This window comes from Herbiconiux sp. (genome assembly GCF_004297105.1).
Lineage (GTDB): Bacteria > Actinomycetota > Actinomycetes > Actinomycetales > Microbacteriaceae > Herbiconiux.
In genome coordinates, this window is the sequence record NZ_SCVE01000002.1 from 1 (window position 1) to 56,788 (window position 56,788).

At 69.3% G+C, this 56,788-nt stretch carries 51 protein-coding genes; 26 read left to right on the forward strand and 25 right to left on the reverse strand.

What is annotated here, in order from left to right; genetic code table 11:
• Positions 1-294 precede the first annotated feature (294 nt).
• A complete protein-coding gene (locus EPO52_RS00655) occupies positions 295-2,811 on the reverse strand; it encodes a phosphatidylglycerol lysyltransferase domain-containing protein (protein WP_290800577.1) in 2,517 nt (838 codons plus the stop codon).
• A gap of 45 nt (positions 2,812-2,856) precedes the next feature.
• Here EPO52_RS00655 and EPO52_RS00660 point away from each other — a divergent pair, with 45 nt between their 5' ends.
• Positions 2,857-3,093, forward strand: coding sequence for an acyl-CoA carboxylase epsilon subunit (locus tag EPO52_RS00660; RefSeq protein ID WP_290800581.1), 237 nt, complete (start codon positions 2,857-2,859; stop codon positions 3,091-3,093).
• A gap of 268 nt (positions 3,094-3,361) precedes the next feature.
• Here EPO52_RS00660 and EPO52_RS00665 read toward each other — a convergent pair whose 3' ends face one another.
• The 4 genes from EPO52_RS00665 to EPO52_RS00680 form a co-directional block, all read right to left on the reverse strand.
• The gene (locus tag EPO52_RS00665) at positions 3,362-4,393 is read right to left on the reverse strand and encodes a hypothetical protein (protein ID WP_290800584.1); all 1,032 of its coding nucleotides are present in this window, start codon (positions 4,391-4,393) and stop codon (positions 3,362-3,364) included.
• A complete protein-coding gene (locus tag EPO52_RS00670) occupies positions 4,390-5,607 on the reverse strand; it encodes an ATP-binding protein (RefSeq protein WP_290800587.1) in 1,218 nt (405 codons plus the stop codon). Before EPO52_RS00670 ends, EPO52_RS00665 begins: the two co-directional genes overlap by 4 nt.
• Positions 5,597-6,244: a response regulator transcription factor gene (locus EPO52_RS00675; protein WP_290800770.1), complete on the reverse strand. Its 648-nt coding sequence runs from the start codon at positions 6,242-6,244 to the stop codon at positions 5,597-5,599. Before EPO52_RS00675 ends, EPO52_RS00670 begins: the two co-directional genes overlap by 11 nt.
• A 174-nt stretch (positions 6,245-6,418) precedes the next feature.
• Positions 6,419-7,810, reverse strand: coding sequence for a class I SAM-dependent RNA methyltransferase (locus EPO52_RS00680; RefSeq protein ID WP_290800772.1), 1,392 nt, complete (start codon positions 7,808-7,810; stop codon positions 6,419-6,421).
• Between the two features lie 40 nt (positions 7,811-7,850).
• On the opposite strand from EPO52_RS00680, the gene EPO52_RS00685 reads away from it, so the two are divergent.
• The 3 genes from EPO52_RS00685 to EPO52_RS00695 all read left to right on the forward strand — a co-directional run bounded on the left by EPO52_RS00685 (position 7,851) and on the right by EPO52_RS00695 (position 11,794).
• The gene (locus EPO52_RS00685) at positions 7,851-8,558 is read left to right on the forward strand and encodes a Maf family protein (RefSeq protein ID WP_290800589.1); all 708 of its coding nucleotides are present in this window, start codon (positions 7,851-7,853) and stop codon (positions 8,556-8,558) included.
• Between the two features lie 282 nt (positions 8,559-8,840).
• Positions 8,841-10,625, forward strand: a complete 1,785-nt coding sequence (locus tag EPO52_RS00690) for a biotin carboxylase N-terminal domain-containing protein (RefSeq protein ID WP_290800591.1) — start codon at positions 8,841-8,843, stop codon at positions 10,623-10,625.
• 173 nt (positions 10,626-10,798) lie between these two features.
• Complete coding sequence (locus EPO52_RS00695) at positions 10,799-11,794, forward strand: Gfo/Idh/MocA family oxidoreductase (RefSeq protein WP_290800594.1); 996 nt, start codon at positions 10,799-10,801, stop codon at positions 11,792-11,794.
• 10 nt (positions 11,795-11,804) lie between these two features.
• Here the strand turns inward: EPO52_RS00695 and EPO52_RS00700 are convergent, their stop codons facing one another.
• Positions 11,805-12,737, reverse strand: a complete 933-nt coding sequence (locus tag EPO52_RS00700) for an SDR family NAD(P)-dependent oxidoreductase (protein WP_290800596.1) — start codon at positions 12,735-12,737, stop codon at positions 11,805-11,807.
• A 77-nt stretch (positions 12,738-12,814) separates the two neighbouring features.
• Between EPO52_RS00700 and EPO52_RS00705 the strand changes: the two genes are divergently transcribed.
• Complete coding sequence (locus EPO52_RS00705; protein WP_290800598.1) at positions 12,815-13,351, forward strand: helix-turn-helix domain-containing protein; 537 nt, start codon at positions 12,815-12,817, stop codon at positions 13,349-13,351.
• A 47-nt stretch (positions 13,352-13,398) separates the two neighbouring features.
• Here EPO52_RS00705 and EPO52_RS00710 read toward each other — a convergent pair whose 3' ends face one another.
• Positions 13,399-14,835 carry an NAD(P)H-quinone dehydrogenase gene (locus EPO52_RS00710; protein ID WP_290800601.1) on the reverse strand — a complete coding sequence of 479 codons (1,437 nt, stop codon included), beginning with the start codon at positions 14,833-14,835 and terminating at the stop codon, positions 13,399-13,401.
• 61 nt (positions 14,836-14,896) lie between these two features.
• Here EPO52_RS00710 and EPO52_RS00715 point away from each other — a divergent pair, with 61 nt between their 5' ends.
• From EPO52_RS00715 to EPO52_RS00725, 3 genes are all read left to right on the forward strand, one after another.
• Positions 14,897-15,730, forward strand: coding sequence for a purine-nucleoside phosphorylase (locus EPO52_RS00715; RefSeq protein ID WP_290800603.1), 834 nt, complete (start codon positions 14,897-14,899; stop codon positions 15,728-15,730).
• A 10-nt stretch (positions 15,731-15,740) separates the two neighbouring features.
• A complete protein-coding gene (locus EPO52_RS00720; protein WP_290800605.1) occupies positions 15,741-17,564 on the forward strand; it encodes a phospho-sugar mutase in 1,824 nt (607 codons plus the stop codon).
• 69 nt (positions 17,565-17,633) lie between these two features.
• Positions 17,634-18,404: an SDR family oxidoreductase gene (locus EPO52_RS00725; protein WP_290800607.1), complete on the forward strand. Its 771-nt coding sequence runs from the start codon at positions 17,634-17,636 to the stop codon at positions 18,402-18,404.
• 196 nt (positions 18,405-18,600) lie between these two features.
• Here EPO52_RS00725 and EPO52_RS00730 read toward each other — a convergent pair whose 3' ends face one another.
• Positions 18,601-19,359 carry a DeoR/GlpR family DNA-binding transcription regulator gene (locus EPO52_RS00730; protein WP_290800609.1) on the reverse strand — a complete coding sequence of 253 codons (759 nt, stop codon included), beginning with the start codon at positions 19,357-19,359 and terminating at the stop codon, positions 18,601-18,603.
• Between the two features lie 164 nt (positions 19,360-19,523).
• On the opposite strand from EPO52_RS00730, the gene EPO52_RS00735 reads away from it, so the two are divergent.
• The 4 genes from EPO52_RS00735 (at position 19,524) to EPO52_RS00750 (ending at position 23,594) form a co-directional block, all read left to right on the forward strand.
• Positions 19,524-21,113 carry an FGGY-family carbohydrate kinase gene (locus tag EPO52_RS00735; RefSeq protein ID WP_290800610.1) on the forward strand — a complete coding sequence of 530 codons (1,590 nt, stop codon included), beginning with the start codon at positions 19,524-19,526 and terminating at the stop codon, positions 21,111-21,113.
• Positions 21,110-21,952, forward strand: coding sequence for a class II aldolase/adducin family protein (locus EPO52_RS00740; RefSeq protein WP_290800612.1), 843 nt, complete (start codon positions 21,110-21,112; stop codon positions 21,950-21,952). The genes EPO52_RS00735 and EPO52_RS00740 overlap by 4 nt, the downstream gene beginning before the upstream one ends.
• A gap of 55 nt (positions 21,953-22,007) precedes the next feature.
• The gene (locus EPO52_RS00745; protein WP_290800614.1) at positions 22,008-22,736 is read left to right on the forward strand and encodes an SDR family oxidoreductase; all 729 of its coding nucleotides are present in this window, start codon (positions 22,008-22,010) and stop codon (positions 22,734-22,736) included.
• 81 nt (positions 22,737-22,817) lie between these two features.
• Positions 22,818-23,594: a DeoR/GlpR family DNA-binding transcription regulator gene (locus EPO52_RS00750; RefSeq protein WP_290800615.1), complete on the forward strand. Its 777-nt coding sequence runs from the start codon at positions 22,818-22,820 to the stop codon at positions 23,592-23,594.
• Positions 23,595-24,038: 444 nt separating this feature from the next.
• Here the strand turns inward: EPO52_RS00750 and EPO52_RS00755 are convergent, their stop codons facing one another.
• A complete protein-coding gene (locus EPO52_RS00755; protein ID WP_290800617.1) occupies positions 24,039-25,256 on the reverse strand; it encodes a PfkB family carbohydrate kinase in 1,218 nt (405 codons plus the stop codon).
• 89 nt (positions 25,257-25,345) lie between these two features.
• On the opposite strand from EPO52_RS00755, the gene EPO52_RS00760 reads away from it, so the two are divergent.
• Positions 25,346-26,185, forward strand: a complete 840-nt coding sequence (locus EPO52_RS00760) for a class II fructose-bisphosphate aldolase (RefSeq protein WP_290800619.1) — start codon at positions 25,346-25,348, stop codon at positions 26,183-26,185.
• 82 nt (positions 26,186-26,267) lie between these two features.
• Positions 26,268-28,001: a ubiquinone-dependent pyruvate dehydrogenase gene (poxB, locus tag EPO52_RS00765; RefSeq protein WP_290800620.1), complete on the forward strand. Its 1,734-nt coding sequence runs from the start codon at positions 26,268-26,270 to the stop codon at positions 27,999-28,001.
• Here poxB and EPO52_RS00770 read toward each other — a convergent pair.
• Positions 27,998-28,270, reverse strand: a complete 273-nt coding sequence (locus tag EPO52_RS00770; protein ID WP_290800621.1) for a PTS sugar transporter subunit IIB — start codon at positions 28,268-28,270, stop codon at positions 27,998-28,000. The genes poxB and EPO52_RS00770 overlap by 4 nt on opposite strands.
• Positions 28,267-28,749, reverse strand: a complete 483-nt coding sequence (locus EPO52_RS00775; RefSeq protein ID WP_290800623.1) for a PTS sugar transporter subunit IIA — start codon at positions 28,747-28,749, stop codon at positions 28,267-28,269. Before EPO52_RS00775 ends, EPO52_RS00770 begins: the two co-directional genes overlap by 4 nt.
• A gap of 156 nt (positions 28,750-28,905) precedes the next feature.
• Between EPO52_RS00775 and EPO52_RS00780 the strand changes: the two genes are divergently transcribed.
• A complete protein-coding gene (locus EPO52_RS00780) occupies positions 28,906-29,322 on the forward strand; it encodes a VOC family protein (protein ID WP_290800625.1) in 417 nt (138 codons plus the stop codon).
• A 12-nt stretch (positions 29,323-29,334) separates the two neighbouring features.
• Here the strand turns inward: EPO52_RS00780 and EPO52_RS00785 are convergent, their stop codons facing one another.
• Positions 29,335-30,456, reverse strand: coding sequence for an adenosine deaminase (locus EPO52_RS00785; RefSeq protein ID WP_290800627.1), 1,122 nt, complete (start codon positions 30,454-30,456; stop codon positions 29,335-29,337).
• A 141-nt stretch (positions 30,457-30,597) separates the two neighbouring features.
• Here EPO52_RS00785 and EPO52_RS00790 point away from each other — a divergent pair, with 141 nt between their 5' ends.
• Entirely contained in the window at positions 30,598-32,037 is a 1,440-nt protein-coding gene (locus tag EPO52_RS00790) for a hypothetical protein (protein WP_290800629.1), read from the forward strand.
• An 88-nt stretch (positions 32,038-32,125) separates the two neighbouring features.
• Here the strand turns inward: EPO52_RS00790 and EPO52_RS00795 are convergent, their stop codons facing one another.
• Together EPO52_RS00795 and EPO52_RS00800 are read right to left on the reverse strand one after the other, a co-directional pair.
• Entirely contained in the window at positions 32,126-32,998 is an 873-nt protein-coding gene (locus tag EPO52_RS00795) for a helix-turn-helix domain-containing protein (protein ID WP_290800631.1), read from the reverse strand.
• Between the two features lie 24 nt (positions 32,999-33,022).
• On the reverse strand, positions 33,023-34,264 hold the full coding sequence (locus EPO52_RS00800; RefSeq protein WP_290800633.1) for an adenosylhomocysteinase: 1,242 nt from the start codon (positions 34,262-34,264) through the stop codon (positions 33,023-33,025).
• Between the two features lie 47 nt (positions 34,265-34,311).
• Between EPO52_RS00800 and EPO52_RS00805 the strand changes: the two genes are divergently transcribed.
• A complete protein-coding gene (locus EPO52_RS00805) occupies positions 34,312-35,259 on the forward strand; it encodes a nucleoside hydrolase (protein WP_290800634.1) in 948 nt (315 codons plus the stop codon).
• On the opposite strand, the gene EPO52_RS00810 is transcribed toward EPO52_RS00805, so the two are convergent.
• From EPO52_RS00810 to EPO52_RS00850, 9 genes are all read right to left on the reverse strand, one after another.
• Complete coding sequence (locus EPO52_RS00810) at positions 35,256-35,774, reverse strand: DinB family protein (RefSeq protein WP_290800635.1); 519 nt, start codon at positions 35,772-35,774, stop codon at positions 35,256-35,258. The genes EPO52_RS00805 and EPO52_RS00810 overlap by 4 nt on opposite strands.
• 142 nt (positions 35,775-35,916) lie before the next feature.
• Positions 35,917-37,209, reverse strand: a complete 1,293-nt coding sequence (locus EPO52_RS00815; protein WP_290800637.1) for a thymidine phosphorylase — start codon at positions 37,207-37,209, stop codon at positions 35,917-35,919.
• Positions 37,210-37,294: 85 nt separating this feature from the next.
• The gene (locus EPO52_RS00820) at positions 37,295-37,711 is read right to left on the reverse strand and encodes a cytidine deaminase (RefSeq protein WP_290800639.1); all 417 of its coding nucleotides are present in this window, start codon (positions 37,709-37,711) and stop codon (positions 37,295-37,297) included.
• 10 nt (positions 37,712-37,721) lie between these two features.
• Positions 37,722-39,059, reverse strand: a complete 1,338-nt coding sequence (locus EPO52_RS00825) for an ABC transporter permease (RefSeq protein WP_290800641.1) — start codon at positions 39,057-39,059, stop codon at positions 37,722-37,724.
• Positions 39,056-40,381, reverse strand: a complete 1,326-nt coding sequence (locus EPO52_RS00830; protein ID WP_290800643.1) for an ABC transporter permease — start codon at positions 40,379-40,381, stop codon at positions 39,056-39,058. The genes EPO52_RS00825 and EPO52_RS00830 overlap by 4 nt, the downstream gene beginning before the upstream one ends.
• The gene (locus tag EPO52_RS00835) at positions 40,378-41,934 is read right to left on the reverse strand and encodes an ABC transporter ATP-binding protein (RefSeq protein ID WP_290800645.1); all 1,557 of its coding nucleotides are present in this window, start codon (positions 41,932-41,934) and stop codon (positions 40,378-40,380) included. Before EPO52_RS00835 ends, EPO52_RS00830 begins: the two co-directional genes overlap by 4 nt.
• A gap of 108 nt (positions 41,935-42,042) precedes the next feature.
• A complete protein-coding gene (locus tag EPO52_RS00840; protein WP_290800647.1) occupies positions 42,043-43,125 on the reverse strand; it encodes a BMP family ABC transporter substrate-binding protein in 1,083 nt (360 codons plus the stop codon).
• A 179-nt stretch (positions 43,126-43,304) separates the two neighbouring features.
• Positions 43,305-44,375 carry a BMP family ABC transporter substrate-binding protein gene (locus EPO52_RS00845; protein WP_290800649.1) on the reverse strand — a complete coding sequence of 357 codons (1,071 nt, stop codon included), beginning with the start codon at positions 44,373-44,375 and terminating at the stop codon, positions 43,305-43,307.
• Positions 44,376-44,399: 24 nt separating this feature from the next.
• Positions 44,400-45,521, reverse strand: a complete 1,122-nt coding sequence (locus EPO52_RS00850; RefSeq protein WP_290800651.1) for a mannose-1-phosphate guanylyltransferase — start codon at positions 45,519-45,521, stop codon at positions 44,400-44,402.
• A 166-nt stretch (positions 45,522-45,687) separates the two neighbouring features.
• Between EPO52_RS00850 and EPO52_RS00855 the strand changes: the two genes are divergently transcribed.
• The 9 genes from EPO52_RS00855 (at position 45,688) to trpS (ending at position 54,882) form a co-directional block, all read left to right on the forward strand.
• Complete coding sequence (locus EPO52_RS00855; protein ID WP_290800652.1) at positions 45,688-46,821, forward strand: glycosyltransferase family 1 protein; 1,134 nt, start codon at positions 45,688-45,690, stop codon at positions 46,819-46,821.
• Positions 46,822-47,021: 200 nt separating this feature from the next.
• Entirely contained in the window at positions 47,022-47,435 is a 414-nt protein-coding gene (gene sdhC / locus EPO52_RS00860; RefSeq protein ID WP_290800654.1) for a succinate dehydrogenase, cytochrome b556 subunit, read from the forward strand.
• Positions 47,435-47,887: a succinate dehydrogenase hydrophobic membrane anchor subunit gene (locus tag EPO52_RS00865; RefSeq protein ID WP_290800656.1), complete on the forward strand. Its 453-nt coding sequence runs from the start codon at positions 47,435-47,437 to the stop codon at positions 47,885-47,887. The genes sdhC and EPO52_RS00865 overlap by 1 nt, the downstream gene beginning before the upstream one ends.
• Positions 47,888-47,903: 16 nt before the next feature.
• A complete protein-coding gene (gene sdhA, locus EPO52_RS00870; protein ID WP_290800658.1) occupies positions 47,904-49,715 on the forward strand; it encodes a succinate dehydrogenase flavoprotein subunit in 1,812 nt (603 codons plus the stop codon).
• Positions 49,715-50,482 carry a succinate dehydrogenase iron-sulfur subunit gene (locus EPO52_RS00875; RefSeq protein WP_290800660.1) on the forward strand — a complete coding sequence of 256 codons (768 nt, stop codon included), beginning with the start codon at positions 49,715-49,717 and terminating at the stop codon, positions 50,480-50,482. The genes sdhA and EPO52_RS00875 overlap by 1 nt, the downstream gene beginning before the upstream one ends.
• Positions 50,483-50,671: 189 nt before the next feature.
• A complete protein-coding gene (locus EPO52_RS00880; protein ID WP_290800662.1) occupies positions 50,672-51,511 on the forward strand; it encodes a DUF559 domain-containing protein in 840 nt (279 codons plus the stop codon).
• Positions 51,512-51,670: 159 nt separating this feature from the next.
• Complete coding sequence (locus EPO52_RS00885; protein WP_290800663.1) at positions 51,671-52,912, forward strand: YhjD/YihY/BrkB family envelope integrity protein; 1,242 nt, start codon at positions 51,671-51,673, stop codon at positions 52,910-52,912.
• 55 nt (positions 52,913-52,967) lie between these two features.
• The gene (locus tag EPO52_RS00890) at positions 52,968-53,804 is read left to right on the forward strand and encodes an exodeoxyribonuclease III (RefSeq protein ID WP_290800665.1); all 837 of its coding nucleotides are present in this window, start codon (positions 52,968-52,970) and stop codon (positions 53,802-53,804) included.
• A 64-nt stretch (positions 53,805-53,868) separates the two neighbouring features.
• Complete coding sequence (trpS, locus tag EPO52_RS00895) at positions 53,869-54,882, forward strand: tryptophan--tRNA ligase (RefSeq protein ID WP_290800667.1); 1,014 nt, start codon at positions 53,869-53,871, stop codon at positions 54,880-54,882.
• 110 nt (positions 54,883-54,992) lie between these two features.
• On the opposite strand, the gene EPO52_RS00900 is transcribed toward trpS, so the two are convergent.
• Positions 54,993-56,186 (reverse strand): FUSC family protein, encoded by a 1,194-nt coding sequence (locus EPO52_RS00900; protein WP_290800669.1) that lies wholly within the window; start codon positions 56,184-56,186, stop codon positions 54,993-54,995.
• A gap of 34 nt (positions 56,187-56,220) precedes the next feature.
• Positions 56,221-56,733 (reverse strand): GtrA family protein, encoded by a 513-nt coding sequence (locus EPO52_RS00905; RefSeq protein ID WP_290800671.1) that lies wholly within the window; start codon positions 56,731-56,733, stop codon positions 56,221-56,223.
• Between the last annotated feature and the right edge of the window lie 55 nt (positions 56,734-56,788).

Consider the following 56,788-nt stretch of genomic DNA (forward strand, 5'->3'; position numbering starts at 1 on the left):
GCCGCGCGCTGGAGCTGGGGGCGACGATCCGGTGGATCGTCGCTGCGACGCCAGCGCCGAGCGAGCTGCGCTCGCTCGGTTTCAGAGGGAGGCACGCGAACATGTCGCGTCGCGCCGGGCAGGGACCGGCGCGACCCGCAGACGGCTGCGCCGCGCACGCGGCACAGCCGCCTGCGGCAGCCAGCACAGCACGACCCCATCCAGCCTCAGCATTCGCGCCACACCAACGGCGCCCCGGCTCTCCCGGCCGGCACCCGCAAATAGCAGACCCCCTCCCGGCCGGGCACCGCCCCGCTAGCGCCGCGGGGCCAAGGTGCGCACGAGCGCCAGGGTCTCGCGGGCCGACATCGATGGGAGGTAGGCCTTGCCGATGGCCGTGCCGATCGCCGGGAGGCCGAGCGGGTCGGGATACGCCATGTAGATCGTGGAGTAGGTCGGGTTGAACTTCGCCTTGAACTTGAACAGCGACGAGAAGCCGTACGCCGGCTCCAGCGTGCGCGCGAGAAAGTCGGCGAGCTCCGTCATCACTGTGGGAGCGGGCGGCTCCTCCCCCTTCGGCACCGGCGCCGTGGCGAGCGGCGCACCCGAGAGCGAGAGCACCTCGACGCCGAGATCCTTCATGTGCAGTGCCGACGACGCGATCAGGTACTCCATGACCCCGGGCATCGAGCCATCCGCCCGGCGCATGAAGTCGAGCGTGTAGCCGACAGCCACGCCGTCGCGGTACATCGGCAGCCAGCTGGTGACCGCCGCGATACGCCCTTCGGCATCGATGGCGAGCATGAGCGCGACATCCGGGTCTTTGATCTCCTCGAGCGCGCCGAGGGTGAAGCCCATCTCGGGCAGTTCCTTCTCCGAGACCCAGGCCTCGGAGATGGCGTTGATCTGCGCGATCATCGTGCGGGACAGCTCGTCGTAGGTGGTCCAGCGGGTGGTCATGCCCTCCCGCACGCCCTTGTTGAGCGACGACCGCACGTTCTGCCACGCCTTGCCCGCCATCTCGAGCGACTGAGGGTGCATGAGCGTCTCCTCGCCCACCGACATGTACTGCCAGCCCATCTCGTCGAACACCGGCAGGAACTGCTCGTGCACGCTGTAGAACACGGGCACCCAGCTGCGGGCGTCGCAGAACGCGGCGAAGGCACGCACCGTCTCCGCCTCGCGCCCCGGGAGGCACACGGGGTCGGACATCGTGATCGCCACTCCGTTGATCACCCGGTAGGCCACGCCCGCATCGCCGTTCTCGCTGAACCAGTAGACGTTGCCGGGCCAGGTGTCCATCCAGCCGAGCGTGCCTCCGCCGCCGCGACGGAGCAGAGCGCGGATGCGCTGGTGGTCTCCCACGGCCACGGTCTGATCGATCGCCGAGATGCGCTGGAACGCCGCCACGGTGAACACCGCCCAGAACACCGGGCCGATCCATTGGAAGAGGAACGAGGCGATCCCCGGCGCCGGGATCAGCACGTCGCCCGTGACCCCCACCAGCGTCACCGGAAGGAAACGACGCGGCAGATCCAGCACCAGGTCGACCACGGTGGTACCCGCGGGCGTGAAGGTGTCGAGCACGAACGACGAGACCACGACGTAGAGGAACGAGAGCACCACGAACGTGCCGGCCACCACGACCCAGAACCGCACGACCGCCTCCCGCGGGGCGCGGATGGAGAACCGCCGCCGGTTGACGAACAGCAGGATGGCGACGGCGAGCGGCACCAGCACCGTGGATCCGCCCCAGACGATGTACTCGCCGATGTCGATGGCCTGCAGGTCTGCCTCGCCGGCGTCCGAGAGCGTGGCGAACGAGAACACGAGGCCGAAGAACACGAAGGCCAGCAGGATCTGCGCGAGGTTGGTGATGATGCCGAGCCAGAGCGCGAACCAGCGGCCGCGGCGGAGGCCCCAGACCGCGACCAGCAGGAGGGCGAGAGGGGCGAAGGTGAGCACGACAGGACCGAAACCGCCGAGCTCGGAGAGCTTCTGCATGTCGCCGCACAGGGTGGACGTGCTGCCGGCACACAGGTCGGCGATGTCGGACGCACTCGGGAAGATGTCGCCGTAGAGGCTGCCCGCCAGCCCGAACGCGCCGCTGTTGTCGGGGTTGACGAGCGAGACCAGAGGCCCGATGGCCGTGATGAGCACGATGGTGGCGATGAGCACGCGCGCCTCCTGGAACGAGCTCTTCAGCCAGACGAAGCGGGAGCGCCGGCCCGCGAGGAAGTGGCCGATCACGAGCCCCGACAGCCCGGCGATGAGCCGGTAGACGGTGGAGGTGTCACCGTCGTAGAGCGCGAACATGATGAGGAAGCCGAAGGTCACCAGGCGAACCCGGCGTCGCCACAGCGGCCCCATGAAGGCACTCGCGGTGAGCAGCGATCCCACGATCGGGGTGAGCGGATCCATCGTGAGGTCGTAGCTCGTGCCGTCGGCCCACCACTCGCCGGCGAGTGAACCCACCCACTGCACGAGCACGCCGAGACCCACACCGACGAGGCCGGTGACGAAGAACACGGGCACGAGCCGCCGCCACCCCATCAGGCGCTCGGCGACTCCGAGCAGCACCAGGGAGCCCAGGATGCCCCACACCAGCTGGAACGGGTCCCACGGGATGAACAGCGCCGTCACGATCGTCCACCAGTGCCCCATGTCGATCACCGTGGTGACACCGGCGGCCCAGGCGTGCTGGGTGGTCTCCGAGGGAGGGCCGAAGAAGGTGCCCACCGTCAGCGAGGTGGCGAGGATGACCACGGCGAAGCCGATGCTCAGGGGCACCGTACGGAAGTACCTTCCGGCGAATACGAGCGCTTTCCTCATCCTGTTCCCCCTGATGCGTGTGGCTTCCACTGTATTCTCGTCGATGTGAACGAATCGACTGACAGCGCCGCATCCGAACCCGCCATCCGCGTGGTGACCCGAGGCCTGTCGGCGGAGGAGATCGCCGCCGTCTCCGTCGTGGTCGACGCCGCGGTCGAGGCCGAGCTCGACGAGCTGCACTCCGAGGTGCACATCGAGCCGTCCGCCTGGGAGCGGAGCCAGCGATCGCTGCGCACTCCGCTGCAGCCGGGCGCAGGCGCCTGGCGCTCCTTCTCCGCCTGAGTGGGGGCACCGGGCGATTCGGCCTGAACGAACTGTGTGAGCATCCTGAGAGCGCTCGCGAAAATGTCCACCTAAATGCCTACTGTGCCCTTGCGCACGAGCCGCCAAGATCGTTATTGCTAGGTGTGTCTCCTCGTGAAACACACCGCCGGATGCGGGTCGACTAGGGTAAGCGGGCTCGCATTCCGGGGGCGAGTCAGGGCGATATTCGGGTTATCGCCCTGACTCGAAAGCCTCCTCCTCGAAAGCGTCCCCCTCGAGGCCTCGGTCACTCCGGCATCGTGCTGCGGGGAACCTCCAGCCACAGTTCGAGCTGAGCCTCCCTGTCGTCGGCTTCCGCGTCGTCGACCGAGTCGGATGCCGGGTCCCTCAGCCCCACGATGGTCACCGCCACATCGGCATCGTGCTGCGCCGTGCGCACCACCACGCGGTCGGCCGTCGTCTCCCCGATCTGCTGGGCGATCACGGCCGTGACCCGCGCGTGCTGGTCGCGGTCGAGGTCGTCGATGCCACCGTCGTCGAGCAAGGTGATCTCCACTCCGCGCCGCCGCGCCGCGAGCACCTCCCGTCGCACCCGGTCGTCGAGCAGCCTCCGGCCGCGGATCTCGTCGCGCATCGCCGCCTCGAGGTACAGGCACTCGGCCCGGGCGGCCTCGTCGAGCCGGCCGTCGCTCGTGACGATCTGCCGGAGCATCGGCGCCACCTGTCTGTTCATCTGCGCCAGCCGCACCCGGCGTTCGTAGAACTCCGCCTCCTCCTGGGCCTGCCATTCCGCGGCGCGCTGCTCGGCCTGAACGAAGAGCCGCGCATCCCGCGACGACCGCACGATCGCCAGGGTGGTGGCCTGCGCCACTCCCACCCAGACGGGGCCGCCGATGGCGCCGAGAGCCGGTAGTTCGAGCGGGTCGCGCGACCAGACGAGCACGGCGACGAGCATCAAGCCGATTCCGGCCCAGGCGAACCACGGCCGCTGGCGCACGACGGTGATGGTCATCAGGGTTCCGATGGCGCCGATGATCCACGTGGCGTAGCCGTTCTCGTCCTGGGGGTCGAGCTGGGTGAACACGAGCACGAGGCTCATCGCCGTGACACCGAGATTCGTGGCGGCGAGGCCGATGGGCATCCGCACCTCGCTCGAGGGGGTGAGGCTCAGCGCGGTGGCCGCGCCGTAGAGCGCCATGGCCACGAGCACGGGGCCCACCGAGTCGGGCAGCTCGATCGCGTAGAGGCCGAGCACCACGTGGAAGGCCGAGAAGATGGCGGCGAGGCCGACGAGCAGCACCCGGGGGACGGAGATCACGCGAAGCCCCCCGCACCCTCGCCGGGCGTCCACTCGATGACGACCGAGGTACCATGCCCGGGCTCGGAGGTGATCTCGGCCACCCCACCCACCGAGTCGACGCGCTCACGGATCGAGATGCGCAGCCCGAGCCGGTCGGCCGGCACGTCGTCGACCGCGAAGCCCGCGCCGGAATCGGCGATGACCACGCTGAAGCCGGCCTCGCCCCAGCTCGTCACCCCGATCGATCGCTCGGCCCCGTCGCCGGCGTGCTGCACGCTGTTCACCACGGCCTGCACGGTGGCGGAGTAGACGCCCTCGATCACCCGTCCGGGCACGAGCGTGGCGAGGTCGCCCTCGGCGACGAAACGGATGTCGGCCGCCAAGGTCTCGGCCAGCGCTCTGGCCCGGTCGGCGAGCACCGAGAGGGGCCGTTCGACCGCCGCATCCGTCTCGACGTCGGCGCTCTGCAGGGCCACGAGTGCACGCTCGGCCATCTGCACGACTCGGGCGCGATCGTCGGCGCTCGAGGAGCGGGCGGCCGCGAGCAGGGTGGAGAGGACTCGATCGTGGATGACCGTGTCGACCCGGGTGCGCTCCGTCTCGGCCGCGTGCTCGGTGGCCGCCTCGGCGTAGCGGCGTGCGGCGGTGGCCTGCGCCTCGTCGACGCGCGAGGCTGCGGTGCGGAGCGCGGTGATGACGATCACCACGAACGACCCGAGCACCAGGGCGTAGATCGCATCGAGCACCGCCAGCAGCCACGGCGCCCCGCCGCCCGCTGGCAGCACGCGCAGCACCGCGAACACGGCGGGCACGGCCACCGTGTAGATGGCCGCCCCGACCGTGGGGAACGAGAGTCCGGCGGCGGCGATGGCCACGATCACGATGTACCAGAGCCAGGGCTTCTGGCCGAGCGCCGCATCCGGGCTCTTCACCGCCAGGGGCCAGAGCACGAGCAGCACGGCGAACACGATCGCGATCGTGGCCATGGACGCGCGGATGCCCCGCTCGATCAGCGAGCAGACGAGAGCCAGAGCGATCGAGCCGAACAGCGCGATCGACACCCCCCAGGCCCACTCGGGCTTCAGGGTGTCGGCGGAGGCCTGCAGGGTGGGGATGGAGAGCAGGGCGAAGACGAAGCCGAACAGGCCCTCGAGCCGGGCGAGCGTGAGGTCGATCCGCGCCCGGCTGAGCACCGCCGGCGGCGGGCTGGCCACCCCCTGGCTAGTCGACATTCCCGGTCTCGTCGAAGGCGAGGATGCCGTCTTCGACGGCGCGTCGCAGCAGCTCCACCTTCGACCGCGCAGGCCGCCCCACCTCGACGTACTTCGCGCGGATGCGGTCGAGGTACTCCTTGGCCGTGGAGGTCTTGATGCCGAGCTTCAAGGCCACCTGCGAGAGAGGCAGGCCCGACGCGTAGAGGTGCAGCACATCGCGTTCGCGCTGGGCGAGCTGCGCCTTGCCGAACTCGCGGTCGGCGTCGATGGCGCTCGCCCACTCGAGGTTGTTCAGCACGTCGCCGCGCGCCACGGCGGCGATCGCGGCCACCACCGCGCTCGTCGCGGCCGACTTGGGGATGACGCCCGCCGCGCCGGCGGCGAGCGCCTCGCGCACGAGGCCCACCCGATCGGCGATGCTGTGCACCAGCACGGCCGCACCGATGGAGAGGGCGTGCTGCACGTTCTCGGTGACGGTGAAGCCGTCGCCGAGACTGAGGTCGAGCACCACGACGTCGCAGCCGGAGCCCGCGAGGGCGACCCACAGCTCGCTCACCGACGCACTGGTGGCCACCACCTCGAATCCGGCGTCCTGACAGGCGGCACGGATGCCGAGTCGCACCGACTCGTGGTCGTCGACGATCGCGACGCGCACCGTCGCCTGCCCGGTGGGCCCGGTCGCAGCCGTCGCCGACGTCGCGGCATCGTCGGCCGCAGCGGATGCGCCGCTCGCCCCGCGCGCCGGATCATCGTTGTCGTCGTGCACGTCGTTCACCCCTCGCCACCGCTCGATTCATCCTACGGCCGTCGAATTGCGGCGCCGCAGCGCTCAGGATCGCACGAGCACGCCGACGGTCTCCACGTGGTGGGTGTGCGGGAAGAGGTCGTAGGCGCGCACCGCGTCGAGCTCGTAGCCCTGCCCACGGAAGAGGGCGACATCCCGCGCGAACGCCACAGGATCGCACGCGACGTACACGACCTGGGCCACGCCGAGGCGGGTGAGCGAACCCACCACCGCCTTGCCGGCGCCCGAGCGCGGCGGGTCGATCACCATGGTGGCCGCGGAGAGCCGGTGCCGTTCCTCGGTGGAGGCCTGCTTCTCGAGGTCGGCGAGGTAGCGGTCGACCCGCGCCGTGACGGCGCGGGCGCCCATCCACTCGGCGAGGTTCTCGGCCGCGAAGTCGGTGGCCGTGGGGTCGCTCTCCACGCTCGTGACGCGGGTGGCGGGGCCGAAGCGGTCGCCGAGAGCCGCCGCGAGCAGGCCGACACCCCCGTAGAGGTCGTGGTTGGCCGCCCGCGGGTCGAAGAGGTCGTCGCGGGTGAGCTGCCGAACGGCGTCGCTCAGCGTGCGCGCGGCGTCGCGATGCACCTGCCAGAAGCCGTTCTCGGCGAGCCGGAACTCGCGGTCGCCCACGCGCTCGACGATGGTGGCGGGCTTCTCGCGGGCCGGGGCGGCGGAGGCGCTGCCGGCTCCGGCTCCGGCTCCGGCTCCTCTCTGCCCTCGAGGACCCTTCCGCGCGGCGCCCCGGCCGCGGCGCCCTCCCGTCTTCGAGAGCTCTTCGGCGATCCGGCTCACACGCACCTCGCCCGAGGAGGTCTCCACGAACTCGACCGCGACCGCGTCGTCGACGCGGCGGCCGAGAGCGGCCGCCTCCTCGATCGCGGCCGTCGCGAGCGGGAGGTCGTCGATCGGCACCACGGTGTGGGATCGCGAGGCGTAGGGGCCGACGCGGCCGTCGGGGCCGACGTGCAGCCGCATCCGGGTGCGCCAGCGGAGCCCGTCGGCGGTGCCGGCCGCATCCTCGGTGCCGCCCTCTGCGGGGTCGCCGATCGCCTGCACCTCGACGACGCGATCGATCCCACCCATGCGGCGCAGCGCATCCGTCAGCACCTCGCCCTTGAGCGCGCGCTGGCGGGGCAGGGCGATGTGGCCGAACTCCGCGCCGCCGGCGCGCAGGTCGGGGTCGCGCTCGATCGAGGCGGCCGACCACACGTGCGGCACCCGGTCGGCGGATGCCCGCAGCACCTCCACCGTGTCGGCCCGCCAATACGAGGCGGCGGCCTCCTTCTCGGGGTCGGAGACGAGGCGTGCCGCCACCGTCTCGCCGGGAATGGCATCGGTCACGAACACCACACGGCCGTCGAGCCGCGCCACCGCCACTCCGCCGTGGGCTACGGTGTCGATGTCGAGCTCGACGAGTGCGTTCGGGTCGTCAGTCATCATCCGAGCATCCCATAGCTCCCCGTGCAAAGGTGGATCCGTGCGCCTCTATCTCGCTTCGACATCGCCCGCACGCCTCGCGCTGCTCCGGCAGATCGGAATCGAGCCGGTGGTGCTGCCGTCGGAGGTGGATGAAGACGCGGCCGTCGAGAGGGCGGTCGCTGCGCGGGCTGCGGCCGGGATCGGCCCGCTCACCGCCGACGACATGGTTCAGCTGCTCGCCGAGGCGAAGGCGGAGGCGGTGTGCACGGCGCTCGGCACGGGCGCGCTCGACGATGCTCTCGCCGCCCAGGACGCCGCAGGGCCCGTCGACGGCTTCATCCTCGGCGGCGACTCCGCCTTCGAGCTCGACGGCGTGGCCTACGGCAAGCCGCACCTGCCCGAGGTCGCGCGCGAACGGTGGCGGGCACAGCGCGGTCTCACCGGGGTGCTGCACTCCGGCCACTGGCTGATCGATCATCGCGGCGGGATGCGGCGGGGCGCTTCGGGCCGCACCGATCACGCCGAACTCACCTTCGCCGACGACATCACCGACGACGAGATCGACGCGTACGTGGCATCCGGAGAGCCGCTGCTCGTGGCGGGCGCCTTCACGATCGACGGGCTCGCGGCACCGTTCATCCGCACCATCACCGGGGCGCCGTCGGCCGTGATCGGCATGTCGCTGCCGGTGCTGCGCGAGCTGCTCGACGGCTTCGGGGTCTCGTGGACGTCGCTCTGGGGCCCGGCGGACGCATCCCGCCCCTGACGCCGCATCGGGTTGCCACAAGTTGTGGCAACCGACTCCGGGTTGCCACAAGTTGTGGCAACCCGCTCTGGGCCGACACGAGTCAGGCTCACCGACCTGCCGCAAGATGTTGCCTGGGCACGCGAGGTGCCACAACTTGTGGCAAGTCGAGAGCTCGTCGGGCGGCCGACACAGGGTGCCGGGCCCGAGGGCCGCTGTTGTAGAGACCCTGAGCGCCGAAGCCGGCATTTTTGTGACTACATGCCAAATCGGGGATGCGCGCCGCCCGTAAGCTAGGGGATTATGCCGCGAATCACCAAGGTGCTCATTGCCAACAGAGGCGAAATCGCCGTACGAGTCATCCGGGCGGCCCGCGACAGCGGCATCGCCTCCGTGGCCGTCTACGCCGACCAAGACCGGGATGCGCTGCACGTGCAGCTGGCCGACGAGGCCTACGCGCTCGACGGCAGCACCAGCGCCGAGACCTACCTCGTGATCGAGAAGATCCTCTCCGTGGCCCGCCGCTCCGGCGCCGACGCCGTGCACCCGGGCTACGGCTTCCTCGCCGAGAACGCCGACTTCGCGCGCGCCGTGATCGACGCCGGCCTCACCTGGATCGGCCCGTCACCGGATGCCATCGAGAAGCTCGGCGACAAGGTCTCCGCCCGGCACGTGGCAGAGAAGGTCGGCGCCCCGCTCGCCCCCGGCACAATCGACCCCGTCTCGGGCGCCGACGAGGTGCTCGACTTCGTGGCCATCCACGGCCTGCCCGTCGCCATCAAGGCGGCGTTCGGCGGCGGCGGGCGCGGCCTGAAGGTCGCCCGCACCGTCGAAGAGGTGCCCGAGCTCTTCGATTCGGCCACCCGTGAGGCCATCGCGGCCTTCGGCCGCGGCGAGTGCTTCGTGGAGAAGTACCTCGACCAGCCCCGCCACGTCGAGACCCAGTGCCTCGCCGATGCCTACGGGAACGTCGTCGTGGTCTCCACCCGCGACTGCTCGCTGCAGCGCCGGCACCAGAAGCTCGTGGAGGAGGCACCCGCGCCGTACCTCTCGAAGGAGCAGAACGACCTCCTCTACTCCGCCTCGAAGGCCATCCTCAAGGAGGTCGGCTACGTCGGCGCCGGCACCTGCGAGTTCCTGATCGGCAAAGACGGCACCGTCTCGTTCCTCGAGGTGAACACGCGACTGCAGGTGGAGCATCCGGTCTCCGAGGAGGTCACCGGTATCGACCTCGTCCGCGAGCAGTTCCGGCTCGCCGAAGGCGGCGTGCTCGACTACGCCGACCCCGTGCCGCACGGCCACTCCTTCGAGTTCCGCATCAACGGCGAAGACCCGGGCCGCGGCTTCCTGCCCTCTCCCGGGCCGGTGCACGTGTTCAAGCCCGCGGGCGGCCCCGGCGTGCGCGTCGACTCCGGCGTGCAGTCGGGCGACGTGATCTCCGGTTCGTTCGATTCCCTGCTCGCCAAGCTCATCGTCACCGGTGCCACCCGCGAAGACGCTCTGGAGCGCGCCCGCCGTGCCCTCGACGAGTTCGAGGTGGCCGGGCTGCCGACCGTTCTGCCCTTCCACCGCGACGTGGTGCGCAACGAGGCGTTCGCGCCCGCCGACGGTGAGCCGTTCCGGGTCTACACCCGCTGGATCGAGACCGACTACGTCAACCCGGCCGAGCCGTGGAGCGGATCGCTCGAAGACGCCGCTCCCGAGGCCGAACGACGCACCGTGATCGTGGAGGTCGACGGCAAGCGCGTGGAGGTCGCTCTGCCGGCGAAGCTCGTGGCCGCCGGAGCCCGCTCCTCGGCCGCATCCGGTGGCCGCACCTCGGGCGTCGCCCCGAAGCGCCGCGGCGCGGCCGCCGGTGTCTCGAGCGCCACCGGCGACTCGGTCAAGGCCCCGATGCAGGCCACGGTCGTGAAGATCGCGGTGGCCGACGGCGACCAGGTGGTGAAGGGCGACCTCGTGCTCGTGCTCGAGGCCATGAAGATGGAGCAGCCCATCACTGCCCATAAAGACGGCACCGTCGCGAACATCGCGGCGGTCGTGGGTTCCACGGTCTCGTCGGGCCACGTGCTGTTGTCCATTGCCGGTTAGGCCGTGCTGCGCGCGGCCCAACCGGGTCTTGCCGGTCCCTGCCCGGCGAGACGCGACATGTTCGCGTGCCGTCGCTTACGCGGCGGCGCGCTCACCCTGGGTCGTCGAGTACGGCCCCCGGATTTCATTGGCGGCGCAGTGACATGTCGCTGACGACGAGAAAGGCGGCTGGCGTGCGGCTCGGAATGATCGGGGCCGGGTTCCACACGAGCACGAACATCGCGCCGGCGCTGCAGCTGGCGGGAATCCCTCTTGCCGCGCTGGCCACCCGCGACAGGGCGCGCTCGCGCGAGGCGCTGACCCGCTTCGGTCAGGCCGGCGGCATCCCCTACGGCTCGGCGGCCGAGTTGCTCGCCGACGACTCGCTCGACGGCGTGATCGTGGTCGCCCAGCCCGGTGACCAGCTTCAGCTCACCCTGGACGCCCTCGCGGCGGGCAAGCACGTGTTCGTCGACAAGCCGCTCGGCTGGAACGCCCAGGAGGCGGCAGCCGTGGCCGATGCGGCGGATGCAGCGGGCCGCGACGTGATGGTGGGGTTCATGAAGCGGTACGCCCCGGTGTACCTGCGGCTGCGGGAGCTCATCGAGTCGGGCGACCTCGGCACGATCCGCTCGTCCTCCCTGCGCTTCGGCTGCGACAGCACGCCGTTCTGCGCCGATGACGAGCAGTTCGTGAAGCTCGCCGCCATCCACATGGTCGACCTCGTGCGGTTCCTCTTCGGCGAGGTCGTGACCGTCTCGGCGCTCAGCACCGGTCACGGCTCGCACGTCGCCCTCTCGATCCTGCTCGGCTTCGAGTCGGGCGCGGCGGGAACCCTCGACCTCACCGGCCTGCCGAGCCGCTCGAGCGAGACCGAGAGCCTCGTGGTGACGGGCGACCTCGGCTATGCCACCACGTCCGAGTCGGCAGCCCTCTCGGTGCACCTGGCGCCGGCCCCGGATGCGACATCCGCCCCGTCCTGGAAGACGCTCACCGAGTCGACCACCACGTTCACCCCGGCCGAGAGCGCCATGTCGGGCGCCGGGCGCGACCTCCACCTGCGCGGATTCGTGGGGGAACTCGAGGCCTTCGTCGCGTGCATCGCCGCCGGCACCGCCCCGACCAGCTCGGCCCACGACAACGTGGCCACGATGGCGCTCATCGACCGCATCCTCGCGGTCCGGGCCTAGCAGGGGTCGTCTAGTCCCCTCCTGAGCGGGTCGCTCGGTCACTCAGGTGCAGCGTGACGTGAGTCAGTTCTTCCGACTGGGACCAGAGGCGATCGGCCACGTGCCTCGGGGGTGCCAGGGTGCGGCCGAGAGGCTTCACGAGAACCGGCGGGCCGCCGATCGACCCGGAAGGTGCGAAGAACTGCCCGCCCGTCGCTTGCGGGTCGACGGCGGCACGGACGACCGACCAGGCGCTCGACTCCTTGCTCTGCCCGACAACCCCCCAGAGCGGTTCGTCTCGGCGCCGAGACCGTGCGATGCCCGGTCGCGCGGGAGTGCGGGAGTCCACGGACATGCCCGGCCTCGTCATGATTGAGGCGGTCGTGCTCCCGGACGCACGAAGTCGTCGGTCGAGCTCGAATCCGAACACCTCGATCGCCGTCTTCGAGCGCGTGTACTCGACGTTGGCCTGGCGGGGCGCAGCGGTGAGATCTCCGACGTCGACCCGTGCAAGGCGCACCAGACCGCTCGAGGCGTGGATGATCCGGCCCGGGTGCGCTCCGCTCAGCACACCGGCCACGAGAGCGAAGTTGCCGAGATAGCTGCCCATCATCATCGGGAACCCGTCTTCGGTGACGTCCTCCCTGCCGGGCTTCGACATCACCCCCGCATTGAGGATGAGGCCATGGATGTGCGGGAGAGCTGCGAGTTCTGCTGCGGCATCGCGCACCGAGGCCAGAGAGGTGAGGTCGAACTGCACGAAGCCGAGAGAGGCCTCGCCGACCTCGGCGCGAATAGCCTCGTGGGCCTTCGCGACTCTCTGCTCGTTGCGAGAAGCGATCACGACGTGAGCGCCCGCTCGCGCGAGCTGCTCCGCCGCGAAGTAGCCGATGCCCGTATTCCCGCCGGTGACGACGAATGTCTTCCCGGTCTGGTCCGGCAGTTCAAGGGGGTTCCAGGTCATGCTGCAGCTCCTAAATGGATGAACTATCCAGATGAACATAGCACTAAACGGATAAACAATCCGATAAGGTTGCGGATATGACCATCAGGGCTGACGCTCTCCGCAGTCGGGAACGGATTCTGGCTGCCGCACGCGACCACCCGCGGGGCGGCGACGTGCGCCTGAACGATCTGGCTCGCGAGGCCGGAGTCGGGGTCGGCACGGTCTACCGGCACTTTCCCACGCAGCAGGCGCTCACCGAAGCGCTATCGATGGGTACCCTGGCACGGATGCTCGCGGCTGCTCGCGCGGCACTGTCGGAGCCCGAGGCATCCGTCGCGTTCACGGGTCTCGTCACAGAGGCACTCGAACTCCAGCTCAGCGACGGCGGGCTCCAAGCCGTGCTGATGTCGCCCGATGGGGAGTCGGCCGAGGTACGCGAGACGAAGCAGGAGATCTACGCCGCGTTCAGCGCAGTGCTCCAGCGAGCGCAGGCCGAGAAGGCTGTGCGGCCTGAGGTGAACGTCATCGATATCCAGCACCTCATCTGCGGGCTCGAGCACTCGGTGCGACTTGGCGATGAGGGCTCTCGCGACCTGTACACCGCGGTGATCCTTGCGGGCCTCCGCTGCTAGGACCGAGGCCTACCACCAACTGAACACGGCACGTGTCGACCGCACGGTCACAGCACGATGTGCATCGCGCGGGCCGCATCCGAGATCGAACCGGACAGGCTCGGGTAGACCGTGAACGCGCGGGAGACCTGGTCGACCGTGAGCCGGTGCTCCACCGCCAGGGCGATGGGGAAGATGAGCTCGGAGGCGTTCGGCGCCACCACGACGCCGCCGATCACCGTGCCGGAGCCGGTGCGGGCGAACAGCTTCACGAAGCCGTCTTTGATGCCCATCATCTTCGCGCGCGGGTTCGACGAGAGCGGCAGCTTGTAGATGTCTCCCTGGGCGATGCCCTCCTCGATCTGCCGCTGGGTCCAGCCCACGGTGGCGATCTGGGGCTGCGTGAAGATGTTGGAGGCGACGTTGCGCAGCTCCGTGGGCGACACCGCGTCGCCCATGGCGTGGAACATCGCCGTGCGACCCTGCATCGACGCCACCGACGCGAGCGGCAGGAAGGTGGTGCAGTCGCCGGCCGCGTAGATGTTCGGCGCACTCGTGCGCGCCACCCGGTTCACCCGGATGTGACCCGAGTCGGAGAGCTGGATGCCCGCCTCCTCGAGACCGATGCCCTTGGTGTTCGGGATCGAGCCCACCGCCATGAGGCAGTGCGACCCCTCCACCGTCGTGCCGTCGGAGAGTGTGGCCACCACGCCGTCGGCCGTGCGCTCCACCCGGTCGGCGCGCGACTTCGACAGCACGGTCATGCCGTTGCGCTTGAAGACGTTCTCGATCACGGCCGCCGCATCCGCGTCTTCGCCCGGAAGGACCTGGTCGCGCGACGAGATCAGTGTGACCTTCGAGCCGAGCGCCGTGTACGCCGAGGCGAACTCGGCGCCGGTGACACCCGACCCCACCACGATGAGGTGCTCGGGAACGGATTGCAGGGTGTAGAGCTGCGTCCAGGTGAAGATGCGCTCGCCATCCGGAACCGCCGACGGCAGGATGCGCGGCGAGGCGCCGACCGACACCACGATCGTGTCGGCGTCGACCTGGTCGAAGTCGGTGCCCCCCGGCCCCGAGGTGGTGGAGACGATCACGGAATCGGGCCCGTCGAGCCGCCCGTGCCCCGAGATGATCTTCACACCCGCCCGGATGAGGCTCGCCCGCATGTCTTCGGACTGCTGCCGGGCCAGGCCCAGCAGCCGCTTGTTGACCTGCGCGAGGTTCACGGCGACCTCGGGCCGGATCGGCCGTCCGGCGTCGTTGCGAGTGAAGAACTGCACGCCCAGGTCGGCGGCCTCGCCGATGGCGTTGGTGGCCTCGGCGACGGCGATGAGGGTCTTGGAGGGGACGACATCCGTGATCACGGCCGAGCCGCCCACGCCCACCTGTTCGATGAGCGTCACCTCCGCGCCGAGCTGCGCACCGGCGATCGCGGCCTCGTAGCCCCCTGGCCCTCCACCGACGACGGCGACCCTCTGCTTGCGCTCGAACTCATTGGCCATGCCGCCATTCTCCCGTAGCGCCGGGGCGGCGCCAAACCAATGGAGTGAATAGAGTGGATGAATGGCTGCACCCTCCTCGAACCCGCTCGACCTGCCCGACACCGATCCCTTCGAGGTGGCCCGCGACGCCGCCGCGCAGATCGCCGACCTCACGGGCGTCGCCCAGCACGACATCGCGCTCACCCTGGGCAGCGGCTGGGGCAAGGCCGCCGACCTGATCGGCGAGACCGTGGCGAACATCCCCGCCACCGACGTCGTCGGATTCGGGATGCCCGCGGTGCCCGGCCACGTCGGAACGCTGCGCTCGATCCTCCTGCCGGATGGCCGGCACGCGCTCGTGATCGGCGCGCGCACCCACTACTACGAGGGCCACGGCGTGCGCCGCGTGGTGCACAGCGTGCGCACCGCCGCCGCCACCGGGGCGAAGGTGATGGTGCTCACGAACGGCGCCGGCGGAATCAAGGAACACTGGACCCCCGGCACCCCCGTGCTGATCAGCGACCACATCAACCTCACCGCCGACTCCCCGCTCGAGGGCGCGACCTTCATCGACCTCACCGACCTCTACTCGGCGCGGCTGCGCGCGCTCGCCCGCGAGGTCGACTCCTCGCTCGACGACGGCGTCTACGTGCAGTTCCGCGGCCCCCACTACGAGACCCCCGCCGAGGTGCAGATGGCGAAGGCCATCGGCGGCCACATCGTGGGCATGTCGACCGCACTCGAGGCGATCGCGGCGCGCGAGGCGGGCATGGAGATCATCGGCTTCTCGCTCATCACGAACCTCGCGGCCGGCATCCAGAAGACACCGCTCAGCCACGCCGAGGTGATCGAGGCCGGCAAGAACGCCGAGGCGGCCATCGGCGATCTGCTCGCACGGGTCGTCACCGCTCTCTGAGGTCACGGCGATGAGCGACACTGCTTCCTCCCCCGAGGCGTCCGGCCGAACCGGTGCGTCCGACACCGATGCCCTCAACGACGTCGAACGGCTCGTCGAGGAGGCCTCGGCGTGGATCGCCCAGGACCCCGACCCCGCGACCCGCGACGAGCTCGCCGCCCTGCTGCGCCGGGTCGGTTCGAACCAGCCCGACGCCGCCGACGACCTCCGGTCGCGCTTCGCCGGCCGACTGGAGTTCGGCACCGCCGGGCTCCGCGGCGAGATCGCGGCCGGCCCCAACCGCATGAACCGGGTGCTCGTGGGGCAGGCGGCCGCCGGCCTCGCGGCCTTCTTGCTCGAGCGCGCGCATCCGGGAACCGTGCCCTCGATCGTGATCGGGTACGACGGCCGCACCAACTCCCGGGTGTTCGCCACCGACACGGCCGAGATCATGGCGGGCGCCGGTGTGCGGGCCGTGCTTCTGCCGCGCCTGCTGCCCACTCCGCTCGTGGCCTTCGCCGTGCGTGATCTCGCTGTGTCGGCGGGGGTCATGGTGACGGCGTCGCACAATCCGCCTCGAGACAACGGCTACAAGGTGTACCTCGGGGGCGACGACGACGGATCTCAGATCGTGCCTCCCTCCGATGCGGAGATCGCGGCGCACATCCTGCAGGTGGCCGCCACGCAGAGCGTGCTCGAGCTGCCGCGGTCGCAGTCCTACGAGATCGCCGACGAGAGCGTGGTCGACCGCTACGTGGAGGCGACCGCGCGCGTGGCGCTCGATGATGGCGCGCTCCGCCGGGCGCGATCGGGCCGGGCTCCGGATGCACCACCGCTCTCCGTGGTCTACACCGCCCTGCACGGCGTGGGCTGGGAGACGTTCGCGCGGGTGATGGACCGCGCCGGATTCGCGCGGCCGCACCTCGTCGAAGCCCAGATCGAGCCGGATGCCGCCTTCCCCACGGTCGCCTTCCCCAACCCCGAGGAGCCCGGTGCCCTCGATCTCGCTTACGAGAGGGCTCGGGAGGTCGGTGCCGACCTGATCGTGGCGAACGATCCGGATGCCGACCGCCTGTCGATCGCCATCCCCGACCCGTCGTCGGCCACCGGCTACCGCCCTCTCACGGGCAACGAGGTGGGGGCGCTGCTCGGCTGGCGCGCGGCGGAGGCGGCCGCGGCGGCACCGATCGAGGCAGACGCCGATGCCGATCCGGATGCCGCCGGCCCCACCCTCGCCTGCTCCATCGTGTCATCTCCCGCCCTGCGTGAGGTCGCCGCGGAGTACGGCCTCGGCTTCGCCGAGACCCTCACGGGCTTCAAGTGGGTGTCGCGCACCCCCGGTCTCGTGTTCGGTTTCGAGGAGGCCCTCGGCTATCTGGTGAACCCCACGACCGTGCGCGACAAGGACGGCATCTCGGCCGCGGTGGCGCTGCTGTCGCTCGCGGAGGTGCTCGCCGCATCCGGCCGCACCGTCGCCGACCGTCTCGCGGAGTTCAGCGGACGCTTCGGCCATTACGCCTCGGCGCAGATCTCGCTGCGGGTCACCGACCTGAGCGAGATCGATCGGGTGATGTCGCTGCTGCGTGAGCATCCGCCGACCGACATCGGCGGCGTGCCCGTCGAGTCGATCGACGATCTGAGTGCGCCGAGCGACGAGTCGTCGGTGCCGCCGAGCGATGTGCTGCGCATCCTGCTCCCGGGGGCGCGCGTGATGGTGCGACCGAGCGGCACCGAGCCCAAGCTCAAGATCTACCTCGACGCCTGGAGCACCGACGGCGATCTCGTGGAGCGCCGGGAAGCCGCCGTCGAACTGCTGCAGCGACTCGAGGGCGGGATGCGCGACCGCATTTCCTGAATCAGGCCCGTACCCGCGCGCCCAACGGTATATTGTGGGATAACTCACACATTCGCACAGGGAGCAACAATGACGTTCGACGACCTCTCCGGCCGAGTCGCGGCCATCACCGGCGGCGCCAGGGGCCTCGGCTACTCCATCGCGGAAGCACTCGCCCGGGAGGGGTGCGCGATCGCCCTCTTCGACATCCTCCCCGACGTGGAGGAGTCGGCCGCCCGTCTCGCCGCGACCTACGGCGTGCCCACCTCGTGGGCGCACGTCGACGTCACCGACCAGGAGTCGGTGCAGGCCGCGTTCGACGGTGCGGCCGCGGCGCTCGGCACCCCACAGGTGCTCGTCACCGCCGCCGGCATCACGATCTGGAACGACAGCGTCGGCATCCCCGCAGCGGAGTGGCGCAAGGTGATGTCGGTGAACCTCGACGGCACGTTCTTCGCGGCCCAGTCGTTCGCGAAGGGGCTTCTCGCCGCCGGCGCGCCGGGCAGCGCGATCTTCATCTCGTCGATGTCGGGATCGATCGTGAACGTGCCGCAGAACCAGGCCTCGTACAACGCGTCGAAGGCCGCCGTCACCCAGCTCGCGAAGTCGCTGGCGGTGGAGTGGGCGCCGTCGTCGATCCGGGTGAACGCGATCGCGCCGGGCTACTTCCTCTCCGACATGACGCGCCAGTTCACCGAGGCGAACCCCGAGCTCGCAGCCGACTGGGTGGCGCGCATCCCCGCGGGCCGCATGGGCGAGCCCGCCGATCTGCACGGCCTCGTGACCTACCTGGCTTCGGATGCCTCCTCCTACGTCACCGCGCAGAACCTCGTGATCGACGGCGGCTACACCGCCATCTGACCGCCCTCCCCCTCCCCTCTCCCTCCCCACATCCGTCACTATTCGCGCGAAATGGGCGGGATTCGCGCAAAAAGTGACGGATCTCGCGATGGGAGGGCGCCAGATCCGTCACTATCTGCGCAGAATGGGCCAGATTCGCGCAAAAAGTGACGAACCTCGGGGGCGACGTGCGCTGGGTGACCGGGTGGTTGGGGATTTACAGGATGGTGGGGATCGCGTCGCGGTAGGCGTCGAGCCGCGCGTCGCCCGGATCGAGATCCGTGACCAGCACATCGAACGCCGTCAGCGGCAGAGAACGGAAGCGCGCCCGGGTCGAGAACTTGCTCGAGTCGACCGCGAGCACCACGGTCTCGGCCGCATCCGCCATCGCGCGCTTCACGGCGAGCTGCTCCAGCGTGAGCTCGCTCGTGCCGAACACGGGGTCGATGCTCATGGTCGAGAGGAACGCGACGTCGAGCGTGAACTGCTGCACCGACAGCACGGCGAGCGAGCCCACGAGGCTGAGGTTCTTCTCCTCGCGTTCGCCCCCGGTGAGATAGGCCTTGACGCCGTCGCGCCCGTGCAGCGACTGGAACGCGCTGAGGCCGTTCGTGACCACCGAGACCGGCGTGCCGCTCAGCGCATCGGCGAGCGCGTGCACCGTGGTGGAGGAGTCGAGGGCGATGGCCGAGTCGGCGCGGATGAGGGGCAGCAGCTTGTCGGCGATGGCCTTCTTGGGCCCCGCCTGCACGTACTGCCGCTCGGCGAAGTCGTCGCCGCCCCGGGCCACGAGCCCACCGCGTACCCGCCGGGCCACCCCGGAGAGCACGAGCGAGTCGAAGTCGCGGCGGATGGTCATCGGATGCACGCCCCACTCCTCGGCGGCATGGTTCAGCTGCAGCGCCCCCTCGCGCACCAGGCGCTCGGCCATCGCGGCGCGCCGCGCCTCGGAATCGAGGGTGCCGGTGAGGGCCACGGGACTCCCTTTCCTCCGTCGCTGCGCGAGCCGATGCGCGCGGGCATGCCGCTGATCGCTGCCGCCAGTGTACATGCGCCCCGGTCGCGTCGACTGCACGATAGCGCTATGTTTAACACGAAGTAACAGAGCTATGGTCTCCCGCACAAGGACGTGACAACACCGTGACCCTCCCCTCCTCGACGAGCACCCGCCCGGAGCCCTCCCGCCCGGCGAGCGCCTTCGCGGCCGTCGACCTCGGCGCGTCGAGTGGGCGCGTGATGCTCGGCACCCTCACGGCGACCGGCCTCGAGCTGAACGAGGTGCACCGTTTCCCCAACCGGCCCGTGACGACCGAGGGCGAGCTGTGCTGGGACGTCGACGCCCTCTTCGCCGAGACGCTGGAAGGCCTCGGCAGGGCCGTGGCACGATGCGAGGCGACCGGCGCGACTCTCTCGGGCATCGGCGTCGACTCCTGGGGCGTCGACTACGCGATCATCGACGAGGCAGGCGCCATCACCCGCCCGGTGCTGCACCACCGTGGTGCGCCCGATCCCGCTCCGTGGATCGCCGGCCGGCCGCTCGACGAGGCCGCGGTCTTCGCCCTCTCCGGCGTGCCCGACCAGGCCATCAACACGTCGCTCCGCTTGTCGGCCCAGAACGCGCGCGCCGCCTTCGCCGGCGAGCGCCTCCTCTTCATCCCCGACCTCTGGGTGTACCTCCTGACCGGTGTGCTGGGCACGGAGCCCACCATCGCCTCCACCAGCCAGCTGCTCGACGCCTCATCCGGCGACTGGTCCGAAGAGCTCGTGGCGCTGCACGGCCTCGACGGACTCACCCTGCCGCCCGTCCGCGCCCCGGGTTCGTTCGCGGGGCTGACCACCGAGGCCATCACGAGCCGCATCGGCTCCGCCACCGCAGTGCCGGTCTACCGGGTGGCCGGCCACGACACCGCAGGGGCGTTCGCGTTCGCGGAGCCCGTCGCCCCCGGCGACACCGGCACAGGTCTCGTGTCGAGCGGCACCTGGTCGCTCGTCGGCACGGCCGCCGCCGTTCCCGCACTCGGCCGCGACGCACTCGAGGCCGGCTTCACGAACGAGCGCGGCATCCGGGGCACGCTGCTGCTGCAGAACCTCAACGGCATGTGGATCCTGCATCAGTGCATGCAGGACTGGGAGACGGATGCGGCGGCCCCGGCCGCACCCCCGCTCGACGTGGCCGGGCTCGTGGCCGAGGCCGCACTCGTGCCGGCATCCGCCGCCGTGTTCGACGTCGCCGACGAGCGCCTGCTCGCCCCCGGCGGAATGGTGGAGCGCGTCGCCACCCTCGCGGAGGAGGCGGGCCGCGCCCGGCCCGAGACGCGTGCGGAGACCGTGCGGGCCGTGCTCGACAGCCTCGCAGCCGCCTATGCGCGTGGCGTGCAGCGCGCGGGCGAGCTCACGGGCGCACGGCTCACCGCCATCCGGATCGTGGGCGGCGGTTCGAAGAACGCCCTGCTCTGCCAGCTCACGGCCGACATCTCGGGGCTGCCCGTGACGGCGGGGCCCGCCGAGGCCTCGAGCATCGGCACGATCGCCGCGCAGATCGTGGCCTCCGGACTGCGCCGAGACCTCGCCGAGGTGTACACACAGGTCTCCGGCGACGGCGCCGGGACCACCGACTACCTGCCCGGCGGGGATCCGTTCCCTTCCTCCCCGGCCTCGAATCCCTCTGCTCCCACTGCTCCGGCGGAGGCCTCAGCCGCCGGGCCCCTCCCTCCGGAAGGCACGCCATGACGACGTCCCCCGAATCCACAACCCCCGCCTCCGCCTCCGCCACCGTCGGCGACCCGGCCTTCGCCGCGAGTCTCGCCGAGATCGTGCGCCTGTCGCGCGACGTCGGCGATCCCGCCAACGACCTCGTGATCCTCGCCGAGGGCAACACCTCGGTGCGCACCTCGGGCGGCCGGATGCTCGTGAAGGCCTCGGGTGCGAACCTCGCCACCGCGGTCGACGACGACTTCGTCGAGGTGGAGCTCGAGGCGCTGATGCACCTCGTCCGCGACGGATCCGGCGACGACGCCGACGTGGCCACCGGGCTCGCCGCGGCCACCACGTGGGGCACGAAGCGTCCCTCCGTCGAGTCGCTGCTGCACGCCGTGTGCCAGAGCATCCCCGCGGTCACGACGGTGATCCACACGCATCCGACGCCCGTCAATGCGCTGCTCTGCTCGCGCCAGGCGGAGGCGCTCGTGGCCGGCAGCCTGTTCCCCGACCAGATCGTGGTGCTGGGCCGGCACCAGTTGCTCGTGCCCTACGTCGACCCGGGCCTGCCGCTCGCCCACCACGTGCTCACCGAGATCGAGCGTTTCACGGCGGAGAACGGAACCCACCCGCGCGTGGTCTACCTGCGCAACCACGGCATGTTCGCTCTCGGCACCCGCAGCGACGAGGCGGTGCAGATCACCGCGATGGCCGTGAAGTCGGCGCGCGTGCTGCTCGGGGCACTCTCGGCGGGCGGCCCGGTGCACCTCGACCAGGCCAATGCCGACCGTATCGACACCAGGCCCGACGAGCTGCTGCGGCGCCGCCTGCTCGCCGAGGCGGCGGACGGCTCGACGCCCGCCGATCACTGACGCGCCCGCACCGTGCCAGGATGAACCCCACCCCAGAAGGAGAACAGGAACCACCGTGGACAGCCTCGTAGACAAGATCGCCGTCGTCACCGGCGCCAGCTCCGGCATCGGCCGCTCCTACGCCCGGGCGCTCGCGGATGCCGACGCGAACGTCGTGCTCGTCGGCCGCAACGCCGAGCGACTCGAGTCGGTGGCCGCCGGTCTTCCCACCGAGACCCTCACCCTCGCGGGCGATGTGGCCTCCGCCGAGTTCGATCACGACGTGATCGCCGCCACCATCGAGCGTTTCGGACGCATCGACATCCTGCTGTCGAACGCGGGTCTCTACGTACCGGGCGACTTCGCCGAGGCCGATCTCGGCGCGGTGCGGGAGCTGCTCTCGGTGAACGTGTTCGGCGCCATGGCCATCGTGCGCGAGGCGCTCCCCCACATGCTCGCGGCCGGCTCCGGTGACATCCTCATGACCAGTTCGGTCTCCGGCCACCAGGCCATCCACTGGGAGCCCGTGTACTCGGCGTCGAAGCATGCCATCCAGTCGTTCACCCACGGCGTGCGCCGCCAACTCGTGGGCACGGGCGTGCGTCTCGGCGAGATCGCCCCCGGTGTGGTGCTGAACGAGCTCTGGGGCATCGACGAGGAGGCGGATGACAGCACACCTCGCCTGGAGGACGCCACGGGCATCCGCTCCGACGACGTGGCCGAGGCCGTGCTCTTCATGCTCACCCGGCCACGGCATGTGAACATCCGCGACCTCGTCATCCTCCCCACCTCGCAGCAGATCTGAGCACCGGCGCGCGGGGCCTGCCGACCGGCCTGGGGTGCCCGGCGCATGCCGTTAGGGTGATCTGACGAGCCAGGAGGTGGAATGAGCGACGCGCGCACCCTGCACGCCGACGAGCGCTACCACGCCATCCTGGCGCGGCTGCGGGAAGCCGGCCGGGTGGATGCCGCCTCCCTCGCCGCCGAACTCGGCGTCACCGGCGAGACCCTGCGGCGCGACCTCATCCAGCTCGAGCGCCACGGCCGACTGCGCCGGGTGCACGGTGGAGCGGTGCCGCCCGAGTCGCTCGCGTTCGAGCCGGCGGTGGGCACCCGCACCGAGTTCGCCGCCGAGAAGACGCGGATCGCGCGAGCCGCCCTCGCCCACCTGCCCGAGCGCGGGGCCGTGCTGATCGATGCGGGGTCGACCACCGAGCGGATGGTGGAGCTCTTCCCTGCCGACAAGCAGCTCGCCGTCTTCACCAACACCCTGCCGATCGCGCTCGCGTTGCTCTCGCGGCCGATGCTCACCGTGCACACCCTCGGCGGACGGGTGCGCGACAACACCCTCGCCGAGGTCGACGAGTGGGCGCTTCGGGCGCTCCGGGAGACCAATGTCGACGTCGCCTTCCTCGGCGCCAACGCGATCAGCTTCGACCGCGGTCTGACCACGCCCGACCCCTCCGAGGCCGCGGTGAAACACGCCATGCTCGCATCGGCTCAGCGCCGCATCCTGCTCGCCGACCACAGCAAGTTCGGCCGGGTGAGCACGGTGCAGCACGCCGAGCTCACCGACCTCGACCTGATCATCACCGACACGGGCCTTTCGCCGGCGGATGCCGCGGCGATCGAGGCCCTGGGCATCGAGCTCGAGCTCGTCTGAGCCCGGTCCGGCTCCCGGCGCCGCCACCCAGTTGCCACGCCGTGTGGCTCCCGGACGCGACTTGCCACAACTTGTGGCAACCCCGCCAACCCCACCCACTCCCACCGAATCCAGTTGCCAGAAACCGTTGCTCCCAGACGCGACTTGCCACAACTTGTGGCAACCCCGCCAACCCACCCCACCCCCACCGAATCCAGTTGCCAAAAGCTGTGGCTCCCGGACGCGACTTGCCACAACTTGTGGCAACCCCGACAACCCCGCCACCCCCGCCAACTCCCGCCGAATCGAGTTGCCAGAAACCGTTGCTCCCAGATGCAACTTGCCACAACTTGTGGCAACCCCGACAACCCCACCAACCCAACACCCCCACCGGGTCGAGTTGCCAGAAACTGTGGCGGCCAGACGCGAGTTGCCACAACTTGTGGCAAGCTCGCGGAGGAACTCTCAGGCCAGGGGCTGGGAGGGCTCGCGGAGCGCTCGCTCGGCCGGAACGGCGGTGATCGTGGTCGCGGCGGTGGCTGCGGCATCCGGGATCGCGAAGTGCGTCGAGCGGGTACCCACCGCCGCTCCCGCCCAGGCGAGCGCCGTCGACAGGCAGCCGGCCACATCGAGACCGCGCGCACGGCCTCCGACGAACCCGGCGAGCAGCGCATCGCCCGCGCCGACCGTGTTCACCACCTCGACCGGTCCGCCCACGCCGTACAGCTCGTGCGCGGCATCGACGTACACGACCCCATCGGCGCCGAGGCTCGCCAACACCGCGCCGGCGCCCCGCGAGCGCAGCTCGTGAGCGGCCTCCACCACATCACCCACGGTCACCAGGCGGCGGCCCGTGAACTCGGCCAGCTCGTGCACGTTCGGCTTCACCAGCGAAGGGCCGGCCTCGAGTGCGAACGTGAACGACTCCCCCGAGGTGTCGACGGCGGTGAACAGGCCACGAGCGGATGCTTCGGCCACCAGGTCGCGGTAGTACGACGCCGGCATCCCGGGCGGGAGGCTGCCACAGCCGAGCACCGCATCGGCGACATCCGCGGCCGCGGTGTCTGTGCGTGCCACATCCGCAGCCGCATCCACACCCGCATCCGCATCCGCGCCCCCGGCACCCGCGCCCGCGGCACCCGCACCCGCGCCCGCAGCCCCCGCTCCCCCGGCACCCGCATCGGCGACATTCGCGGCCGCGGTGTCTGTGCGCGCCACATCCGCACCCGCATCCGCACCCTCGGTTCCCGCACCCGCGCCCCCCGTACCCGCACCCGCACCCGCAGCCCCCGCTCCCCCGGCCGGCAGGGCATCCGTCACCACCGCGGTGAACCGCTGCAGAGCGGATGCGTCGAGCACGGCTCCCGACTCGTTCACCTTGGTGCCCGCGCGCCCCGGAGTCACGAGCGTGATGTTCGTGCGCACCTCCGGCACCACCTCGGCCAGCCGGAACGGCACGCCGAGCCGCTCGAGCTCCGCCGCCAGGAAGGCGCCCGATGATCCGCCGCCGGGGAACACGGCGAGGGTCTGCACCCCGGCTGCGGCGAGCGCCACCGACACGTTGATGCCCTTGCCACTGGCCTCGCGCGTCGACTCCGCCGAGCGGTTCACGGCTTCCCACTCGAACGCCTCGAGCCGGATCGTCCAGTCGATGGCAGGCGCGGGTGTGACGGTGACGATCACGAGGACTCCGGATCCGGCCCGACGGATGCGCAGGCCACTTCAGTTGGAAACACTTGCAAGTATTTGCGATTGAGTGGATTTGTGTCAAGATGAACGGCGTGCCCGTAGCTCACAGCAGAACCGTCCTCGACCGCGCCGTCGCCGAATCGCGAGCCGTCGCCGCCTTCAACGTGATCACCCTCGAGCACGCCGAGGCCATCGTCGCCGGCGCCGAGAAGGCGGGCAGCCCCGTGATCCTGCAGCTGAGCGAGAATGCCATCCGCTTCCACGCCGGCCCCCGAGCGATCGCTGCCGCCATGGTGGCCGTGGCGCAGGACGCCTCGGTCGACGTCGTTCTGCACCTCGACCACATCACCGACCCCGAGCTGGCTCTCCGCACCGCCGAACTCGGCTTCTCCTCCGTGATGTTCGACGGCGCCATCCTGCCCTTCGACGAGAACGTCGCCGAGACCCGCCGCGTGGCCGAGTGGTGCCACGCGAACGACATCTGGATCGAGGCCGAGCTCGGCGAGGTGGGCGGAAAAGACGGTGCCCACGCACCGGGTGTGCGCACCGATCCGGCCGAGGCCGCCGAGTTCGTGGCGGCCACGGGCGTCGACGCGCTGGCCGTCGCGGTGGGTTCGTCGCACGCCATGACGGAGAAGAGTGCCGCCCTCGATCACGAGCTGATCGGGCGACTGCGCGCATCCGTCGGCCTTCCCCTCGTGCTGCACGGCTCGTCGGGCGTTCCCGACCACGAGCTCGCCGAGGCCGCACGCTCGGGCATGGTGAAGATCAACATCGGCACCGCCTTGAACGTGGCGTTCACCGGCGCCGTACGATCACGACTCGACACGGATGCGACCCTCGTCGACCCCCGCAGGTACATCTCTCCGGCCCGCGACGCGATGGCCGAGGTCGTGGGCCACGCCCTGAAGGTGCTCGCCTGACCCCACCGCACCACACTGGATGATCGGTGACGGTCTCCGGCAGGGACATGCGCCACTGCCCCGGGAGCCGTAGGTTCGAGATATGACCACCATTGCGGACACCATCGTCGACATCCTCCACGACGCAGGCGTGCAGCGCGTCTACGGCCTGCCGGGCGATTCGCTCAACGGCTTCACGGATGCGATCCGCCGCGCCGGGACCGTGGAGTGGGCGCACGTGCGCCACGAGGAGGCCGCCGCCTTCGCCGCCGGCGCCGAGGCCGCCCTCACCGGTGAGCTCGCCGTGTGCGCGGGCAGTTGCGGTCCGGGCAACCTGCACCTCATCAACGGCCTCTTCGACGCGAACCGCAGCCGGGTGCCGGTGCTCGCGATCGCCGCGCAGATCCCGGCCTCGGAGATCGGCAGCACCTACTTCCAGGAGACCCACCCGCAGGAGCTCCTCCGCGAGTGCAGCGTCTACACCGAGCTCGTGAGCGTGCCCGAACAGCTGCCCCGGGTGCTGGAGATCGCGATGCGCACCGCCATCGAGCGGCGCGGGGTGGCCGTGGTGGTCATTCCCGGCGAGATCTTCCTGCAGGTCTCGAAGGGGCGGCCGAAGTCGGCGCCCATCACGGCGACCCGGAGCGTGGTGCGGCCGGCGGACGGCGAGCTGCAGAAGCTCGCCGGCATCCTGAACGCGTCGAAGAAGATCACCATCCTGGGCGGTGCCGGCACGCAGGGGGCGCACGAGAAGGTGGTGGCGCTGGCCGAGGCGCTCAAGGCACCCGTCGTGCACGCACTGCGCGGCAAGGAGTTCCTCGAGTACGACAACCCGTACGACGTGGGAATGACCGGCCTGCTCGGTTTCGCATCCGGGTACCGGGCCATCGAGAGCTGCGACACGCTGCTGATGCTCGGCACCGACTTCCCGTATCCGCAGTTCTACCCCTCGAAGGCCACGGTCATCCAGCTCGACCTGCGCGGTGAGCAGCTGGGCAAGCGCACGCCCATCGACCTCGGCCTCGTGGGCGACGTCGGAGACACCATCGACGCGCTGCTGCCGCTGCTCGACGCCCACCCGAACACCCATCACCTCGACTCGGCACTGTCGCACTACGCCAAGACGCGCAAAGAGCTCGATGGTCTGGCCGATGAAGACCGGCGCCACGAGCCGATCCACCCGCAATACGTCGCACGGCTGATCAGCGAGCTGGCCACCGACGATGCGGTATTCATACCGGATGTCGGCTCCCCCGTCGTGTGGGCCGCCCGCTATCTGCGCATGAACGGCTCCCGCCGGCTCATCGGATCGTTCGCCCACGGCAGCATGGCGAACGCGCTTCCGCAGGCGATCGGCGCCCAGAGCGCGTTCCCCGAGCGTCAGGTCGTGGCGCTCGCCGGTGACGGGGGCCTCGCGATGCTCTTCGGTGAACTGCTCACGCTGCGGCAGAACAAGCTGCCCGTGAAGATCGTGGTGTTCAACAACTCCTCGCTCAATTTCGTCGAGGTGGAGATGAAGGCCGCGGGCATCGTGAACTTCGGCACCGGGCTCGACAACCCGAACTTCGCCGATGTGGCGAACGCGATGGGCATCCACGGACAGCGGGTCGAGAACCCCGCCGACCTGTCGATCGCCTTACGCGCCGCGTTCGATCACGACGGCCCGGCGCTCGTGGACGTCGTGACGGCCAGGCAGGAGCTCTCGATCCCGCCCACCATCACGGCAGCGCAGGCAAAGGGCTTCACACTGTACGCGGTGCGCACGCTGCTGTCGGGCCGCGGCGACGAGCTCGTCGACCTGGCCGACACGAACGTGTTCCGGAGGTTGTTCAGCTAGCCGATGGCGGCCTCGAGTTTGGCGGCGATCTCGTCGAGGTCGAAGTAGTTCTGAATCACCACGATGTCGGCGTTCGTTCGGCCGATGGAGCCCACGAGCTCCGGCGACGTGAGGATGACCTGGGCACCGGCCGCGGCCACGGCCACGTTGGCGACATCCGATGCGCTCACATCGGCGTCGAGGCCGAGGCGGTCGAGCGCCCGCACGGCGTTGACCCGCAGGATCTCCGAGGTGCCGATACCCGCCCCACAGAGTGCAACGATCTTCATGAGTCTTCTCCCGACTGCGGATGCGCGGCTCCCAGCAGCCGTCGCACCTCGTCTCGACTGGTGGCGGCAGCCAGTGCCGGAATGAGGCTCTCGTCGTTGAACAGGTTGGCGAGAGACGCGACGGCGGCCACATGCTGGTCGGCCTCCGTGGCGGCCAGGCCGAGAATCACCGACACCGGGTCATTGTACGCATGGCCGAAGGTGACCGGTTCGGCCAGGGTGACCACGACGATACCCGGGGCCGTCACGTCGGGGCCCGGCCGCGCATGCGCCATGGCGAGCCCGGGCGCGATGACGATGTAGGGGCCGTACTCCTCGACGAGGGCGATCATGCGGTCGCCGTACGAGGGCTCGGAGCATCCGGAGGCCGTCAGCGCCGCGGCCACGGCCCGGATCGCCGAGCGCCAATCCGCTGCGGTCGCGTGCAGCGCGATCGCCGGATCGGGGAGCTGATCGAGCGGGGGGATCGAGAACGTCATCGTCTGGTAATCATGTCAGTTCCGCGTGGATGAAGCCGGGGAGTTCGCTGCACGCGCCACCGCGTGACGTTCTCGGCGAGGGTGCGCCCGGTCCCTTCCGGCGACGCCTGTCCGAGTCGTAGCGTGGGTCGCAGCCAACCCCGAGAGGACACCACCATGATCGAGAACTGGAAGATCGAGCTCATCGCCTTCCCCGTCACCGACATCGACCGCGCGAAGGCGTTCTACGTCGACCAGGTGGGCTTCGTGGCCGACCACGACGCCTCGCCCACCGAGGACATCCGTTTCGTGCAGCTCACCCCACCTGGTTCGGCCTGCTCCATCGCCTTCGGCAAGGGCGTCTCCACGATGCAGCCGGGCTCGCTGAAGGCCGTGCAGGTCGTCGTGCCGAGCGCCGCGGATGCCCACGCGCACCTGCGCGCGAACGGCGTCGAGTGCAGCGAGGTCATCGACGAGGGATGGGGTCTGTTCGTGTACTTCAGCGACCCCGATGGCAACTCCTGGGCGCTGCAGGAGCTGCCCGACTACGCCGCCATGGCCGCCGAGGGAGCCGCGGCAGCCACGCAGCCTTAGCAGTGGGCCTGCTCAGGCCTCGTCGAAGCCCTCCGAGATGGCGTCGGCGAGGTCTTCGCGGTCTTCGATCGGCAGGAAGGTGGCGGCGGCCGCGTTCAGCTGGAACACCTCGATGTCGGAGAGGTCGTAGCCGAAGGCATCCGTCAGCAGAGCGAGTTCACGGCTGATCGAGGTGTTGCTCATCAGCCGGTTGTCGGTGTTCACCGTCACCTGGAAGCCGAGCTGGTAGAGCAGGTCGAAGGGGTGATCGGCGAGGTCGTCGCCCCACTCGGAGATGGCACCCGTCTGCAGGTTCGACGAGGGAGAGAGCTCGAGTGCGATCTCGCGGTCTTTCACCCACTGGGCGAGCAGGCCGAGGCTCACGTAGGTGTTGTCGTCGTCCTGCCGCTCGATCTCGATGTCCTCCGCGATGCGCACCCCGTGGCCGAGGCGCAGCGCACGGCCGTGGAAGAGGGCGCCCTTGATGCTCTCGAGTCCGTCACCCTCGCCCGCGTGCACCGTGACCGGGAAGAAGTGGTGTGCCAGGTAGTCGAACGCCGCCAGCTGGTTCTTGGCGGGGAAGCCGAGTTCTGCGCCCGCGATGTCGAAGCCCACGACGCCGCGATCGCGGTGCCGCACGGCGAGTTCGGCGATCTCGAGTCCGCGGTCGGCGTGCCGCATCGCGGTGATCAGCTGGCCCACCCGGATGCTGCCTCCGGCGTTGCGCGCGTCATCCGTTCCGAGCTCGAGGCCTTCCTGCACGGCCTCCACGACATCGTCGAGCGAGAGCCCCTTGGTGAGGTGCTGCTCGGGGGCCCAGCGCACCTCTCCGTAGATCACGCCGTCGGCGGCGAGGTCGTTCACGAATTCGCGGGCCACCCGGATGAGTCCCTCCCGGGTCTGCATCACTCCGATGGTGACGTCGAAGGTGGCGAGGTAGCTGGGCAGCGAACCGGAGTCGGCGCTGTCTTCGAACCAGTCGGCCAGTTCGAGCTCGTCGTTCGAGGGGATCTTCAGGCCGATCGCGTCGGCGAGCTCGATGATGGTGCCGGGCCGCAGACCGCCGTCGAGGTGGTCGTGGAGCGACACTTTCGGCAGGGAATTGAAGCTGATGTCGGTTCCGGGGACGAGGTATTCCTCAGGCGCTGCGGTCATGGTTCCACCATAGGTCGTGGGGCGGTGCGGTGTCTCCGGCAGGGCGCCGACCCGCCCGGCTCCGAGGCGCCGACAGGTGTCGTTCACCGCCTCTAGGATGTTGTCACCGCGACAGCACGCGGCGGGAGAGGACCCACTCCGATGACCACTGAGAACACCGCATCCGGCGAGCCCGCGGGGCCCGAAGCGGGGCCGGCCGCGGAGCCCGCGGCCTCCGCGCCGCCCACGGCCTTCGCGCCGCCCGCAGTCTCCGAGCTGCCCGCGGCTTCCGCGCTGCCCGCGGCCGCCGCGCCGCCCGCGGCCTCCGAGCTGCCCGCGGCTTCCGAGCTGCCCGCCTTCCCGGCGATGACGGCCGCGCCCCAGACGGAATCCGGCCCCGTGCCATCCCGCCGGCGGAAGCGCCGCGGCTTCATCATCGCGGGCGCGACCATCGTGGCAGCCGGGGTTCTGGCCGGCGGTTTCTGGGGCTGGAGCGTCGTCGCGCGCTCCGATTACGACACGGCCACCGTGAGTCTCGCCGATGCCCAGAACGACGAGCGCGACGCCGTCAACGCCTTCCAGGCCCGGATTCCCAGCATCGATGGCGTGCTCGCCAGCCTGCAATCCGTGGCCGCGGCCCCGGAGTTCGCGGCCGACACCTCGGCGGAGGCGGAGCCGTTGCGAACCGCCATCACCGCGCTCAGCACGGTCGTCGAGGAGGTCGACGACCTGAGGGAGGTCACTGCGAGCGGTACTGACCCCGACTCGGGCACGACGGCACCGGATGCGACGCACGAGCTCGACGGGCGCACCGAACCGGAGGGCTACCGCCCGCCGTGGGAGCTCGTCTCGGCCACCGAGGCCGCGACCGGTGACGCCCGCGAGGCGCGCGACACGGCCGATTCGCTGAACACCGCGAACGACGCCGCAGCGGAGGCGCAGGACGCACTGGATGATCGCGAGAACGCCTACTTCGAGGGCCTCGGCGCACGAGGAACCGCCACGATCGCCGCGAGCCCTCTCGCCACGAAGGCCACCCAGGTGGACTTCACCCGGCTCATCGAACAGGCATCCGATCCCGCGGGCAGCTCCTCGCACGACGGGGCGTTCCTCTCCGCCTTCGCCGTCGCCGAGCGCGCGGTCACCGATTCACAGGCGAGGATGGCGGCGGAACAGAACGATCCGTCGCTGGCCGTGCGGCACGAGATCGAGGCCTACGCCCGCTCGATCAGCAATGGGATGACCCTCGATTTCGTGTGGGCACCGGAGGTCTCAGGGCTCGGGGAAGGCTGGCTCTCGGGCACGGCCCAGACCTGGCCCACCGACGGCGGCTGGGCGATCATCAGCCTCAACTACCCCATCGAGACGGAGTGGGACACCGACCGCAACCCTCGGGCGGTGGTGACCCACGAGGTCGGCCACACCCAGGCCTACCGCGACGCCTGCTGGAGTCTCTTCTCAGGACCGGTGTTCAACTCCGACGACGAGACGTGGGCCACGGCCTGGGCGATCGGCATGGGCTTCGACCTGCCGGGGTCCGGCATCGAGGCGTACGGGCGCCCGAGCGATGAGCAGATCGAGGTCGCCGCCCAGTGCCGGTGAGGCTCTCACCGTGCGAGACCAGGGTGTGTTTCCCGGGCGCCGGCACCGGAGCCTCATCCGCTGCCGGACTCCGTGGTCGTCGGCCCCGTCAGAGGCCCAGTGACGCACTGATGCGCATCACGGCGGCGCGCGTCAGCTCCCGCACGCGCTCTGCCGGAACGCTGCTGTAGCTCGTGGCCACGTAGGGAACCGTGAGGGCGGCGAGCGCGGTGCGGGCGCGGTTCAGCACCGGGAAAACGACATCCGTCACTGACGGCTGCAGCGGGTCGGACCGCTCCACGAACCCGTCATTCCGGATGCGACGAAGAATCGCCCCGTCGACGTCACCCTCTCGCCGCCCGCTAGGCCGCGCCACCTCGCGGGAGGCATCATCGTCTTCCCCCTCGTCGATGGCTGCCGGATGCCGCACCAGCGCATCGGAGGCGCCATCGGAGGCCGCATCGGAGACGCCCCCAGCCGCCATGTCGACCGTATCGCCGAACAGGAGGTCGACCGGCCCGATCATGCTCTCGCCCCCGAAGGCGCTCAGCACGGCTCCTGTCGCCGTGGTCTCGAGCGGGAACAGCGCTCCCACCCGCACGCGGAAGCCGAAATCGGCCGGGCTCTCCACCTGGGCCACTACGCGCACTCCGCCGCTCTCGAGCACGCTGAGGTTGCACGACTGGCCCGTGGCGGCGGCCAGCTCCCGCATGGGGCCGAGCGCGGCATCCGTCAGCGAGCGCAGCGGCTCCTGGCGGTGCGAGAGGTCGAAGAGGCGCAGCGAGAGCGAGTAGGCCCCACTCTGGGCATCGCGATAGAGGTAGCCACGACGCTCGAGTGTGGTGAGCACACGGAAGATCTGACTCGGCGAACGGTCGACCGCCTGCGCGATCTCGAGCTGGCTGAGAGCGGGGCGATCAGCGAGCACCTCGAGGATGTCGAGCGCTTTCTCGAGCGCGGGCACCGCGTAGTCGGGTGGCATGTCGATTCCTCCTCGGGCCGGGGCCTATTCGGAGGCGCTCATCGCCGCCAGCATGCGCCGGGCGATGGTGCGATCGATGTCGTCGGGAACGGGTTGCGCGCCCGGAACGAGGGAGGCGGCATCCGTCGCCACCCGTTCGAGTGAGAGGGTCTGCAGCAGGAACCCCAGGTCCATCGACTCGAGCGAGTTGCCCTTCGGCTCCCGCCCGGCGAGGTTGAACATGCGGCCCCCGGCAATGAGCACCACGTGCCGCCCATCGGGCAGGTCGATGCGCTCGATGGCCTCCACGATCTCGCGGCTGCCCGTGGACGCCGCACGCAGGCCCGGTACGTCGATCTCCCACGGGAAGTGGCCGCAGTTGGCCAGGATGGCGCCGTCGCGCATTCGCCCGATGGTGTCGAGGCCCAGCACGCCCGGATGCCCGGTGGCCGTGATGAACACGTCGCCCCACTCCGCGAGTGCCGGGCCGCCGCCGACCTCCGTCGACACCCGGAATCCATCGAGCGCGGCCTCGAACGCCTTCAGCTCGTCGACCTCCACCACGGCGACCTTGGCCCCGAGCGCGCGCAGGTAGTGCGCCACCCCGCGACCGCACCAGCCGTACCCGAACACCACGAAGCGCCGCCCGGGAACCATGAGGTTGGTGATGCGCATGAAACTCTCGACCACCGACTGACCGACGGCGTGCTTGTTCTCGCCGATGGCCTTCAGCAGGCTGTCGTTGATCACGATCATGGGGAACGGCACCGCTCCCGCGAGCTCGCCGCGCAGCCGGTCTCCCCCCGAGGTGGTCTCCTCGGTGCCGCCGAGGATGCCCGCCGCCGTGCCGTCGCCCACGACGCCGGCCGCGAGGTCGCCGCCGTTGTCGAGCAGCATGTCGGGGGCCGCATCGAGAACCCTCCGGATGTTGGCGTGATGCTGCTCCAGTGTGTCGTCGCGCGCACCGAACAGCGTCATGCCGGCGCCGCTCGCGTTGAGGAATGCCACGACGTCGTCCTGCGTGGAACCGTGGTTGCCCGTGCCGACGATCTCGGCGCCGCCGGCCGCCAGTGTCTCGAGCAGCACGGCCGTCTTCGGCTCGATGTGCAGTGACATGCCGATGCGGTGCCCCGCGAACGGCCGCGTGGCGGCGAGGTCGGCGCGGGCCGCGGCGAGCAGCGGCATGCGCGAGCGGATCCACTCCACCCGGGCGGCGCCCTGTGCGATGAGACCCTGTGCGACGAGACCCTGTGCGTCGGGCGCGGAACCGGAAACGTTCGATGTCATGCGGCGATCATACACAGATGAATTCTGTTTTCATATATGCTTCTCCCATGCCCACGAAGATCATCCTCGACTGCGATCCCGGTCACGACGACGCCATCGCTCTCCTGCTCGCCCACGGCAATCCCGACATCGAGCTGCTCGCCGTCACCACCGTCGTGGGCAACCAGACCCTCGAGAAGGTCACCCGCAACGCCCTCTCGGTGGCGCGGGTGGCGGGCATCACGGGCGTGCCGTTCGCCGCCGGATGCGCGCGCCCGCTGGTGCGGCCCATCGAGGTCGCTCCCGACATCCACGGCGAGTCGGGGCTCGATGGGCCCGTGCTGCCCGATCCGGTGCAGCAGCTCGACGGCCGGCACGCCGTCGACCTCATCATCGACACGATCATGGCGCACGAACCGGGCACCGTCACGCTCGTGCCCACCGGCGGCCTCACCAACATCGCGATGGCCGCGCGCAAGGAGCCGCGCATCGTGCCGAGGGTGAAAGAGGTGGTGCTGATGGGCGGCGGCTACAACGTGGGCAACTGGAGCGCCACCAGCGAGTTCAACATCATCATCGACCCCGAGGCCGCGCACATCGTGTTCAACGAGTCGTGGCCGCTCACCATGGTGGGGCTCGACGTCACGCACCAGGCCCTCGCCACCCCCGAGGTGGTGGAGCGCATCCGGGCCATCGGCACCTCGCCGTCGCAGTTCGTGGTGGAGCTGCTCGCGTTCTTCGCCCACACCTACCTCGAAGCGCAGGGCCTCGACCACCCGCCCGTGCACGACCCGTGCGCCGTGGCGCAGGTCATCGACCCCTCGGTGATGACCACGCGCACCGTTCCGCTCGACGTGGAGCTCACGGGAACCTTGACACTCGGCATGACCGTGGCCGATTTCCGCGGCCCTGCACCGGAGGGCTGCACCACGAAGGTGGCGATGCAGCTCGATCACGAGAAGTTCTGGAACCTCATCGTCGATGCCCTCGAGCGCATCGGCGAGCCCTCCGTCTAGCCTCGCACGTCGTGCAGGTGGTGCACCGGGTCGTGGATGAAGTAGCGGGCGAGGGTGTCGACCGTGAAGGCAGATCCGTCGCCTCGGTAGCCGCGCCGCTCCCACGCGTCGTCGGGCACCGCCTCGAGAGCATCGGCAAGGGCCTCCGCCGCCTCGGTGAGCTCGGCCGACACGGTGGCGGGGTTCTGCTCGTTGTAGCGCTCCTCGATCGCCGTGGCATCCTGATCCCAGTTGGCGAATTCAGGGTCGTCTTCGTCGAGCATGAGCGCGAACCGAACGCGGAAGATGCGGAACACGTCTCGCACGTGCGCGGAGTATTCGAGCGCCGACCAGGTGGCATCATCCGGTCGCACGGCCACATCCGCGCGCTGCAGAACGGCGGGCCAGGCCGCCGCGTTCGCACGGAGCAGGCCGGGCACGTCGCGCGCCGCCGTGGCGGAGGAGTCGAAGCCGCACTCGGGGCACTCCCGCTCGAGCACCCACGTCCAGTTCTTGTCATCGGGAACGATAGCCATTCCCCCACGCTAGAGCTGACGCCCGAGCACCCGCCACCCACTTCTGGCCACGCCCCCCACACTTTCTGCCAGGCGCTCGCCCGCGGCGTCACTCGTCACGCGAAGGCCCTTGTCTTGGCGCGACGAGTGACGCTTCGGGAGGCTACGAGATGCGCTCGGCCACCAGAGGCGCCTCACCGAAGTACTCCGACGCGTCGCCGATCGAGTAGGCCCCCTCGAGCGACTCCAGAGCACGCTCGAAGCGCTCCGGCTCATCGGCCGACAGGGTGAACAGGGGCTGCCCCGCCACCACGGCGTCGCCCGGCTTCGCAAGCAGGTCGATACCGGCGGCGTGCTGCACGGCGTCCTGCGCGCGAGCGCGGCCGGCGCCGAGACGCCAGGCGGCGATGCCGAAGGCGAGCGCATCCTGCCGCAGCACGACACCCGAACGCGGCGCCACCACGGTGTGGGTCTCCCGCGCCACGGGCAGAGCGGCCGTGGGGTCGCCGCCCTGGGCCCGGATGACGCGGTTCCACGAGTCCATCGCACGTCCATCGGCGAGCGCGGCGGCCACATCGGCATCGGGCTGCCCGGCGAGGCGCAGCATCTCCGCCGCGAGCGCTATGGTGAGCTCCACGACATCCGCCGGCCCACCGCCCGCGAGCACCTCGACGGACTCGCGCACCTCGTTGGCGTTGCCGATGGCACGGCCGAGCGGCACGTGCATGTTGGTGAGCAGGGCCGTGGTGCGCACGCCGGCGTCGTTGCCGAGGTCGACCATGGTGCGGGCGAGCTCGCGCGAGAGGTTGATGTCCTGCATGAACGCGCCCGAGCCGAACTTCACGTCGAGCACGAGCGAGTCGGTGCCCTCGGCGATCTTCTTCGACATGATCGACGACGCGATGAGCGGGATGGCCTCGACCGTTCCGGTGATGTCACGCAGGGCGTAGAGCTTCTTGTCGGCGGGCGCGAGGCCCGATCCGGCGGCGCAGATCACCCCGCCCACCGACTCCAGCTGGGCGAAGATCTCCTCGTTGGAGAGCGAGGCGCGCCATCCGGGAATCGACTCGAGCTTGTCGAGCGTGCCTCCCGTGTGCCCGAGGCCGCGGCCCGAGAGCTGGGGCACCGCCACGCCGAACGACGCCACGAGGGGCATGAGCGGCAGCGTGATCTTGTCGCCCACCCCGCCGGTGGAGTGCTTGTCGACGGTGGGCTTGCCGAGGCCGGAGAAGTCCATCCGCTCGCCCGAGGCGATCATGGCGAGGGTGAGATCGCGGATCTCCTCCCGCGACATCCCGTTCAGCACGATCGCCATGGCGAGTGCCGACATCTGCTCGTCGGCCACGTACCCGCGCGTGTACGCGTCGATCAACCAGTTGATCTCGGCGGTCGTGAGCGTGCCGTGATCGCGCTTGGTACGGATGAGGTCGACGACGTCGTGCGCTTCGGTGGCCATGCAGTGGTTCCTAACTATCGGTCCGCAGATCCGTCACTTTTTGCGCGAAACAGCGGAGATTCGCGCAAAAAGTGACGGATCCGGATTACTCCGCGAGCGACTCTTCGCGGTACTCCACGAGGGTGCGGGGGCCGAAGGCATCCGGGATCACCTCGTCGATCGTCTTGATGCCCGACACGGTCTCGAGCAGCATCCCCTCCGCCGAGTGCTCGAAGAGCAGCTGGCGGCACCGGCCGCACGGCATGAGCGCGTTGCCGTGCCCGTCGACGCAGGTGAACGCCACGAGCTTGCCGCCGCCCGTCATGTGCAGCGACGACACGAGCGCGCACTCGGCGCAGAGCGTCAACCCGTAGGAGGCGTTCTCGACGTTGCAGCCCGAGATCACCCGCCCGTCGTCGACGATGGCAGCAACACCCACGGGGAACTTGGAGTACGGCACGTAGGCCTTCTCCATCGCCTCGAGCGCGACGGCCCGCAATGAATCCCAATCGATTTCAGCCATGGTGCGCCTCCTAAGACCCGACGTAGGGTTTGCCGGATGCCGCCGGCCCGCGCGACTTGCCCACGAGCCCGGCCACCGCGAAGATCGTCACCACGTACGGCAGCATCAGCATGAACTCCGACGGCACCGGCGACCCGATGATGCCGAGCACGTTCTGCAGGTTCGACGCGAAGCCGAACAGCAGTGCGGCGAGCGTGGCCCGGATGGGGTCCCACCGTCCGAAGATCACCGCCGCGAGCGCGATATAACCGGCACCCGCCGTCATCTCCTTGTTGAACGCACCCACCGAGCCGAGCGTGAAGTACGCCCCACCGAGACCGGCGATCGCGCCGGCGAGCGACACGTTCCAGAACCGGGTGCGGTTCACCTTGATGCCCACGGTGTCGGCGGCCTGCGGATGCTCACCCACGGCCCGCACACGCAGGCCCCACTTGGTCTTGAACAGCGCGTAGAACACCACGGCCACGGCGATGTACATGAGGTACACCACGATGGTCTGCCGGAACAGCGTGGGCCCGATCACGGGGATCTCCGACAGCAGCGGGATCGGGATGCGGTCGAACCGCGGCGGCGAGTTCAGCAGCGTGGGGTTCGCGGTCAGCACCTGCGAGTACAGGAACGAGGTGAGGCCCGTGACGAGCACGTTGAGCACCACACCCACGATCACCTGGTCGACGAGGTACTTGATCGAGAACGCCGCGAGCACGAACGACACGAGGGTTCCCGCGATGACCGCACCGAGCAGACCGATGAACGGGTTACCGGTGACGGATGCCACCACCGCCGACACGAACGCGCCGGCGAGCAGCTGGCCCTCGATCGCGACGTTGACCACACCGACGCGCTCCGAGATCACGCCGCCCATGGCACCGAAGATCAGCGGCACCGAGAGCGACACCGTTCCGATCAGCAGGCCGGGGACGGGGATGGTCTGCCCCGCGGATGCCCAGGTGAGGAACGCGATGAGGAACAGCACCGCGAACACCACGATGATCCACAGCCGCACCCGCCGGCCCGAGCTCACCAGCCAGGCCGAGAGCGCCGCGATCGCGACGAGCAGCACCGTGATGACGATGCCGGTCGGCCGGGTGGGCAGCACGACATCCGGCAGCTGGATGAGGTCGGAGTCGGTGGAGAGTCGGAAGGTGGAGTCACCGTCGCGCCCGAAGGCCACGAACAGGATGATGGCGCCGAGGGCGAAGACACCGAAGGCGATGGGCGCCTTCCAGCTCTTCACGAGCACGGTCGCGAGCGAACCCCCGGCAGGTGCGTCGGGATGGTTGTGCTCGGTGGGCGGGAGGCCGCCCGAGGGGGCCAGGTTTCCGCGGTTGGGGATGATCTCGCTCATTTCGCGGTCACCGCCTCTCCGGTCGAGGCCGAGACCGGGGTGGCGGTGGGGGCCTTCGGCGCCTTCGGCTTCTTCGGCTTCGAGGGATCGGGCAGGCGGAACACCGTGCGGATGAGCGGCGGCGCCGCGATGAACAGCACGATGAGCGACTGCACGACGAGCACGATGTCGATCGGGATGCCCTGCGACGCCTGCATCGCGAATCCACCGGCCTTGAAGGCACCGAACAGGATGCCCGCGATGAAGATGCCCCACGGCTTCGACCGCCCGAGGAGGGCCACCGTGATGGCGTCGAATCCGATGCCCGCATCCAGCCCCGAGCTGAAGCCCGAGGAGAGCGGGCCGAGCACCTGCGACACACCGGCGAGACCGATCAGGGCCCCGGAGATGACCATGGCGTAGACGTACATGTTCTTCACGTTGATGCCGGCCACCCGCGCCGCATTGGGATTGATGCCCACGGCCCGGAACTTGAAGCCGAGCGACGAGCGATTCAGCAGCCACCACACGAAGAACGTGGCCGCGATCACCAGGATGAACCCGAAGTTCAGGTTGAACTGGGGCCCGAAGAGATCGGGGAACACCGCCGTGGAATCGAGCGCCGGCGACTTCGGGTTGTTCGAGCCGGGCGCCTGCAGGATCGGCGTGCGCAGCAGGTACGACACGAGATAGAACGCCACGTAGTTGAGCATGATCGTGACGATCACCTCGTGGGCTCCGGTGCGCGCCTTGAGGAAGCCCGCGATGCCTCCCCAGATGCCTCCACCGATGAGGCCGGCGATGACCGCCACCACCATGTGCAGACCCCAGGGCAGGTGGAGGGTGAAGCCCACCCAGCCGGCGCACGCGGCGGCGATGAGCATCTGGCCGCGGCCACCGATGTTGAACATGCCGACGCGGAACGCGAGACCCACACCGAGGCCCGCCACGATCAGGGGCGTGGCGAACGAGAGCGTCTCGGTGATCGGCTTGATCTGGTCGAGGAACTGGGGCCGGTTCGGGTTGAACACCGCTCCCTGGAAGAGCGCGACGTACGCTCCGGATGCGGCCTTCCAGATCTCCGCGAGGGTGTCACCGGGCCGGGCGAAGAAGTAGCCCGCCGCCTTCTGCACGTTCTCGTCGGTGATGGCGATCAGGATGCCGCCGGCGATGAGCGCGAGCACCACCGCCAGGATCGAGATCATCACGCTTCCGCCGATGATCTCGTTGAAGGTGGTGCGCCAGCGCGAGGGCGGCTCGACCGCAGGAGGCGCCGTCGGCGTCGCAGGCCCGACCGGCGCAGCCGCCGCGGGAGCAGGGGTGTTCTGGGTGCCGTCGCTCACGCGATGATTCCTTCCGTGTCGGCGGGCTCGGCCGGGTCGACCGGCAGCTCTGCGGGGGCCGGTTCACCCGCCATCATGAGTCCCAGGATGTCGCGGGGCGTATTGCCGGGCACGATGCCCACGATCCCGCCGCGGTACATCACCGCGATGCGGTCGGCGAGCGCGACGACCTCGTCGAGCTCGGTCGACACGACCACCACGGGGATGCCCTCGTCGCGCGTGGCGACGATCCGCTTGTGCACGAACTCGATCGAGCCCACATCGATACCGCGGGTGGGCTGAGCGGCCACGAACAGCCGCAGCTCCCTCGACAGCTCGCGCGCCAGCACGACCTTCTGCTGGTTGCCGCCCGAGAGACGGCCGACCTCCGTCTGGATGCCCTGCGAACGCACGTCGAACTCTTTCGACTTCTCTTCGGCGAACGTGTTGAGGTAGCTCAGCTGCAGCGAGCCGCGCTTCACGAAGGGCTCCGACTCCGAGCGGTCGAGCATGAGGTTCTCGGCGATGGTGAACTCGCCCACCAGTCCGTCTTCCTTGCGGTCTTCCGGCACGAAGCCGACGCCGGCGTCGAGCACTTTGCGCGGGGTGAAGCCCGAGATCGAGCGCCCGTCGAGCGTGACGGATCCGGTCACCCTGTCCTGCAGGCCCATCAGCGCCTCGGTGAGCTCGGTCTGACCGTTGCCCTGCACGCCCGCGATGGCGAGGATCTCCCCCGCCTTCACGTCGAACGACACGTCGTTCACGGTGACCTGGCCCCGGGCATCGATGACCGAGAGGTTCTCGACGACGAGCGCGGGGGCGCCCGGCGTGGCCGGCTCCTTGTGCACGGTGAGCTCGACGGCGCGGCCCACCATGAGCGAGGCGAGCTCGGCGTTGGTGGCGGTGGGCGATGCCTCGCCCACGACCTTGCCGAGGCGGATGACCGTGATGCGGTCGGCCACCTCACGCACCTCGCGGAGCTTGTGGGTGATGAAGACGATGGAGGTGCCGCGCTCTTTCAGCAGCCGCATGATGGCCATCAGCTCATCGGTCTCCTGCGGGGTGAGCACCGCGGTTGGCTCGTCGAACACGAGAACCTGGGCGTCGCGGGAGAGGGCCTTGATGATCTCGACCCGCTGCTGGACGCCGACGGGGAGATCGTCGACCAGCGCATCCGGATCGACGTCGAAGCCGAACCGGTCGCTGATCTCGCGCACCTGCTTGCGTGCCGCGGTGAGGTCGAGCCGGCCGGCGAAACCGGTCTGTTCGTGGCCGAGCATCACGTTCTCGGCGACGGTGAACACGGGGATCAGCATGAAGTGCTGGTGCACCATGCCGATACCGGCGTTCATGGCATCGCCCGGCCCTGCGAAGTGCTGGACGACGTCGTCGAGCACGATCTCGCCCTCATCGGCCTGGTAGAGGCCGTAGAGCACGTTCATGAGGGTGGACTTGCCGGCGCCGTTCTCGCCGAGAAGGCAGTGGATCTCGCCCGGCTCGACCGTGAGGTCGATGTGGTCGTTGGCGGTGAGGGCACCGAATCGTTTCGTGATGCCCCGAAGTTCGAGCTTCATAAAGTCAATCTACCTACCTGCCGAGGTCAGTCCAGCACGGAGCTTTGGCCATTAAAGAAGTCGGGGGGACCAGCAAGGCTGGTCCCCCCGACCGAGTGTCTTCAGATATTACGGGGTGGAAGGCGACTCGACCGTGATCGAGCCGTCGATGATCCCCTCGGTGATCTTGTCGAGCTCACCCTGCAGGTCGGGCGAGACCTTGCTCTCGAAGTCGTGGAACGGCGCGATGCCGACTCCGTCGTTCTCGAGGGTGCCCACGAACGGGGTGGCGTCGAAGTTGCCCGCGGCAGCGGTGTCGACGACGTCGACCACGCCGGCCTTCACGCCCTTCAGCACCGAGGTGAGGAAGAGGCTCGAGAGGTCGGGAGCGGTGAGGTAGTTGTCGGAGTCGACACCGATCAGCGCGATGTCCTTGCCCGAGTCCTTGATGGCCTCACCGGCGGAGAGGAAGATCGGGCCACCGACGGGGAGGATGACGTCTGCACCCTGGTCGATGAGGCCCTGGGCCGCGGTCTTGGCCTCGACACCGGCGGCGAAGCCTCCGGTGAAGACACCGGTCTGGCCGGCGACGTCCCAGCCGATGGCCTTGACGCTCGTGCCCTTCTGGGTGTTGTAGTAGTTGACGCCGTCGACGAAGCCGTCCATGAAGATGGTGACCGACGGGATCTGCATGCCACCGAAGGTGCCGACGGTGCCCGACTTGCTGTAGCTCGCGGCGGAGTAGCCGGCGAGGAACGCAGCCTGGGCGGTGTCGAAGACGATGGGCTTGACGTTGTCGGCCTCGATCGACGAGTCGTCGATGATCGAGAAGTCGACGTCGGGGTTGGCCGTGGCGGCCGCCTTGGTGGCGTCGGCGAGGAGGAAGCCGACGGAGATGATGAGGCTGCAGTTCTGCGAGACGAGGTTGTCGATGTTCGGCTCGAAGTCGGTCTCAGCAGCCGACTCGACCGTGACGGGCTCGACGCCGAGCTTGTCGGCGGCCTCGGTGATGCCTTCGAAGCCGGCCTGGTTGAACGACTTGTCGTCGAATCCACCCGAGTCCGAGACCATGCAGGGAACGAAGTCGCTCGCGGCGGCGGCGGTGCCCGTGGATGCGGTGTCCGACGGCGCGGACGCGCATCCGGCCAGAAGAGCTGCCACGCCCAGGGTGGCGAAGCCGGCCAGGCTGGCGCGGCGCATGTTGATGCTCAAGATGTCCTCCAAGATGCTGCCCTGCAAGGTGCGCAGGGGCTGTGTGGGAGTCCACGTTACCGAATGTGACGCCCCGCAACAGAGGTGCGACCCCATAGCAGCCCAAGCGTTACAAAGCCGCGATCACGCCGTAACGTGCGCGAAATGTCCACCCCTCGCACCTGAAACGCAACCGGGCGTCACGGCGTGCTGGGCGACGTCACCGTGATCGCGCCCGACACGATCTGCCCCTTCAGATCCTCGAGTTCGGTGGACAGGGCGGCCGGCACCCGCGGCTCGAGATCGTGGAAGGGAGCGAGCGCCACTCCGCCGTTCTCGAGGGTGCCCACGAAGGGGTCCGACGAGAACGTGCCGTCGATGTCGTCGCCGACGATGCCCACCACGGCATCGCCGGTGTTCTTCATCACGCTGGTGAGCACGATCGGGTGGTACTCGGCGGGCAACGTCTCGTAGCCGTCGTTGTCGACCCAGATGATCGACGCGGTACCCGACTCGAGAGCAGCGGATGCCGCCCCCTCGCCCACCTGGCCGGCGACCGGCAGGATGACGTCGGCACCCTGGTCGATGAAGCCCTGAGTCACCGTCTTGCCCTTGTTGATGTCTTCGAAGTCGCCCGTGAACACGCCGTCCTGGGCGGCCTTGTCCCACCCGAGGGCCTGCACCTGGGTGCCGTGCACCTCGTTGTACTTCGCGACGCCGTCGACGAAGCCGTCCATGAAGAGGGTGACCGGGGGCTGGTTGCCGCCGCCGAAGGTGGCCACCTTGCCGGTCTTCGAGACGCCGGCGGCGAGGTAGCCGGCGAGGTACGAGGCCTGCGCGGTGTCGAACAGGATCGGCTTCACGTTCGGGGCGGTCACCGTCTCGTCGACGATCGCGAAGTGCGTGTCGGGGTTGGCGGTGGCTTCTTCGAGGGTGGCGTCGGCGAGCTCGTAGCCGACCGTCAGCACGAAGCCGCATCCGCTCTGCACGGCCTGGGCGACATTCGGTGCCAGGTCGGTCTCGCCCGTCGAGACGAGAACCTGGGCGTCGATCCCGAACTGCTTCTGCGCCTCCTGCAGCCCCTCCCAGCTCGACTGGTTGAAGCTGCGATCGTCGAGACCACCGGAGTTCGTCACCATCCGCGCGCAGTAATCGCCCGCCGCGCCCGTGGCCGCATCCGTGCTGCCCGACGGCGCCGGAGCGCACCCGCTCAGAACGAGGGCGACAGCCCCCAGAACGGTTCCAATGGCGACAACCCCGGTGCGTCTCATACCTGAAGTCTAGGGAATCGCTCCCTACAGCACGTCCCCGCTACCGCCTGCGCGGAGTGCATCCACCACGGACTTGACCCGCTGCGCGTGCTCGCTCGTGGTGACCAGGAGCGCATCCGGGGTGTCGACCACCACGATGTCGCGCACGCCGATGAGGCTGATCACGCGCTTCGACTGCGACACCACGATGCCGCTCGACGAGTCGGCCAGCACGCGGGCGTTCTTGCCGAGGATGGCGAGGTCGGTGCCGCGGCCCGAGGAGTGCAGCTTGGCGATCGACGCGAAGTCGCCCACGTCGTCCCAGTCGAAGTCGCCCGGGATCACGGCGAGCGTGCCCGCCGCGGCGGCCGGCTCGGCCACCGAGTAGTCGATGGCGATCTTCTTCAGGGTGGGCCAGATCTTGTCGACCATCTCGCCGCGCTTCGGGGTGTCCCACGCCTCGGCGAGCGCCAGAACGCCCGCGAGCAGCTCGGGCTCGGTGGCGCCCAGCTGCTCGAGCAGCTTGTCGGCGCGCGAGATGAACATGCCCGCGTTCCAGAGGTAGTTGCCCGCGTCGAGGTAGCCCTTGGCCGTGGCGAGGTCGGGCTTCTCGACGAAGTTGGTGACCACGAGCGCATCGGGGGCGCCCTCCACCTCGAGCGTGTCGCCGCAGCGGATGTAGCCGAAGCCGACGGCCGGGTCGGTGGGCGTGATGCCGATGGTGACGATGTAGCCGGCATCCGCCACCTCGACGCCCTGCGCCACGGCGGCGCGGAAGCGGTCGGGGTTGGCGATCACGTGGTCGGCCGCGAAGGACCCGATGATCACACCGGGCTCGCGCTTCTCCAGGATGGCGGCGGCCAGCGCGATGGCGGCGGTGGAGTCGCGCGGCTCGCTCTCGAGCACCACGTTGTGGTCGCGCAGGTTCGTGAGTTGCTCCTCGACCGCGGCACGGTGCGCGCGGCCGGTGACCACCATGATCCGCTGTTCACCGGAGAGGGGCGCCAGGCGGTCGAAGGTGTCGCGCAGCAGGCTCTGGCCCGATCCGCTCAGGTCGTGCAGGAATTTCGGGGCGTCGGCCCGGGAGAGGGGCCAGAGCCTCGATCCGATGCCACCGGCGGGGATGACGCTGTACAGCCGGTCGATCGCGGAGGGTGTTGAGTTCATGCGGCACAGCCTACCGAGGTCTGCTGAACGCCCCTCCCGGTGCGACGCCGGGTGGTGGCCAGCCGCTCATCGTCGCGCCATCCGCCTGTCACCCCCGCGTCACCTGGCCTTCGTAGTTTCAGAGCGTGGCCGGATGCGGCCTCACCTTGAACCGCGGAGGCACCTCATGCGAGTAGCCATTGTCAGCGAATCATTCCTCCCTACCGTCAACGGGGTCACCGGCAGCGTCTGCAAGGTGCTCGACCACCTCGCCGACAACGGCCACGATGCCATCGTGATCGCCCCCGCCGCCGGTTCACCGGCCCGTTACCGCGGGTTCCCCGTGCACCAGGTGCCGGCCGTGGCCTACCGCCAGTTCCCGGTGGGCATCCCGAACCCGCAGGTCGCCCGCCTGATCGCCCGGTTCCAGCCCGACGTGCTGCACGCGGCATCCCCGTTCCTCCTGGGTGCGCAGGCCATCGCGGCGGCGAATCGCCAGGGCGTGCCGAGTGTCGCCATCTTCCAGACGGATGTCGCGGGCTACGCCAAGCGCAACCGCCTCGGTCAGGCCTCGAAGCTGGCCTGGCGCTTCGTGCGCTGGATCCACGACGGCGCCGACCTCACCCTCGCCCCCTCTCGCGCCTCGCGCTCCGACCTCGAGGCGGCCGGCGTGCAGCGCATCAAGCTCTGGGGCCGCGGCGTCGACCTGCAGCGCTACCACCCGAACAACCGGATGCGCCCCTCCGTGCAGGCCCTGCACGACGTGCTCGCGGGCGGCTCGACCGACGCGGTCGTGGGCTACGTCGGCCGCATCGCGCCCGAGAAGGGCCTCGAACGGCTCGCCGCGCTCCGCGGCATGCCCGGCATGCGTCTCGCGATCGTGGGCGACGGGCCCTCGGATGCGCTCATCCGCTCCCAGCTGCGCGGCATGCCGGTGACCTTCCTCGGCCGGCTCTCCGGAACCGAACTCGCCGACGCCTACGCGAGTTTCGACGTGTTCGCGCACACCGGCACCGAGGAGACCTTCGGCCAGACGCTGCAGGAGGCGCACGCATCCGGGCTCCCCGTGATCGCACCGGCCTCCGGCGGTCCGCTCGACCTCGTGCGGCACGGCGACGACGGCTACCTGTTCGACCCGGAGTCGCTGCAGGACTTCCGGATGCACGTGGGAGCCGTCGTGGCCGACCCGGCCATGCGGCTCCGCATGGGTGAGGCGGGGCGCCGAGCGGTGATCGGCAACTCGTGGCAGGCTCTGGGAGATGAGCTGCTCGGGCACTACCGATCGGTGCTCACGCGCACTCCGGTTCGCTCACACAGCTGAATACAACCGGGTATTCGTGAGGCGTCTCGGCTTGTATTTATGCGGGATCGCCGGAATTCCGGGGCTGTATACAACTAAGGCCGCCCTAACAATGCAGTCAGGCCTTTGCGGGCTTAGACTGATCCAGATCGTCTCTCGAAAACTCCCCGTTCGATGTGGGGGCGAAGGCGAACTCAACGTCAAGCCAAGGAGGGTTGTTCATGCCTGAGAATTCGGCAGGAACGATGACACCACGGCGGCCAGCTGGCACTCTCTACCGCGGCCGTGAAGGCATGTGGTCGTGGGTGCTGCACCGCATCACGGGTGTCGCGATTTTCTTCTTCCTGCTCGTGCACGTGCTCGACAGTTCGATGGTGGCTGTCGCACCGGGCGCGTACAACGCAGTGATCGACACCTACAAGAACCCGATCATGGGCCTCGGCGAGATCGCACTCGTCGGAGCGATCGTGTTCCACGCCTTCAACGGCATCCGCATCATCCTGATCGACCTCTGGTCGAAGGGCGCGAAGTTCCAGCGCGTGATGTTCTACGTGGTGATCGGCCTCTGGGTGGTCACGATGGCCGGGTTCATCCCCCGCCAGATCATGGTGATCCTGAGTGAGGTGGCGCACTGATGTCGACGACGATCGCCTCTCCCCGCTCCCCCTACTCGGCTCCCCGCAACCGCGGCGTGAACTGGGAGAAGTGGGGCTGGATCTACATGCGCGCCTCGGGCGTCGTGCTGATCATCCTCATCTTCGGCCACCTGTTCGTGAACCTCGTGCTCGGCGAAGGCGTCAAGGGCATCGACTTCGCCTTCGTGGCCGGCAAGTGGGCCAACCCGTTCTGGCAGGTCTGGGACCTGCTCATGCTCTGGCTCGCCTTCATCCACGGCGGCAACGGCATGCGCACGATCGTGAACGACTACGCGACGCGGCCGCTGACCCGCAAGATCCTCCTCGCCGCCATCCTCGTGTCGGTCGTGGTGGAGATCGCGCTCGGCACCGTGATCATCTTCGCGTTCGACCCCTGCCCCGTGGGATCGCCGGCCGATCTGCTGCCGTCGTTCTGCCCCGTCAACCAGTAAGTAGCGCGTCAATCAGATGAGTGAGCCTGTGACCCAGTTCGAAGACGGCGCCGTGATCGACGGCGTCCACTACCACCAGTTCGACATCGTGATCGTGGGTGCCGGCGGCGCCGGCATGCGCGCGGCCATCGAGGCCGGCCCCAAGGCCAAGACGGCTGTCATCTCCAAGCTGTACCCCACCCGGTCGCACACCGGTGCGGCGCAGGGCGGCATGGCGGCGGCACTCGCCAACGTCGAAGAAGACAACTGGGAGTGGCACACCTTCGACACCGTCAAGGGCGGTGACTACCTGGTAGACCAGGATGCCGCCGAGATCCTGGCGAAGGAGGCCATCGACGCGGTCATCGACCTCGAGAACATGGGTCTGCCCTTCAACCGCACGCCCGAGGGCAAGATCGACCAGCGTCGCTTCGGCGGCCACACCCGCGACCACGGCAAGGCGCCGGTGCGCCGTGCCTGTTACGCCGCCGACCGCACGGGCCACATGATCCTGCAGACGCTGTTCCAGAACTGCGTGCGCCTCGGCATCAACTTCTTCAACGAGTACTACGTGCTCGACCTCGTGATGACCGAGGTCGACGGTGTGAAGAAGCCCTCCGGCGTCGTGGCGTTCGAGCTGTCGACCGGTGAGATCCACGTCTTCCAGGCCAAGGCCGTCATCTTCGCCACCGGCGGCTTCGGCAAGATCTACAAGACCACGTCCAACGCGCACACCCTCACGGGCGACGGCGTCGGCATCATCTGGCGCAAGGGTCTGCCGCTGGAGGACATGGAGTTCTTCCAGTTCCACCCCACAGGGCTCGCCGGGCTCGGCATCCTCCTCACCGAGGGAGCGCGAGGCGAGGGTGCCATCCTCCGCAGCGCCTCGGGCGAGCGCTTCATGGAACGCTACGCCCCCACCATCAAAGACCTCGCGCCGCGCGACATCGTGGCGCGCTGCATGGTGCAGGAAGTGGCCGAGGGCCGCGGTGCCGGGCCGCACAAAGACTACGTGCTGCTCGACTGCACCCACCTGGGCGCCGAGGTGCTCGAGACGAAGCTGCCCGACATCACCGAGTTCGCCCGCACCTACCTCGGTGTCGACCCGGTCGTCGAGCCCGTGCCCGTGATGCCCACGGCCCACTACGCCATGGGCGGCATCCCCACCAACATCAAGGCCGAGGTGCTCTCCGACAACGACACCGTGGTGCCGGGCCTGTACGCCGCCGGCGAGTGCGCCTGCGTGTCGGTGCACGGATCGAACCGTCTCGGCACCAACTCGCTGCTCGACATCAACGTGTTCGGCAAGCGAAGCGGCAACAACGCCGCCGAGTACGTGCAGACGGTCGACTTCACCCCCCTGCCCGAGAACCCGGCGGGAGCCATCGTCGACCTCGTGGCGTCGCTGCGGAACGGAACCGGCACCGAGCGCATCTCCGCCATCCGTAAAGAGCTGCAAGACGAGATGGACAAGAACGCCCAGGTGTTCCGCACCGATGAGTCGCTCGCATCCGTCACGGCCACGATTCATCGCCTGCGCGACCGGTACCGCAACATCCAGGTGCAAGACAAGGGCAAGCGCTTCAACACCGACCTGCTCGAGGCCATCGAGCTCGGGTTCCTGCTCGACCTGGCCGAGGTCGTCGTCTACTCGGCGCGCAACCGTCAGGAGTCGCGCGGTGGCCACATGCGCGACGACTTCCCGAAGCGCGACGACGACACCTACATGAAGCACACCATGGCGTACCTCTCGGGTGACCCGCACTCGAGCGACGCCGCCGACCACATCCGGCTCGACTGGAAGCCCGTCGTCGTGACGCGGTACCAGCCGATGGAGAGGAAGTACTGATGACGCTCGTCGCCGACTCGCCCGCTGGCGCACCCGTTCCCGAGGCCCCGATCGAGGCCTTCACGGTCACGCTGATCATCCGCCGCTTCGACCCGGACGTCGATGACGAGCCGCGCTGGCAGGACTTCGACGTGCAGATGTTCGCCACCGACCGCATCCTCGACGCCCTGCACAAGATCAAGTGGGAGCAGGACGGGTCGCTCACCTTCCGCCGCTCCTGCGCGCACGGCATCTGCGGCTCGGATGCGATGCGCATCAACGGCCGCAACCGCCTGGCCTGCAAGACGCTCATCAAAGACCTCGACATCTCGAAGCCGATCTACGTGGAGGCCATCAAGGGCCTGCCGCTCGAGAAAGACCTCATCGTCGACATGGACCCGTTCTTCGAGTCCTTCCGCGAGGTGCAGCCCTTCCTTCAGTCGCAGACCGCTCCCCCGAAAGACAAGGAGCGCATCCAGTCGGTCGCCGACCGCGCCCGCTTCGACGACACCACGAAGTGCATCCTCTGCGCCGCGTGCACGTCATCGTGCCCCGTGTTCTGGACCGACGGGCAGTACTTCGGCCCCGCTGCCATCGTGAACGCGCACCGCTTCATCTTCGATTCGCGCGATGAGGCGGCACAGACACGCCTCGACATCCTGAACGACAAAGAGGGTGTGTGGCGCTGCCGCACAACCTTCAACTGCACGGATGCCTGCCCCCGCGGCATCCAGGTCACCCAGGCCATCGCCGAGGTCAAGCAGGCCATCATGCGCGGCAAGCCCTGAGCCTTCCCTTCGGGAAACGACGGAGCCTCAGTCCACCTACGGACTGAGGCTCCGTCGTTTCCGGGATGGTGGCCGAATCTCCGACGACTCGGCGACTCGGCGTTCCTCCACCGATTCGGCGGGTGACGAATTCTCCACCGATGTCGGGTGCCGAGCGTGCGGGTCGGCTGCACCCCGCAGGCTCGACGGATGCGCCATGCCGACGATCCCCTTCTCCCCGAGTTCTCGACGCCCCGGTCGCTGGCCGAGGTCGGGCTGTCGGAACACCGAGTCGCCCAACTGGTGCGTGCCGGGTCGATCGTTCGTGTGCGTCACGGACACTATGCGCGACGGGACGCCCGAACGGACCTGGTTCGCGCGGTTCGCGTCGGCGGGCTTCTGACCTCCTATCCGGCACTGAAGCAGTGGGGACTCTGGTGCCCGCCCGATGACGATCGGCTGCATGTCTCGGTGAATGCCCACGCCCGAGCCCTCCGCGATCCCGACACGGGCCGACGCCTCGGCTCGCGCTCCGACGTCGTCATCCACTGGAACAGCGCGACGTCGCTCGTGAACGCGGGAATCGTGGCGCCGGCCCGAGCCATCCGCGATCTGCCGCCCGACCTCGACCCGGCCTACGCGGTTGCGGCGATCGACTCGGCGCTCCGCATCGCCGCCTGCACCCGCGACGAGATGGTGAGCGCGTTCGAGGTGGATCGCCGGCTGACCCGCGCACTCCGCCAGGCCGACCCGCGCGCCGAGTCGGGTACGGAATCGGTCGCCAGGATCCGGCTCGCCGCTGCGGGAATCCACCCCGAGGTGCAGGTACCGATCGGGCGGTACCGGGTCGACTTCCTCGTCGCCAAGCGGGTGGTGGTCGAGGTCGACGGCAAGGAGTTCCACGACACCGAGTCCACGTTCGAGCGCGACCGCCGACGCGCCGCCGAGCTCACTCGGCGCGGCTTCCGCGTGCTCCATTTCAGCTACTCGCAGGTGCCCTACGACTGGTCTGCCTGCCTCGCCGCCATCCGCGCCGCCGTCGCCCTCTGAAAGCGCAGTGGACACGGTGCCGCCGTCTCGGCACCGTCGGAAACGACGGAACTTCTGGTTGATGACGGACAGCATCACCGTCATCTCCTTGAAGGCGCCCAGAAGTCCGTCGATTCCTGCGGGGCGCGGGGAGGCGGGAGTCGTGCCTAGGCTTGGAGCATGAGTGATGGCCGGGGTGCGCGAACGCGCGTGGATGCGAGTGACACCGCGACAACGGATGGGGGCAACTCGGCCGACCCCGCCGACAGAGCGACCACGCGGTCGTCCAGGGCCGGGCGGCCCTCGATCGAGGTGACGGAGAAGGCCGATGCACCCGCGAAGCCGCAGGGCGGCATCCAGCGGTTGATCGCGTGGGTGATGGCCCTGCGGCCGGTTCGGGTGTTCCTGCGGTTCGGGGCCAGCGGTGGCGAGATCATGGCGTCGGGCATGTCGTTCCAGGCCGTGTTCGCCGTGTTCGCCGGCATCTGGGTGGGGTTCTCGATCTTCGGCATCGTGCTCGCGTCGAACCCGCAGTTGATGGATGCCGTGGTCGCCCAGCTGAGCAATGCGATCCCCGGCCTCATCGGCGAGGGGGGCGCGATCGACCCGGAGGCCCTCTCGCAGGCGCGCATCTTCGGCTGGACGGGCGCCATCGCCCTGGTCGGACTGGTGCTCACCGCCGTGCGCTGGCTGGCATCGACGCGCGACTCCATCCGGCGCCTGTTCAGACTCGACCCGCCCACCACGAATCCGGTCATCCTGAAGCTCAAGGACTTCGGTCTGGCTCTGGCCTTCGGCATCGCCATCGTGCTCTCGTCGGCGGTGAGCCTCATCAGCAACCAGGGTCTCGCGCTGGTGTTCGACCTGTTCGGCGTCGACACCGAGTCGCCCCTCGCGCTGGTCGCGGTCTGGCTGCTCGGCGTGCTCGTGGTCTTCCTCTTCGACAGCGTCGTGCTCGGCGTCGCCTTCCGCGTGCTGTCCGGGGTGAAGATCCCGCGCCGGCGCCTGATCGTCGGTGCGGCGATCGGCGGCGCAGCCCTGGGCGTGCTCAAGATCCTCGGCACCCAGCTGCTCGGCGGCGCCACCTCGAATCCGCTGCTGGCGTCGTTCGCGGTGATCATCGGGATCATGATCTTCCTCAACCTGGTGTGCCGCGTCATCCTCATCTCGGCCACCTGGATCGCGGTCGGCATGGACGACGCGGGCATCGACGCCCGCGCGCTCTCCCCGGAGCAGCAGGAGCAGGAGCGTCTGCAGCGGGTCGCGGATGCGCGCGACACCCTCGTGCAGGCCGAACGCGAGCGGCTGCAGAACGAGCTGGCCAGCACCCACGGTCTCGCCCGGCGTCGTGTGCGCAAGAAGCTCGAGCGGCTCGAGGAACTCGACGAGGCCCGCGCGGTGGAGCTCGCGAAGAAGCACTGAGCGCCGCATCCACCGCAGACGAAACGCCGTCGGTGGCGGCCAGTACAGTAGAACCATGCCCCGCAAGCCCCTCAGAATCGCCTCGGTCAACGTCAACGGCATCCGCGCCGCCTTCCGCAACGGCATGGGCGAGTGGCTCGATGGCCGGGGTGTCGACATCCTCGCTCTGCAAGAGGTGCGCGCCCAGACGGAGGACATCGAGAACCTCGTCGACGACGGCTGGAACATCCTGCACGACCCCGCCACCGCCAAGGGCCGCGCGGGTGTGGCGCTGCTCAGCCGCGACAAGGCCAAGATCCACCGCGTCACCTTCGGCCCCGACGACTTCGACAGCGCGGGTCGCTGGCTCGAGGCCGACTACGAGTGGGGCGACAAAGTCGTCACGGTGGTCTCCACCTACGTGCACTCCGGCGAAGACGGCACGCCCAAGCAGGTGGAGAAGTACAAGTTCCTCGACGCGATGGAGCAGCACCTGCCCGCCCTCCGCGAACACAACCCGCTCGCCGTCGTGGTGGGCGACCTGAACGTGGGCCACCGAAAGATCGACATCCGCAACTGGCGCGGCAACCAGAAGAAGGCAGGCTTCCTGCCCACCGAGCGCGCGTACTTCGACCGCTTCGTGGGCGCCGAAGACGACCCCGGGTACAACGCCGGCGCGGGTCTCGGCTGGGTCGACCTGCACCGCCGTTTCGAGGGCGAGGTCGAAGGCCCCTACACCTGGTGGTCGCAGCGTGGCCACGCCTTCGACAACGACACCGGATGGCGCATCGACTACCAGCTGGCCACGCCCGAGCTCGCCGCATCCGCCGTCAGCTACACCATCGACCGTGCGGCCAGCCATGACGCGCGCTGGAGCGATCACGCGCCGGTCGTGGTCGACTACTCCCTCTGAATTCATTGCTACGCCGCCGCTGCTGCGGCGCAGCGTTCCTCCCGAACCGTGAAAAGACGAACCCATGACTGAAACCAAACCGCGCCTGCTCTCCGGCATGCAGCCCTCGGCCGAGTCGCTGCACCTCGGCAACTACATCGGTGCCCTGCTCAGCTGGAAGGCCCTGCAGGAGACTCACGACGCGTTCTTCTTCCTCGCCGATCTGCACGCCATCACCGTGCCGCAAGACCCGGCCGAGCTGCGCGCCAACACCCGTCGCACGATGGCCCAGTACATCGCCGCCGGCATCGATCCGTCGAAGTCCACGCTGTTCGTGCAGTCGCACGTTCCGGCGCACGCCGAGCTCGCCTGGATCCTGAACACCCTCACCGGTTTCGGCGAGGCCGCCCGCATGACCCAGTTCAAAGACAAGGCGGCGAAACAGGGGCAGGATGCGGCATCCGTCGGCCTGTTCACCTACCCCATCCTGCAGGCGGGCGACATCCTGCTCTACCAGGCCGTCGATGTGCCCGTGGGCGAAGACCAGCGTCAGCACATCGAGCTCACGCGCGACCTCGCCGCCCGCTTCAACTCGCGGTTCGGCGACACCTTCACGGTGCCGAAGCCGTACATCCTGAAGGACACCGCCAAGATCTACGATCTGCAGAACCCGACCTCGAAGATGTCGAAGTCGGCCGAGTCGGCCTCGGGCGTGGTGTGGCTGCTCGATGAGCCGAAGGTCACCGAGAAGAAGATCATGCGGGCCGTCACCGACACCGACGGCGAGGTGCGCTTCGATCGCGACACCAAGCCGGGGCTCGCCAACCTGCTCACGATCTTCGCCATTCTCGCGAACCGCTCGGTCGACTCCGTGGTGGAGGAGTTCGCGGGCGGCGGGTACGGCACGTTCAAGAAGGCGCTGGCCGAGGTCGTGGTGGGCACGGTGGCACCGATCCGCGAACGCACCCTCGAGCTGCTCGACGACCCGGCCGAGCTCGACCGCATCCTCGCCGTGAACGCCGACCGCGCCGCCGTCGTGGCCGAGGCCACGCTCGCGCAGGTCTACGACCGCGTCGGTCTCCTCCCGCGCCGCCGCTGAGGGGCGCCACGGCCCGGGGAGACGACGGACTTTCCCGCCCGAGACGGCGTGCCAGTCCGTCGACTGCCGGACACGCGCTGGATCTCCGTCGACCCCGCGCACGGGATGCGTCAGTGCGGGCCGTCGACGTCGGTCGCGCCCACGATCTCCTCGCGCACCCGGCGCAGGTCTTCGAGCAGCGAGCCGATGAGGATCCAGTGCGCCGGGTCGGGCACGATCGCCTGGATCGGCGCCGTCAGCGCCGGGCCGTCCCCCGCGAGACCGCCGTCGACCGTGAGCGTGTCCTCCTCTGCCAGTCGCGCGGATTCCGCCGCCGACAGCCCGGCGTGATCCATCACGAGCCGCAGATCGTGGGCCGCCCGGCGCAGCTCTTCGGCGATGGCGCGCGCAGTCGGCTCCTCGTGCAGTGTCTCGTCGAAGTGGTCGTTCACCGCCCGAGCCATGCCGAGCACGCGCGTCACCACGATTCCGAGCCGCGCCTGCAATGCGATGTCGGACGTGAGCCGCTCGCGGTGCCCCGAGCGGCGCGGGTTGAACCGCAGACTGTCTTCGGCCGCGTCCAGAGCCTTCTGGGCCTTCGCCTGCATGGGCCGGAGCAGGCGGGCCTCGACCAGGAGAGTGGTGCGGAAGGCGTCGTCCGTCGGTGCGGAGAGAGCGACCGCGAGCCCGTCCATCGTTCCGGCCAGCTCACGACCGAGCGCGGTCACGGCGTCGTGGGCCGGTTGCAGGGCGACGGGCGGAACGATCAGCCAGTTGATGAACACCCCGATGGCTGCGCCGATGATCGTCTCCAGGATGCGGGCAGCCGCATAACCGGGCGTCTGCGCCCCGATCGACAGCACCAGCATGGCGCTGATCGGGATCTGCACCGTCGATGACTGGGGAAACCGCAGCGCCCAGCCGAGCAGCAACGAGACGACGATCGCGGCCAGGATGAGCCAGCTCGGTGCTCCGAACACGAGCGCCGCGAGGTACGCCACCACGACGCCCATGATCACGCCGATCGACCGCTCGATGGCGCGGCTGAACGACTGGTTCACACTCGGCTGCACCACGATGATGGCGGCGATCGCCCCGAAGACGGGGATCTGGCCGGGTGCGATGAGCGAGCAGATCAACCAGGCCAGAACAGCGGATGCCGCCGTCTTCAGCACCTGCAGCAGCGAGGTGCGCGTCGAGATCTGGAAGGCGCGCGCGGGCGCGAGCGAGGCCCGGGCGGCAGCGGACCACCGGCCGGAACCCCGGGAGCGGGAACGATCGCCGTCGCCTCGACGGCGGGTGCCGTCATCCGGATGCGCGCTCATGCCTCCAGGGTAATGCGAGGCGTGTGGCGCGGCCTCAGAGGGCCGGAGACTTGCCCGCGGCGTCGACTCGCGGGTTCGTGGCCGGCGCGCGCACGCGGTGCTCACTGAACACCCACACCCGGTAGAGCACGAAGCGGAACACGGCACCGAGCGCGAGGCCGATGACGTTGCTCGAGATGTTGTCGGCGAGCAGCGAGGTGTAGCCGAGCACGTAGTGCGAGAACCAGAGGCACGCCAGGCCGATGCCCATGCCCACGATGCTCACCGCGAAGAACTCGATGCTCTCGCGCAGCATGTCGGCGCGGCGGCGGTCACGGAACGTCCAGTACCGGTTGCCCAGCCAGTTCACGAGAATCGCCAGAGCGGTGGAGATCAACTTGGCCATGATCGGACCCTGGTGCATGACCGCAGGGTCCATGATGGTGGTGCGCAGGAGGTTGAAGACACCGACGTCGACGACGAAGCCGACGCCTCCGACGAGACCGAATCGAATGAATTCCGTCGCGAGAATACGAAGGCGCGAGGGCGCGGCGGGGGTACTGCTCATGTATGGGCTACCGTTTCTGACGTGCGAAACTGAGAAGACTGTCTTTTCGTATCTT

What these genes read in the sequence shown, in the direction of transcription:
- EPO52_RS00795 (WP_290800631.1), bottom strand. Translation starts at nt 32,998, where the DNA reads ATGCCACCCGACTACGCGGTGCCCGCGCTCGAGAAAGCGCTCGACATC.
- EPO52_RS00855 (WP_290800652.1), top strand. Translation starts at nt 45,688, where the DNA reads ATGCGAGTAGCCATTGTCAGCGAATCATTCCTCCCTACCGTCAACGGG.
- EPO52_RS00800 (WP_290800633.1), bottom strand. Translation starts at nt 34,264, where the DNA reads ATGACATCGAACGTTTCCGGTTCCGCGCCCGACGCACAGGGTCTCGTC.
- trpS (WP_290800667.1), top strand. Translation starts at nt 53,869, where the DNA reads ATGACTGAAACCAAACCGCGCCTGCTCTCCGGCATGCAGCCCTCGGCC.
- EPO52_RS00670 (WP_290800587.1), bottom strand. Translation starts at nt 5,607, where the DNA reads ATGTCGACTAGCCAGGGGGTGGCCAGCCCGCCGCCGGCGGTGCTCAGC.
- EPO52_RS00705 (WP_290800598.1), top strand. Translation starts at nt 12,815, where the DNA reads ATGACCATCAGGGCTGACGCTCTCCGCAGTCGGGAACGGATTCTGGCT.
- EPO52_RS00700 (WP_290800596.1), bottom strand. Translation starts at nt 12,737, where the DNA reads ATGACCTGGAACCCCCTTGAACTGCCGGACCAGACCGGGAAGACATTC.
- EPO52_RS00750 (WP_290800615.1), top strand. Translation starts at nt 22,818, where the DNA reads ATGAGCGACGCGCGCACCCTGCACGCCGACGAGCGCTACCACGCCATC.
- EPO52_RS00680 (WP_290800772.1), bottom strand. Translation starts at nt 7,810, where the DNA reads ATGACTGACGACCCGAACGCACTCGTCGAGCTCGACATCGACACCGTA.
- EPO52_RS00715 (WP_290800603.1), top strand. Translation starts at nt 14,897, where the DNA reads ATGGCTGCACCCTCCTCGAACCCGCTCGACCTGCCCGACACCGATCCC.
- EPO52_RS00890 (WP_290800665.1), top strand. Translation starts at nt 52,968, where the DNA reads ATGCCCCGCAAGCCCCTCAGAATCGCCTCGGTCAACGTCAACGGCATC.
- EPO52_RS00825 (WP_290800641.1), bottom strand. Translation starts at nt 39,059, where the DNA reads ATGAGCGAGATCATCCCCAACCGCGGAAACCTGGCCCCCTCGGGCGGC.
- EPO52_RS00810 (WP_290800635.1), bottom strand. Translation starts at nt 35,774, where the DNA reads ATGGCTATCGTTCCCGATGACAAGAACTGGACGTGGGTGCTCGAGCGG.
- EPO52_RS00760 (WP_290800619.1), top strand. Translation starts at nt 25,346, where the DNA reads ATGAACGGCGTGCCCGTAGCTCACAGCAGAACCGTCCTCGACCGCGCC.
- EPO52_RS00875 (WP_290800660.1), top strand. Translation starts at nt 49,715, where the DNA reads ATGACGCTCGTCGCCGACTCGCCCGCTGGCGCACCCGTTCCCGAGGCC.
- EPO52_RS00905 (WP_290800671.1), bottom strand. Translation starts at nt 56,733, where the DNA reads ATGAGCAGTACCCCCGCCGCGCCCTCGCGCCTTCGTATTCTCGCGACG.
- EPO52_RS00785 (WP_290800627.1), bottom strand. Translation starts at nt 30,456, where the DNA reads ATGACCGCAGCGCCTGAGGAATACCTCGTCCCCGGAACCGACATCAGC.
- EPO52_RS00805 (WP_290800634.1), top strand. Translation starts at nt 34,312, where the DNA reads ATGCCCACGAAGATCATCCTCGACTGCGATCCCGGTCACGACGACGCC.
- EPO52_RS00720 (WP_290800605.1), top strand. Translation starts at nt 15,741, where the DNA reads ATGAGCGACACTGCTTCCTCCCCCGAGGCGTCCGGCCGAACCGGTGCG.
- EPO52_RS00850 (WP_290800651.1), bottom strand. Translation starts at nt 45,521, where the DNA reads ATGAACTCAACACCCTCCGCGATCGACCGGCTGTACAGCGTCATCCCC.
- EPO52_RS00900 (WP_290800669.1), bottom strand. Translation starts at nt 56,186, where the DNA reads ATGAGCGCGCATCCGGATGACGGCACCCGCCGTCGAGGCGACGGCGAT.
- EPO52_RS00790 (WP_290800629.1), top strand. Translation starts at nt 30,598, where the DNA reads ATGACCACTGAGAACACCGCATCCGGCGAGCCCGCGGGGCCCGAAGCG.
- sdhC (WP_290800654.1), top strand. Translation starts at nt 47,022, where the DNA reads ATGCCTGAGAATTCGGCAGGAACGATGACACCACGGCGGCCAGCTGGC.
- EPO52_RS00815 (WP_290800637.1), bottom strand. Translation starts at nt 37,209, where the DNA reads ATGGCCACCGAAGCGCACGACGTCGTCGACCTCATCCGTACCAAGCGC.
- EPO52_RS00725 (WP_290800607.1), top strand. Translation starts at nt 17,634, where the DNA reads ATGACGTTCGACGACCTCTCCGGCCGAGTCGCGGCCATCACCGGCGGC.
- EPO52_RS00820 (WP_290800639.1), bottom strand. Translation starts at nt 37,711, where the DNA reads ATGGCTGAAATCGATTGGGATTCATTGCGGGCCGTCGCGCTCGAGGCG.
- EPO52_RS00880 (WP_290800662.1), top strand. Translation starts at nt 50,672, where the DNA reads ATGCGCCATGCCGACGATCCCCTTCTCCCCGAGTTCTCGACGCCCCGG.
- EPO52_RS00885 (WP_290800663.1), top strand. Translation starts at nt 51,671, where the DNA reads ATGAGTGATGGCCGGGGTGCGCGAACGCGCGTGGATGCGAGTGACACC.
- EPO52_RS00770 (WP_290800621.1), bottom strand. Translation starts at nt 28,270, where the DNA reads ATGAAGATCGTTGCACTCTGTGGGGCGGGTATCGGCACCTCGGAGATC.
- EPO52_RS00710 (WP_290800601.1), bottom strand. Translation starts at nt 14,835, where the DNA reads ATGGCCAATGAGTTCGAGCGCAAGCAGAGGGTCGCCGTCGTCGGTGGA.
- EPO52_RS00780 (WP_290800625.1), top strand. Translation starts at nt 28,906, where the DNA reads ATGATCGAGAACTGGAAGATCGAGCTCATCGCCTTCCCCGTCACCGAC.
- EPO52_RS00865 (WP_290800656.1), top strand. Translation starts at nt 47,435, where the DNA reads ATGTCGACGACGATCGCCTCTCCCCGCTCCCCCTACTCGGCTCCCCGC.
- EPO52_RS00775 (WP_290800623.1), bottom strand. Translation starts at nt 28,749, where the DNA reads ATGACGTTCTCGATCCCCCCGCTCGATCAGCTCCCCGATCCGGCGATC.
- EPO52_RS00690 (WP_290800591.1), top strand. Translation starts at nt 8,841, where the DNA reads ATGCCGCGAATCACCAAGGTGCTCATTGCCAACAGAGGCGAAATCGCC.
- EPO52_RS00845 (WP_290800649.1), bottom strand. Translation starts at nt 44,375, where the DNA reads ATGAGACGCACCGGGGTTGTCGCCATTGGAACCGTTCTGGGGGCTGTC.
- EPO52_RS00655 (WP_290800577.1), bottom strand. Translation starts at nt 2,811, where the DNA reads ATGAGGAAAGCGCTCGTATTCGCCGGAAGGTACTTCCGTACGGTGCCC.
- EPO52_RS00835 (WP_290800645.1), bottom strand. Translation starts at nt 41,934, where the DNA reads ATGAAGCTCGAACTTCGGGGCATCACGAAACGATTCGGTGCCCTCACC.
- poxB (WP_290800620.1), top strand. Translation starts at nt 26,268, where the DNA reads ATGACCACCATTGCGGACACCATCGTCGACATCCTCCACGACGCAGGC.
- sdhA (WP_290800658.1), top strand. Translation starts at nt 47,904, where the DNA reads ATGAGTGAGCCTGTGACCCAGTTCGAAGACGGCGCCGTGATCGACGGC.
- EPO52_RS00740 (WP_290800612.1), top strand. Translation starts at nt 21,110, where the DNA reads ATGACGACGTCCCCCGAATCCACAACCCCCGCCTCCGCCTCCGCCACC.